The organism is Cellulomonas sp. P5_E12 (genome assembly GCF_054049315.1).
Genome location: NZ_JBFUMP010000010.1, coordinates 1 through 55,451 on the forward strand (window position 1 = coordinate 1; position 55,451 = coordinate 55,451).

56 protein-coding genes, 1 tRNA gene, 1 other RNA gene and 1 riboswitch (1 of these 59 running past the window's edge) are annotated in these 55,451 nt (G+C 72.8%); of the genes, 19 read left to right on the plus strand and 39 right to left on the minus strand.

All coding sequences use genetic code 11. The annotated features are described in order from the left end of the window. The 4 genes from ACXJKA_RS10085 to ACXJKA_RS10100 form a co-directional block, all read right to left on the minus strand. Positions 1-1,880 (minus strand): DNA polymerase III subunit gamma and tau (locus tag ACXJKA_RS10085; RefSeq protein WP_456825065.1); only part of this gene is annotated, 1,880 nt, incomplete at its 3' end. Between the two features lie 56 nt (positions 1,881-1,936). After that, positions 1,937-3,295, minus strand: coding sequence for an FtsX-like permease family protein (locus ACXJKA_RS10090; protein WP_456825066.1), 1,359 nt, complete (start codon positions 3,293-3,295; stop codon positions 1,937-1,939). Next, positions 3,292-3,990, minus strand: coding sequence for an ABC transporter ATP-binding protein (locus ACXJKA_RS10095; RefSeq protein ID WP_456825067.1), 699 nt, complete (start codon positions 3,988-3,990; stop codon positions 3,292-3,294). Before ACXJKA_RS10095 ends, ACXJKA_RS10090 begins: the two co-directional genes overlap by 4 nt. A gap of 120 nt (positions 3,991-4,110) precedes the next feature. Further along, the gene (locus ACXJKA_RS10100; RefSeq protein ID WP_456825068.1) at positions 4,111-4,710 is read right to left on the minus strand and encodes a LysE family transporter; all 600 of its coding nucleotides are present in this window, start codon (positions 4,708-4,710) and stop codon (positions 4,111-4,113) included. Between the two features lie 80 nt (positions 4,711-4,790). Here ACXJKA_RS10100 and ACXJKA_RS10105 point away from each other — a divergent pair, with 80 nt between their 5' ends. After that, positions 4,791-5,219 (plus strand): Lrp/AsnC family transcriptional regulator, encoded by a 429-nt coding sequence (locus tag ACXJKA_RS10105; protein WP_456825069.1) that lies wholly within the window; start codon positions 4,791-4,793, stop codon positions 5,217-5,219. On the opposite strand, the gene ffs is transcribed toward ACXJKA_RS10105, so the two are convergent. Beyond that, positions 5,217-5,313, minus strand: an RNA gene (gene ffs / locus ACXJKA_RS10110) — signal recognition particle sRNA small type. The genes ACXJKA_RS10105 and ffs overlap by 3 nt on opposite strands. A gap of 122 nt (positions 5,314-5,435) precedes the next feature. On the opposite strand from ffs, the gene sthA reads away from it, so the two are divergent. Beyond that, positions 5,436-6,899 (plus strand): Si-specific NAD(P)(+) transhydrogenase, encoded by a 1,464-nt coding sequence (gene sthA / locus ACXJKA_RS10115; protein WP_456825070.1) that lies wholly within the window; start codon positions 5,436-5,438, stop codon positions 6,897-6,899. On the opposite strand, the gene ACXJKA_RS10120 is transcribed toward sthA, so the two are convergent. Then, complete coding sequence (locus ACXJKA_RS10120) at positions 6,889-7,716, minus strand: inositol monophosphatase family protein (protein ID WP_456825071.1); 828 nt, start codon at positions 7,714-7,716, stop codon at positions 6,889-6,891. The genes sthA and ACXJKA_RS10120 overlap by 11 nt on opposite strands. A gap of 48 nt (positions 7,717-7,764) precedes the next feature. Continuing rightward, on the minus strand, positions 7,765-8,130 hold the full coding sequence (locus ACXJKA_RS10125) for a VOC family protein (RefSeq protein WP_456825072.1): 366 nt from the start codon (positions 8,128-8,130) through the stop codon (positions 7,765-7,767). Positions 8,131-8,290: 160 nt separating this feature from the next. Between ACXJKA_RS10125 and ACXJKA_RS10130 the strand changes: the two genes are divergently transcribed. Next, positions 8,291-8,375, plus strand: a tRNA-Ser gene (locus ACXJKA_RS10130). 127 nt (positions 8,376-8,502) lie between these two features. Here the strand turns inward: ACXJKA_RS10130 and ACXJKA_RS10135 are convergent. Genes ACXJKA_RS10135 through ACXJKA_RS10145 form a run of 3 tightly spaced genes read right to left on the minus strand, consistent with a single transcriptional unit; the run spans position 8,503 to position 11,056 of the window. After that, positions 8,503-9,300 (minus strand): ABC transporter permease, encoded by a 798-nt coding sequence (locus tag ACXJKA_RS10135; RefSeq protein WP_456825073.1) that lies wholly within the window; start codon positions 9,298-9,300, stop codon positions 8,503-8,505. Beyond that, complete coding sequence (locus tag ACXJKA_RS10140) at positions 9,297-10,217, minus strand: ABC transporter ATP-binding protein (RefSeq protein ID WP_456825074.1); 921 nt, start codon at positions 10,215-10,217, stop codon at positions 9,297-9,299. The genes ACXJKA_RS10135 and ACXJKA_RS10140 overlap by 4 nt, the downstream gene beginning before the upstream one ends. Beyond that, complete coding sequence (locus ACXJKA_RS10145) at positions 10,214-11,056, minus strand: CPBP family intramembrane glutamic endopeptidase (RefSeq protein ID WP_456825075.1); 843 nt, start codon at positions 11,054-11,056, stop codon at positions 10,214-10,216. Before ACXJKA_RS10145 ends, ACXJKA_RS10140 begins: the two co-directional genes overlap by 4 nt. A 337-nt stretch (positions 11,057-11,393) precedes the next feature. On the opposite strand from ACXJKA_RS10145, the gene ACXJKA_RS10150 reads away from it, so the two are divergent. Then, positions 11,394-11,822: a hypothetical protein gene (locus ACXJKA_RS10150; protein WP_456825076.1), complete on the plus strand. Its 429-nt coding sequence runs from the start codon at positions 11,394-11,396 to the stop codon at positions 11,820-11,822. A 3-nt stretch (positions 11,823-11,825) separates the two neighbouring features. On the opposite strand, the gene ACXJKA_RS10155 is transcribed toward ACXJKA_RS10150, so the two are convergent. Next, the gene (locus ACXJKA_RS10155; protein WP_456825077.1) at positions 11,826-13,025 is read right to left on the minus strand and encodes an NAD(P)/FAD-dependent oxidoreductase; all 1,200 of its coding nucleotides are present in this window, start codon (positions 13,023-13,025) and stop codon (positions 11,826-11,828) included. 31 nt (positions 13,026-13,056) lie between these two features. After that, the gene (locus ACXJKA_RS10160; protein ID WP_456825078.1) at positions 13,057-14,472 is read right to left on the minus strand and encodes a DUF2252 domain-containing protein; all 1,416 of its coding nucleotides are present in this window, start codon (positions 14,470-14,472) and stop codon (positions 13,057-13,059) included. A 108-nt stretch (positions 14,473-14,580) separates the two neighbouring features. Here ACXJKA_RS10160 and ACXJKA_RS10165 point away from each other — a divergent pair, with 108 nt between their 5' ends. Both ACXJKA_RS10165 and ACXJKA_RS10170 read left to right on the plus strand, forming a co-directional pair. Then, positions 14,581-14,781, plus strand: coding sequence for a hypothetical protein (locus tag ACXJKA_RS10165; protein ID WP_456825079.1), 201 nt, complete (start codon positions 14,581-14,583; stop codon positions 14,779-14,781). Positions 14,782-14,815: 34 nt separating this feature from the next. Next, complete coding sequence (locus tag ACXJKA_RS10170) at positions 14,816-14,956, plus strand: pentapeptide repeat-containing protein (RefSeq protein WP_456825191.1); 141 nt, start codon at positions 14,816-14,818, stop codon at positions 14,954-14,956. On the opposite strand, the gene ACXJKA_RS10175 is transcribed toward ACXJKA_RS10170, so the two are convergent. Further along, entirely contained in the window at positions 14,895-15,911 is a 1,017-nt protein-coding gene (locus tag ACXJKA_RS10175; RefSeq protein WP_456825080.1) for an AraC family transcriptional regulator, read from the minus strand. The genes ACXJKA_RS10170 and ACXJKA_RS10175 overlap by 62 nt on opposite strands. A 45-nt stretch (positions 15,912-15,956) precedes the next feature. Here ACXJKA_RS10175 and ACXJKA_RS10180 point away from each other — a divergent pair, with 45 nt between their 5' ends. Both ACXJKA_RS10180 and ACXJKA_RS10185 read left to right on the plus strand, forming a co-directional pair. Next, positions 15,957-16,208 carry a DUF4242 domain-containing protein gene (locus ACXJKA_RS10180; RefSeq protein WP_456825081.1) on the plus strand — a complete coding sequence of 84 codons (252 nt, stop codon included), beginning with the start codon at positions 15,957-15,959 and terminating at the stop codon, positions 16,206-16,208. 110 nt (positions 16,209-16,318) lie between these two features. Beyond that, complete coding sequence (locus ACXJKA_RS10185) at positions 16,319-16,951, plus strand: hypothetical protein (protein WP_456825082.1); 633 nt, start codon at positions 16,319-16,321, stop codon at positions 16,949-16,951. Between the two features lie 7 nt (positions 16,952-16,958). On the opposite strand, the gene ACXJKA_RS10190 is transcribed toward ACXJKA_RS10185, so the two are convergent. From ACXJKA_RS10190 to ACXJKA_RS10205, 4 genes are all read right to left on the minus strand, one after another. Further along, positions 16,959-18,038 (minus strand): hypothetical protein, encoded by a 1,080-nt coding sequence (locus tag ACXJKA_RS10190; RefSeq protein ID WP_456825083.1) that lies wholly within the window; start codon positions 18,036-18,038, stop codon positions 16,959-16,961. A 71-nt stretch (positions 18,039-18,109) separates the two neighbouring features. Next, a complete protein-coding gene (locus ACXJKA_RS10195; RefSeq protein ID WP_456825084.1) occupies positions 18,110-18,427 on the minus strand; it encodes a hypothetical protein in 318 nt (105 codons plus the stop codon). Positions 18,428-18,448: 21 nt separating this feature from the next. Beyond that, positions 18,449-19,969, minus strand: coding sequence for an ATP-dependent DNA ligase (locus ACXJKA_RS10200; protein ID WP_456825085.1), 1,521 nt, complete (start codon positions 19,967-19,969; stop codon positions 18,449-18,451). 42 nt (positions 19,970-20,011) lie between these two features. Further along, on the minus strand, positions 20,012-20,611 hold the full coding sequence (locus ACXJKA_RS10205; RefSeq protein ID WP_456825086.1) for a hypothetical protein: 600 nt from the start codon (positions 20,609-20,611) through the stop codon (positions 20,012-20,014). 111 nt (positions 20,612-20,722) lie between these two features. On the opposite strand from ACXJKA_RS10205, the gene ACXJKA_RS10210 reads away from it, so the two are divergent. Further along, positions 20,723-21,943 carry an MFS transporter gene (locus ACXJKA_RS10210; protein ID WP_456825087.1) on the plus strand — a complete coding sequence of 407 codons (1,221 nt, stop codon included), beginning with the start codon at positions 20,723-20,725 and terminating at the stop codon, positions 21,941-21,943. 15 nt (positions 21,944-21,958) lie between these two features. After that, positions 21,959-22,528, plus strand: a complete 570-nt coding sequence (locus ACXJKA_RS10215; RefSeq protein WP_456825088.1) for a TetR/AcrR family transcriptional regulator — start codon at positions 21,959-21,961, stop codon at positions 22,526-22,528. 7 nt (positions 22,529-22,535) lie between these two features. On the opposite strand, the gene ACXJKA_RS10220 is transcribed toward ACXJKA_RS10215, so the two are convergent. Beyond that, positions 22,536-22,943: a YchJ family protein gene (locus tag ACXJKA_RS10220; protein ID WP_456825089.1), complete on the minus strand. Its 408-nt coding sequence runs from the start codon at positions 22,941-22,943 to the stop codon at positions 22,536-22,538. A 300-nt stretch (positions 22,944-23,243) separates the two neighbouring features. On the opposite strand from ACXJKA_RS10220, the gene ACXJKA_RS10225 reads away from it, so the two are divergent. Both ACXJKA_RS10225 and ACXJKA_RS10230 read left to right on the plus strand, forming a co-directional pair. After that, positions 23,244-23,447: a cold-shock protein gene (locus tag ACXJKA_RS10225; RefSeq protein WP_028049733.1), complete on the plus strand. Its 204-nt coding sequence runs from the start codon at positions 23,244-23,246 to the stop codon at positions 23,445-23,447. 141 nt (positions 23,448-23,588) lie between these two features. Beyond that, positions 23,589-24,668, plus strand: coding sequence for a fatty acid desaturase family protein (locus tag ACXJKA_RS10230; RefSeq protein WP_456825090.1), 1,080 nt, complete (start codon positions 23,589-23,591; stop codon positions 24,666-24,668). 120 nt (positions 24,669-24,788) lie between these two features. Here ACXJKA_RS10230 and ACXJKA_RS10235 read toward each other — a convergent pair whose 3' ends face one another. The 6 genes from ACXJKA_RS10235 to kdpA form a co-directional block, all read right to left on the minus strand. Then, positions 24,789-27,338 (minus strand): rhamnogalacturonan lyase, encoded by a 2,550-nt coding sequence (locus ACXJKA_RS10235; RefSeq protein WP_456825192.1) that lies wholly within the window; start codon positions 27,336-27,338, stop codon positions 24,789-24,791. A gap of 736 nt (positions 27,339-28,074) precedes the next feature. Further along, complete coding sequence (locus ACXJKA_RS10240) at positions 28,075-28,764, minus strand: response regulator (RefSeq protein WP_456825091.1); 690 nt, start codon at positions 28,762-28,764, stop codon at positions 28,075-28,077. Further along, positions 28,761-31,307: a DUF4118 domain-containing protein gene (locus ACXJKA_RS10245; RefSeq protein WP_456825092.1), complete on the minus strand. Its 2,547-nt coding sequence runs from the start codon at positions 31,305-31,307 to the stop codon at positions 28,761-28,763. The genes ACXJKA_RS10240 and ACXJKA_RS10245 overlap by 4 nt, the downstream gene beginning before the upstream one ends. Next, positions 31,304-31,924 (minus strand): potassium-transporting ATPase subunit KdpC, encoded by a 621-nt coding sequence (gene kdpC / locus ACXJKA_RS10250; RefSeq protein WP_456825093.1) that lies wholly within the window; start codon positions 31,922-31,924, stop codon positions 31,304-31,306. Before kdpC ends, ACXJKA_RS10245 begins: the two co-directional genes overlap by 4 nt. Continuing rightward, on the minus strand, positions 31,924-34,017 hold the full coding sequence (gene kdpB / locus ACXJKA_RS10255; protein ID WP_456825094.1) for a potassium-transporting ATPase subunit KdpB: 2,094 nt from the start codon (positions 34,015-34,017) through the stop codon (positions 31,924-31,926). Before kdpB ends, kdpC begins: the two co-directional genes overlap by 1 nt. Continuing rightward, positions 34,014-35,678, minus strand: coding sequence for a potassium-transporting ATPase subunit KdpA (gene kdpA / locus ACXJKA_RS10260; protein ID WP_456825095.1), 1,665 nt, complete (start codon positions 35,676-35,678; stop codon positions 34,014-34,016). The genes kdpB and kdpA overlap by 4 nt, the downstream gene beginning before the upstream one ends. A gap of 340 nt (positions 35,679-36,018) precedes the next feature. On the opposite strand from kdpA, the gene ACXJKA_RS10265 reads away from it, so the two are divergent. The 4 genes from ACXJKA_RS10265 (at position 36,019) to ACXJKA_RS10280 (ending at position 38,637) form a co-directional block, all read left to right on the plus strand. After that, positions 36,019-36,315 carry a type II toxin-antitoxin system VapB family antitoxin gene (locus ACXJKA_RS10265; protein WP_056087555.1) on the plus strand — a complete coding sequence of 99 codons (297 nt, stop codon included), beginning with the start codon at positions 36,019-36,021 and terminating at the stop codon, positions 36,313-36,315. Next, complete coding sequence (locus ACXJKA_RS10270; protein WP_456825096.1) at positions 36,312-36,944, plus strand: LytR C-terminal domain-containing protein; 633 nt, start codon at positions 36,312-36,314, stop codon at positions 36,942-36,944. The genes ACXJKA_RS10265 and ACXJKA_RS10270 overlap by 4 nt, the downstream gene beginning before the upstream one ends. A gap of 86 nt (positions 36,945-37,030) precedes the next feature. Continuing rightward, complete coding sequence (locus ACXJKA_RS10275) at positions 37,031-37,219, plus strand: hypothetical protein (protein WP_456825097.1); 189 nt, start codon at positions 37,031-37,033, stop codon at positions 37,217-37,219. 155 nt (positions 37,220-37,374) lie between these two features. Next, entirely contained in the window at positions 37,375-38,637 is a 1,263-nt protein-coding gene (locus ACXJKA_RS10280) for a glycosyltransferase 87 family protein (protein ID WP_456825098.1), read from the plus strand. Here the strand turns inward: ACXJKA_RS10280 and ACXJKA_RS10285 are convergent. The 4 genes from ACXJKA_RS10285 to ACXJKA_RS10300 are packed head-to-tail and all read right to left on the minus strand — an operon-like array spanning position 38,580 to position 42,246. Then, positions 38,580-39,803: a lysophospholipid acyltransferase family protein gene (locus tag ACXJKA_RS10285; protein ID WP_456825099.1), complete on the minus strand. Its 1,224-nt coding sequence runs from the start codon at positions 39,801-39,803 to the stop codon at positions 38,580-38,582. The genes ACXJKA_RS10280 and ACXJKA_RS10285 overlap by 58 nt on opposite strands. Further along, on the minus strand, positions 39,800-40,675 hold the full coding sequence (locus ACXJKA_RS10290) for a phosphatidate cytidylyltransferase (protein ID WP_456825100.1): 876 nt from the start codon (positions 40,673-40,675) through the stop codon (positions 39,800-39,802). The genes ACXJKA_RS10285 and ACXJKA_RS10290 overlap by 4 nt, the downstream gene beginning before the upstream one ends. Beyond that, positions 40,672-41,247, minus strand: a complete 576-nt coding sequence (locus ACXJKA_RS10295) for a CDP-alcohol phosphatidyltransferase family protein (protein ID WP_456825101.1) — start codon at positions 41,245-41,247, stop codon at positions 40,672-40,674. The genes ACXJKA_RS10290 and ACXJKA_RS10295 overlap by 4 nt, the downstream gene beginning before the upstream one ends. A 51-nt stretch (positions 41,248-41,298) precedes the next feature. Beyond that, positions 41,299-42,246 (minus strand): LLM class F420-dependent oxidoreductase, encoded by a 948-nt coding sequence (locus tag ACXJKA_RS10300; protein ID WP_456825102.1) that lies wholly within the window; start codon positions 42,244-42,246, stop codon positions 41,299-41,301. 72 nt (positions 42,247-42,318) lie between these two features. On the opposite strand from ACXJKA_RS10300, the gene ACXJKA_RS10305 reads away from it, so the two are divergent. Beyond that, complete coding sequence (locus ACXJKA_RS10305) at positions 42,319-42,954, plus strand: DUF1684 domain-containing protein (protein ID WP_456825193.1); 636 nt, start codon at positions 42,319-42,321, stop codon at positions 42,952-42,954. A 114-nt stretch (positions 42,955-43,068) separates the two neighbouring features. Here ACXJKA_RS10305 and ACXJKA_RS10310 read toward each other — a convergent pair whose 3' ends face one another. From ACXJKA_RS10310 to ACXJKA_RS10330, 5 genes are all read right to left on the minus strand, one after another. Then, complete coding sequence (locus ACXJKA_RS10310; RefSeq protein ID WP_456825103.1) at positions 43,069-44,013, minus strand: Fpg/Nei family DNA glycosylase; 945 nt, start codon at positions 44,011-44,013, stop codon at positions 43,069-43,071. Positions 44,014-44,022: 9 nt separating this feature from the next. Continuing rightward, positions 44,023-45,912, minus strand: coding sequence for an AAA family ATPase (locus tag ACXJKA_RS10315; RefSeq protein ID WP_456825104.1), 1,890 nt, complete (start codon positions 45,910-45,912; stop codon positions 44,023-44,025). Between the two features lie 135 nt (positions 45,913-46,047). Then, the gene (locus tag ACXJKA_RS10320) at positions 46,048-46,845 is read right to left on the minus strand and encodes a tyrosine-protein phosphatase (protein ID WP_456825105.1); all 798 of its coding nucleotides are present in this window, start codon (positions 46,843-46,845) and stop codon (positions 46,048-46,050) included. A 12-nt stretch (positions 46,846-46,857) separates the two neighbouring features. Continuing rightward, a complete protein-coding gene (locus ACXJKA_RS10325) occupies positions 46,858-48,069 on the minus strand; it encodes an RNA polymerase sigma factor (protein ID WP_456825194.1) in 1,212 nt (403 codons plus the stop codon). Continuing rightward, complete coding sequence (locus tag ACXJKA_RS10330; protein WP_456825195.1) at positions 48,059-48,445, minus strand: YciI family protein; 387 nt, start codon at positions 48,443-48,445, stop codon at positions 48,059-48,061. The genes ACXJKA_RS10325 and ACXJKA_RS10330 overlap by 11 nt, the downstream gene beginning before the upstream one ends. Before the next feature lie 183 nt (positions 48,446-48,628). Further along, positions 48,629-48,737, plus strand: a riboswitch (SAM riboswitch). Between the two features lie 16 nt (positions 48,738-48,753). Here ACXJKA_RS10330 and ACXJKA_RS10335 point away from each other — a divergent pair. Continuing rightward, positions 48,754-49,293: an NADPH-dependent FMN reductase gene (locus ACXJKA_RS10335; RefSeq protein WP_456825106.1), complete on the plus strand. Its 540-nt coding sequence runs from the start codon at positions 48,754-48,756 to the stop codon at positions 49,291-49,293. Next, positions 49,290-49,835, plus strand: coding sequence for a flavin reductase family protein (locus ACXJKA_RS10340; RefSeq protein WP_456825107.1), 546 nt, complete (start codon positions 49,290-49,292; stop codon positions 49,833-49,835). Before ACXJKA_RS10335 ends, ACXJKA_RS10340 begins: the two co-directional genes overlap by 4 nt. A gap of 168 nt (positions 49,836-50,003) precedes the next feature. On the opposite strand, the gene ACXJKA_RS10345 is transcribed toward ACXJKA_RS10340, so the two are convergent. The 6 genes from ACXJKA_RS10345 to ACXJKA_RS10370 all read right to left on the minus strand — a co-directional run. Beyond that, a complete protein-coding gene (locus ACXJKA_RS10345) occupies positions 50,004-51,206 on the minus strand; it encodes an LLM class flavin-dependent oxidoreductase (protein WP_456825108.1) in 1,203 nt (400 codons plus the stop codon). Next, entirely contained in the window at positions 51,203-52,312 is a 1,110-nt protein-coding gene (locus ACXJKA_RS10350; RefSeq protein ID WP_456825109.1) for an FAD-dependent oxidoreductase, read from the minus strand. Before ACXJKA_RS10350 ends, ACXJKA_RS10345 begins: the two co-directional genes overlap by 4 nt. Positions 52,313-52,434: 122 nt before the next feature. Next, the gene (locus ACXJKA_RS10355; RefSeq protein ID WP_456825110.1) at positions 52,435-53,409 is read right to left on the minus strand and encodes an ABC transporter substrate-binding protein; all 975 of its coding nucleotides are present in this window, start codon (positions 53,407-53,409) and stop codon (positions 52,435-52,437) included. A gap of 104 nt (positions 53,410-53,513) precedes the next feature. Then, positions 53,514-54,281 carry an amino acid ABC transporter ATP-binding protein gene (locus tag ACXJKA_RS10360; protein WP_456825111.1) on the minus strand — a complete coding sequence of 256 codons (768 nt, stop codon included), beginning with the start codon at positions 54,279-54,281 and terminating at the stop codon, positions 53,514-53,516. Beyond that, positions 54,281-55,324, minus strand: a complete 1,044-nt coding sequence (locus ACXJKA_RS10365; RefSeq protein ID WP_456825112.1) for an amino acid ABC transporter permease — start codon at positions 55,322-55,324, stop codon at positions 54,281-54,283. The genes ACXJKA_RS10360 and ACXJKA_RS10365 overlap by 1 nt, the downstream gene beginning before the upstream one ends. A 2-nt stretch (positions 55,325-55,326) precedes the next feature. Beyond that, positions 55,327-55,451 carry the end of a GNAT family N-acetyltransferase gene (locus ACXJKA_RS10370; RefSeq protein ID WP_456825113.1) on the minus strand. The gene runs 490 nt beyond the window's last position, so only the last 125 of its 615 coding nucleotides appear in the window; its start codon lies beyond the right edge, outside the window; its stop codon occupies positions 55,327-55,329.

Below are 55,451 nucleotides of genomic sequence, written 5' to 3' on the forward strand. Positions count from 1 at the left end.
GCGCGGGGGTTGGCGCGGTCGCCCGCGGTCGCGACGGGCGACGACGCGGCCGGCGCCGCCGGTGGCGCGACCTGCTCCGCGAGGATGCCCTCGACCCGGACGTCGAATCCCAGGGTCTCCCGCACCGCCCGGGCGACGACGTCGGCGTGGGCGCCGTTGCGGAACGTGGTGGCCAGCGCCGGGTTGTCGAACGCGATCCGCAGCGTCGTCGCGTCGAGCTCGGCCACCTGCGCGTTGCGGGGGTCGATGAGCGCCCACGTCACGCGGCGCAGACCCTTGACGGTCTCCAGCACCTCGGGCCACCGACGCCGGAGCACCTCGGTGTCGGGGCCGCCGGTGGAGCGGGCGGGCGCCGGAGCTGCCACTGGTGCCGGGGCGTGCTCGGCTGGGGCCACAGGCGCCGGGGCGGGCTCGGGTACGGCGGAGGAAGGCTCTTGAGCCGGCTCGTCGACGGGCTCGGAGGCAGACGAAGGGGTCACGACAGCGGCACGGGCGGGGGCAGGCTCACCAAGCGGCGCAGCCGTCGATGCCGGTGCAGGAGCGGCTTCCGCGGTCGGCACGGCCACGGGAGCGGGAGCGGGTGCAGCAGCAGCGACCGGCGCAGGCGCAGCAGCGACGACGGGCGCTGGCGCAGCGGCACCAACCGAAGCGGGCGCAGCAGCGGGCGGCGCGTCGTGTGTCGGCACCCGCACGGAAGCGCCGCCGTCGGCCGGCAGGCCCCGCTCGAGCCGGTCGAGCCGCGCCCCGATGCCCGTGCGCGTGTCCTCGGCCGCCGGCAGCAGCAGCCGGGCCATGAGCAGCTCGAGGTGCAGGCGCGGTGACGTCGCACCGGTCATCTCGGTGAGCGCGGCGTTGCAGAGGTCGGCCGAGCGTGACAGCTCCGACGGGCCGAGGTGCCGCGCCTGCAGACGCATGCGGTCGAGCTGGTCGGACGGGACGTCCCGCAGGGCCGCGTCGGCGGCGTCGCCGGAGGCCGCGATGACGATGAGGTCGCGCAGGCGCTCGAGCAGGTCCTCGACGAACCGTCGGGGCTCGTGCCCGGTGGAGATCACGCGCTCGACCACCCGGAACGCCGAGGCGCCGTCGCGGGCCGCGACCGCCTCGACCAGGTCGTCCAGCAGCGAGGCCTGCGTGTACCCGAGCAGCGCCGCGGCGCCCTCGTACGCGAGCTCGCCGCCGCCGGAGCCGGCGATGAGCTGGTCGAGCACCGAGAGCGTGTCCCGGACCGAGCCGCCGCCCGCGCGCACCACGAGCGGGAGGACGCCCGAGGCCACGGGCACGCCCTCACTGTCGCAGAGCTGCAGGAGGTACGGCACCAGCACGTCGGGCGGCACCAGGCGGAACGGGTAGTGGTGCGTCCGCGACCGGATCGTGCCGATGACCTTGTCCGGCTCCGTCGTCGCGAAGATGAACTTGATGTGCGGCGGGGGCTCCTCGACGATCTTGAGCAGCGCGTTGAAGCCCTGGTTCGAGACCATGTGCGCCTCGTCGAGGATGAACACCTTGTACCGGTCGCGGGCCGGAGCGAACGTCGCGCGCTCGCGCAGCTCGCGGGCGTCGTCGACACCGCCGTGGCTCGCCGCGTCGATCTCGACCACGTCGAGGCTGCCCGGGCCCCCGCGCGCCAGCTCGACGCACGACTCGCACACGCCGCACGGGGTGTCGGTGGGGTGCTCCTCGGTGTTCTGCGCGCAGTTGAGGATGCGGGCCAGGATGCGGGCCGACGTCGTCTTGCCGCAGCCGCGCGGGCCCGAGAACAGGTACGCGTGGTTGACCTGACCGCTGCGCAGCGCCTGCCGCAGGGGTGCGGTGACATGGTCCTGACCGATCACCTCGGCGAAGTTCTCCGGCCGGTAGCGGCGGTACAGGGCTGTCGTCACGCCACGAACCCTAGACGCCCTCGCCGACAGACGGAGCCCCTCGTCCTCAGCCTCACTCAGTCAGCGCGCACCACCGTGTCGGCCAGAACCGATCGCAGCAGCGGCCGCGACGTCTCCGTCGCCGCGAACACCAGCGCGCACCCGCCGGTCAGGAACGCGACGAGCAGCACGACGCCCTGCGGGGAGCTGAAGACGGCCAGCCCGAACAGCGGGAAGAACATGACCAGCGCGGCCACGGCCGAGCCGACGGCGACGAACAGCAGCGGCACCAGCACGGTCCGCCGACGAACCGCGTCGAGGAGCTCGACGGGCGTGCCGGCGAGGTTCTGCAGCGCGATCTCACGGCGCCGGTCCAGCACGCCGGCGGCCTGCGCGATGCCCGCGGACACGGCGGCCAGCAGGAACGCGACCACCAGGGTCACCATCGCGCCCGTGACCAGGTCGTCCATGAGCACTGCGCCCTCCGGGTCGGCGGACGTGTCGACCGCCGTGATCGCCGGCAGGACCGCGAGTGCCCCGGCGACGAACCCCGCCAACCCCAGCCCGCCGACCACGCGCCAGGCCGCCTTCGGGTCGTCGAGCAGGCGCCGAGCGGCGAGCAGCCGGGCGGGCGTCGTCGCGCGCTTCAAGGAGACCTTGCCGACGAGCCCGAGCACCCACGGCCCGACCGCGTTCAGCGTCGCGAAGCCGACCGCCAGCGCACCGACGAGCGCCCCGGCCGCGGCGGCGCCGAGCGCTCCGGCGGCCGCGCTGACCACCATGAACGTGCCGATGCCGACGACGCCGACCACCAGACGCAGCCACGTCATGCCCTTCGGCGTCTCGCGACGCGCGACCCCGAGCGGCGACACGCTCACGCGGCGCAGCGAGAAGGCCCCGGACAGGGCCGCCAGCAGCGGCACGGCGACGACCGTGATCAGGAGCCCCTGCCAACCGACCCACAGCTCGGCCACGCTGAACGTCGTGCCCTGGAACGGCAGGAGCGCGCAGACGGGCAGCAGCGCGGCGTAGAGCACGATGCCCAGCAGGGCGCCGACGAACCCCTGCCACGCCGTCTCGGTGACCGTCAGCCCGACCACCTCGCGGGGTGTCGCACCGAGGAGCCGCAGGGTGGCCAGGCGTGCGTCGCGGCGCGCGACCCCGAGGCGGGCGGCGGCGCCACCGAGCGTCACCAGGGGGACGACGAGGAGCACCACGGCGATCCACGCGAGAGTCAGGTACAGGCTGCGCACGTCGTTCTGGCCCGGCGGGACCGGCAGCGCGGCGCGGGCGGCGAAGCCCAGCAGGCCGCCGACGACGCTGAGCGTGAGCCCGGTCGTCACCGCGAACGCCGTGATCGCCAGGCCGGTCGTCACGCGGGCGTCGCGGCCCCCGGCACGCTGGAACCGGGGCGCGAGGGCGACGACGGCGTTCACCGGGCGACCTCGGCGGGCGCGCCGGCCCCGACGACGAGCCCGTCGCGCACCTCGATGCGCCGGTCGCACCAGTCGGCCACCTGGGCGTCGTGGGTGACGACGACCAGCGACGCACCCGCCGCCTTGGTGGTCTGCGTGAGGACCTGCATGACGTCGTGCCCGGTGGACTGGTCGAGGGCGCCCGTGGGCTCGTCGGCGAACACGACCGCCGGGCCGGTGATCAGGGCGCGTGCCACGGCGACGCGCTGTGCCTGGCCGCCCGAGAGCTCGCCCGGTCGCCTGCCCTCCATCCCCGCGAGCCCGAGGGAGCCGAGCCACTGCCCGGCCAGCGCGGTGGCATCGCGTCGCGACGTCCCCAGCAGCATCGCGGGCAGGGCGACGTTCTCGATGGCGGGCAGCTCGGAGAGCAGCTGCCCGAACTGGAACACGAACCCGTAGTGCCGGCGCCGCAGCAGCGAGCGCTCGCGGTCAGACAACCCGCCGACCTCGCGCCCATCGAGCGCCACTGCGCCCGCGTCGGGCAGCAGGATGCCGGCCATGCAGTGGAGCAGGGTCGACTTGCCGGACCCGGACGGGCCCATCACGGCGAGCGACTCCCCGGCGGCGAGGTCGACGTCGACGCCGGCAAGGGCGGTCGTCGGCCCGAAGCGCTTGACGAGGCCGCGGGCGGAGAGGCGGGGCGAGGCGGTGGTCATGCTCTCAGGCTGGTGCCGGCGGCAGCCGGTTCGCGTCGGCCCCCGGGCTGCTTCTGGAGGCACCGGCGTGCGCCCGCGGGCGGACACGGGTCCGCCCACCGTGGGACCGCAGCCGCCGGGTCAGACGACGAGTGCCACGCCCGCGAGCACGACGACGCCCGCGCCGGCCATCGACACCCACCGGCGTGCCTGCGGCGGGACGCGCAGACCGAGCGCCCCGCTGGTCATGGCGAGCACCAGCTGCCACGCCAGGGAGGCCAGCCCGACGCCGACGACGAACGCCGACGCCGGCCCGGCTCCCCCGACCTGCGCCGCCAGCCCCACGGCGATCGTCGTGAACGTGACGGCCGTGAGCGGGCTGACGGCCGTGAGCCCGACGAACCGCAGGTAGGCCCGCGGCGCCGACGGAGCGACCACCGTGGCCGCGACGGGGTCCCGCGACGCCCGAGCGGCCGTGACGACCCCGACGACCACGAGCACCCCGGCGCTGACCCACCGGACGAGCTCGGTGTGCTGCCCCAGCACCCGGCTCACCGGCGCCCCCAGCGCCACGGCGAGCACCGCGTAGCCGAGGTCGATCGTCGCGATGCCGCAGGCCGCCCCGACAGCGACCCGTGCCCCGTCGACCAGGCCCGTGCGCAGCAGCAGCACGCCGACCGGCCCGACGGGCATGGCGACGGAGAGGCCCGCGAGCACGCCGAGCAGAAAGGCCGTGGTCATGCGGCCGAGCCTGCGCGATGGAGATCCATCGCGTCACGCTCGATCTGCGAAATTCGTCGGCACACTGCGAGAATCGCATCGTGGACGCCATCGACGACGCAATCCTCCGCGAGCTGACCGCGGATGCGCGGTTGCCCTACAGCGAGCTCGGCGCCCGCGTCGGCCTCAGCCCGAACGCCGCCGCCAACCGCGTGGGGCGGCTCGTGGCCGACGGCACGATCCGCGCGTTCACCATCGTCCGCGGAGCCGCCGCGGTCGCACCCGGGCCGGGGCTCGAGGTGTTCGTCGAGGTGCGGCTGGCCGACGGGACCACCAACGAGGACTTCACGGAGGCGCTGGACCGGCGGGGCTTCCCGCAGGTTCTCGACGCCGTCCACGTGACCGGGTCGTACGACTACCTGCTGCACGCCGTGGTCACCGACCCGGCGGCGCTGGACCTGTTCGTCCGGCGGCTGAAGCGGGAGGCGGGGGTGGCCCAGACATTCACGCGGCTCGCCATGCGGGCATGAAAGGACCCCCCGCACACCCGCCAGAGCTCACCTGCCCTTGCTGCCTTCCGGCCCTGGGGGAGTTCAGCGAGATGACGCCGCACGAGGGGTCTGCCGGAAATCCTAACCCGATCCGTCGGTGACGATGACCGCGTCAGCGGGCCGACGGAGCTGTCGCCCGGCCAACGTTCACCTGCTGGACTCACATGGTGGCGGCTTTGGTTGCAGACTGCCTTCATGGCGACTGACGGGGTTCCCGGCGAGTCCGCGGCGGCACAGGAACCGGCTGACGCCCGCTACGACTACGACCTCATGGTGATCGGCTCGGGTCCGGGCGGGCAGAAGGCCGCGATCGCGTCGGCCAAGCTCGGCCACAAGGTCGCCATCATCGAGCGCCGGCACATGATGGGCGGCGTCTCCACCAACACGGGCACCATCCCGAGCAAGACCCTGCGCGAGGCGGTCATGTACCTGACCGGCATGGCGCAGCGGGAGGTCTACGGGGCCAGCTACCGCGTGAAGTCCGACATCACGATGGAGGACCTGTTCGCCCGCACGCAGCACGTGATCGGCCGCGAGCACGAGGTGATCCGCGCGCAGCTGCTGCGCAACCACGTCGACATCCTCAACGGCACGGGCTCGTTCCTCGACGAGCACACCGTCGGGGTCCTCGACGACGACGGCACCCGCCGGACCCAGTTCACCGCGCGCTTCGTCGTCATCGCGACGGGCAGCAAGCCGCACCGGCCGAACACCGTGCAGTTCGACGGGAGGACGGTCCTCGACTCGGACGGCGTGCTCGCGCTCGAGAAGGTGCCGAACTCGATGGTCGTGGTCGGCGCCGGGATCATCGGGATCGAGTACGCGTCGATGTTCGCGGCGCTGGGCACCCGCGTCACGGTCATCGACAAGCGGCCGGCGATGCTCGAGATGTGCGACCCGGAGGTGGCCGAGTCGCTGAAGTTCCACCTGCGGGACCTGTCGGTGTCGTTCCGGTTCGGCGAGGAGGTCGCGGGCGTCGACAGCAACACGCACGGCACCGTCACTCGTCTGGTCTCGGGCAAGCGCATCGCCGCCGACGCCGTCATGTACTCGGCCGGGCGGCAGGGGCAGACCGACGCGCTCAACCTCGCGGCGGCCGGGTTGTCGGCGGACTCGCGCGGGCGCATCGCGGTCGACGACCAGTACCGCACCGCGGTGCCGCACATCTTCGCGGTCGGCGACGTCATCGGGTTCCCCGCGCTGGCGGCGACGAGCATGGACCAGGGACGCCTCGCGGCCTACCACGCGTTCGGGGAGCCGGCCCGGGAGCTGCAGTCCGTGCAGCCCATCGGCATCTACACGATCCCCGAGATCTCCTACTGCGGGCGCACCGAGGAGGAGCTCACCACGCAGGCGGTGCCCTACGAGGTCGGCGTCGCTCGCTACCGCGAGCTGGCGCGCGGGCAGATCGTCGGCGACTCCTACGGGATGCTCAAGCTGCTGGTCGACACCGAGACGCGCGAGCTGCTGGGCGTCCACATCTTCGGGACCTCCGCCACCGACCTCGTGCACATCGGCCAGGCGATCATGGCGTGCGGCGGCACGGTCGACTACCTCGTCGACACGGTCCTCAACTACCCGACGCTCTCGGAGGCGTACAAGGTGGCCGCGCTCGACGCGACGAACAAGATCCGGCAGGTAGACCGCTTCAGCTCGTGACGACCGCCAGCCCGCGCGCGACGGCCGCCACCATCGCGTCGGCGATCTCGGGCGTCGCCGCCGCCAGGATGGAGTCGGACTCCAGCGACCACGGCTCTCCGCGCGCGTCGACGACGACCCCGCCGGCCTCCCGGACCAGCACCACGCCTGCCACCACGTCCCAGGCCGCGTTCCCGAACGCGATCGAGGCCGACGTACGGCCCGTCGCGACCCACGCCAGCTCGGTGGCCGACGTCCCGACGACCCGCACCTTGCCGACGGTTGCCGCCACCTCCCGCAGGGCGCCGGCGCGCACGTCGAGCGGCCAGGGAGCGACGGACGTCCACGACAGGTCCCCGACCGTCACGGTGAGCGAGTCGAGCGGGCCTCCGAGGGTCGACACCCGGACGTCCCCGTCGTCCGTCCGGCGCCACGTCCCGGCCCCGCGCGACGCCCACACGATCTCGCCGGTGGTCACGTCCGCGGTGACGCCCACCACGGGTTCACCGCCCGCGAGCCGAGCCAGCGTGCACGCGACCAGCGGCAGGCCGGCGACGAAGTTCGCGGTCCCGTCGATCGGGTCGACGACCCAGCGGTCGGGCGCGGACTCCCGCGGCGAACCCTCCTCGCCCTGGACCGGCAGCGACGACCCGGCCCGCAACGTTCCGACGACCGCGTCCTCCGTCGCCAGGTCGACCGCGGTGACCAGGTCGTTCGGACCCTTGAGCCGCAGGACCGCGCGGTCGTCGGTCCCCCGCACGACCGCGAGGCCGGCCTCGACGGCGCGCAGCGCGAGGTCGACGTCGGGCTGGAGATCCTGGGCGATGAGCGTGGTCATGGCCGCATCATCACCCCTGCGCACGACGCCCAGGTGAACGGGTGTCGGTCAGTCGGTTGCCGTCGTGCCCTCGTACAGGCCGATCTGGTTGCCCTCGGAGTCCTCGAGGGCCGCCCACCAGCTGGTCGGGGAGATCTCCGTCTTCTCCAGGACCGTGCGGCCGCCGAGCCCTTGCGCGCGCGCGAGCGTGTCGTCGATCGAGTCCACCTCGACGTAGCTGCGCGGCACCTGCAGGTTGCCCGCCCGGGCGGTGATCCCGCCGCCGCTGATGCCGTTCGGGGCGGACCACATCGGGTACCCCTCGTAGCCGGGCGGCTCCTTGATGTCCCAGCCGAACAGCGCCGAGTAGAACGCCGTCGCCCGCGGGAGGTCGTCTGCCGGGATGTCGATGTGCGTGATGTCGCCGTGCGCCATGGCCTCGCTCCTCGCTTGCCTTGGCGGGCCCCCGGGGGTGGCAGGCCCGGAACCCGACAAGCGTAGATCTTGCCCCGCAGGGACGACAGCCTGCGCGGCGACGGCCGTCAGCGAGCGGGATTCGGCGCACCCGTCGACCTCGGGTATCCTCTGTCGGCCGGGAGGATTCGCCTAGCGGCCTATGGCGCACGCTTGGAAAGCGTGTTGGGTGAAAGCCCTCGGGGGTTCGAATCCCCCATCCTCCGCCGGTCGAAGGGCCCGTCACCTGCAGCGATGTAGGTCACGGGCCCTTCGTCTTGCCCGCTCGGTAGACACCTCAGTAGGCAGCTGATGGGGTCGCACCCGTCGCGGAAGACTCCGGGTTCGAGGGCGTCACACGTCCCGGCGGCGCACCACGGCGCAGGTGACAAGGAGAGTCGCAGCGGTCCAGAGCACGACGGCAACCAGCGCGGTGGTGAACGTGAGGTCTCCGGTCGGGTGGCCCGGGAGCTCCAGCGGGGTGGCCGCAGCCCCAGGGATCGTGCGAGCGAACCAGCCGACCGCTTCGATCGGGATGGCCTCCAGCAGTGCGGGAAGCACGTAGAGGAACCCAATAGTCGCGGCGACGCCACCGATGCTTGAGCGCGTCAGGAACCCGAGGCACATGGCGATCACGCCCACGGCAGCCGCGTACAGGGCGATACCGACGATCACGCGCAGGACGTCGGGGTCGCCGAGGCTTGCTGGCTGGTCACCGCCCAGCAGCGCGGCTGCCGCCAGGTAGGCGATCACGAACGACACGAGCGTCATGACGAGGACGGTCGCGGCGACAAGTGTCGCCTTCGCGAAGACGACGGACGAGCGCCGCGGTGCGACGGTGAATGTCATCTGCACCGCTCCGCGCTCGTACTCCGCCGTCGCCACGATCGTGCCGAGCAGCAGGACCAGCAGCAGCGGCACCCAGTTGGTCCCGGTGCCGGCGGACAGCGCCTGCGCGACGAGCTCATCGTGCGTCGCGCCGGTCGCGTCGGTCGTCAGCGCCGAGAGCACCGCGATCACGATGGGGAGCGCGACGATGAGGGCCAGCAACCACTGGATCGAGCGAAGGCCACGAGCCTTGATCACCTCGCTGCGAAGCAATCCGGCGAAGTCGAGCCGCCGGGCCACGGTGGTCTCTGTCGTGACCGTCATCGCGTCGTTCCCCCCGTCGTGTACTCGATGGAACCCTTGGTCAGCTCGAAGAAGGCGTCCTCCAGCGAGGCGCTCTGAGGAATGAGCTCGGCCAGCACCGATCGGGTTCTCGCCGCGACCTGACCGACCTGCTCGCTGGTGAGCCCAGTCACGATCAGCGCGTCACCATGGGGAGCGATCGTGCCACCCGCGACACTCAACGCCGCGGTGAGCGGCTCGGTGGCCTCACCCGTCGCGAGCCGGACCCGCACGCTGCTGGCGGTCGCGGCCGCAACGACGTCCGCCATCGGGCCGGCGGCGATCAGGCGACCGCGTCCCAGGACGACGACGTCGTCGGCGGTCTGGGCCATCTCGCTCATCAGGTGGCTGGACAGCAGAACCGTCGTGCCATGGGCCGAGAGGCTGCGCACCAGCTCGCGGACCCAGTGGACGCCGTCGGGATCGAGCCCATTGACCGGTTCGTCCAGGACCAGAGTGCGCGGGCTTCCGAGCAGTGCGGCCGCGATCCCGAGCCGTTGGACCATGCCGAGGGAGTACGTCCCAACCCGTCGCACCGACGCCGCCGTCATCCCGGTGAGCTCCAGGACCTCGTCCACCCGCGTGGCTGGCAGGTGGTGCGTCGCGGCCAGGGAGGACAGGTAGTTGCGCGCCGTCCGGCCGGGGTGCACGGCGTGGGCGTCGAGCATCGCTCCGACCGACGTCATCGGCGCCGGGTCGTCGACGAACGAGCGCCCGTCGATGCGGACCGTCCCGCTGGTCGGACGGTGTAGCCCGAGGATCATCCGCATCGTCGTGGACTTGCCGGCTCCGTTCGGCCCCAGGAGCCCCGTGACGCGGCCGGTGGCGGCGGTGAAGGAAAGGTCCTGGACGGCGGCCTTGTCGCCGTACGTCTTGGAGAGCCGCTCGACCTCGATCACGCGGCACCGACCTCCTGCGTGCGCTGGACCCGTCCACGCACGAAGATCAGCCCCGCGACGGCGATGAGGATGAACAAGATGTTCGCCGGCCCCGCCAGCGTGAGCAGCTGGCTCTGAGGTCCGGAGTGAACCTCGTCGATCCCTCCGGTGGCCAGGAACAGCGTGGGGTCGTACAGGCCGTGGAGCAGCATCGGCCAGATCAGGTGGCCGGTCACCCGCAGGGTCAGGTACATGCAGATGCCGAACCCGAACGCGAACACCACGGTCAGCAGGACGGTGACGACGGGCTGCCCCGACAGGATGTTCGTCGCGTGCAGGACGGCGAAGATCAGCGACGAGACCACCATGACGACCCACTCGGACTTCCCGGCGTCGCGCAGCATCTTGACGACGATGCCGCGGGTCAGGATCTCCTCGACGAAGCCCACGAGCAGGCCGGCGAGGAACGTCACCGCGACCACCCCGGAGGCGTAGGAGGCGTAGTCGATGCCGAGCAGCCGCAGCACGATCGCTGCCAGCACGGCGACGGGCGCGACCCACATCCACCAGCGGCCGCGGATCGGTTGGCGTGCGAAAAGCGCCGGAAACCAGCCGACGGACGCCACGAACGCGATGAGCACGACGGCGCCGAACGCGAGGGGAAGCACGAGCCCGAAGAACACGCTCTGCGGCGTCGCGAGCAAGTCCTCGGTGTTCACCTGGTCACCGAACAGGACGCCCACGAGCTGGCCGCCCAGGATGTAGAGGACGAGGTATGCGACGGCGACCAGAACCGCCCGCCACCACCCGCCTCGGTCCCAGAACTGCTTCCAGCGTGAGGTGGAGGGGGTGTCGGTCACTGCCGCTCCTGCGGGTCGACGTACGGCCCGCGCGCGAGCCTCGTGACAAGACAATGTCTGATGCCGAGTGAGGCCGCCACCTCACGGCGCACGGCAAGGCCCTCGCTTCCGGGAGCTACGTCGCGCGAGCGAGTCGGGCCGGCCTGGCGCCTTGCTGCCTCACCGACATCGAAGACGCTGAGCGCTGACGTGAAAGCCCTCGGGGGTTCGAATCCCCCATCCTCCGCGCACCGAAGGGCCCGTGACCTGCAGCGATGTGGGTGACGGGCCCTTCGTCATGTCGTCGCGGAACCGACCGTGGACCGATCGGGCACGGTCCGACGTACGCTCATTCGTCGTGGCCACCTTCTCCTCCGTCTCGCGCCAGCACGTCCTCCAGGCGATCGCCGAGTACGACGAGCGCGGCGGCAGCGAGTTCCTCGACCTCTACGGGTTCACGCCGGCCGCGGGCTACCCGCTGGTCCACGAGGGCCGCAGCTACGACTCGAGGGCGGTCCTCGGCGTCGCGCACCGGTATGCGACGGGACGGCTCGCGACGACCGAGGAGTTCCACGGCGGCATGCAGAGCGCGGTGGCGATCCTGCGCAAGCGCGGCTTCGAGGTCACCGAGCCGGCGTCGGCCGTGCGGGCCGCCCCGGTCCGCGCGCCGCGGGCCACACGCACGCCGGTCGTCCGGGCCGCCCCCACCCGCGAAGCCGCACCCGTGATCTGCCCGACGTGCCTGATGACCCTCCCGGCGACCGGCATCTGCGACGAGTGCGGCTGACGACTACCGCTCGAGCCAGGCCAGCGCGCCCCGCGCCGCGACCACGCCCGTGCTGAACGAGGCCTGCAGCAGGTAGCCGCCCGTGGGCGCCTCCCAGTCGAGCATCTCGCCCGCGACGAACGTGCCCGGGAGCTGCCGAAGCATGAGCGACTCGTCGACCTCCGACCACGCGATGCCGCCCGCGGTCGAGATCGCCCGCTCGATCGGCATCGTCGCGGTCACCACCACCGGCACCGCCTTGACCAGCGACGCCATCGCCGACGGGTCACTCGGCAACGCACCAGCCTCCCGCAGCAGCCCGATCGCGACCGGGTCCAGGGCGAGCGTCCGGCGCAGCCAGTTCGAGCCGGAGTCCTTCGGCCGACGGCGCTGCAGCCGCTCGGCGACCTGCTCGTGCGAGAGCGACGGACGGAGGTCGACCTCGAGAACGCATCGTCCGTCGGTCTCGAGGCGGTCGCGGATCGGGGCGCCGATCGCGTAGACCGGGCCGCCCTCGATACCGGTCCGCGTGACCATCGCGTCCCCGCGGGACCGTTGCTCGCCGGCCGACAACCCCACATGCTTGAGCGGCGCCCCCTGGAACCGGTCCGCGAACGTCCCGGTCCACTCGACGCGCATCCCGACGTTCGCGGGCCGCAGCGGCGTCGTCGCCACCCCTCGCTCGGAGAACGGACCGACCCATCCGCCGTCGGCGCCGAGCCGCGGCCACGACGCTCCCCCGAGCGCGAAGACGGTCACGTCGCCGACGACCTCGTGCGTCGCCTCGTCGGCACCCGTGAGCTGCAGCCCGCCGTCCGTCCAGCCGGTCCACCGCTGCCGCCGCTCGATCACGACACCGAGATCGGCGAGGCGCGCCAACCACGCGCGGACCAGCGGCGTCGCGCGGAAAGACCGCGGGAACACCCGTCCGCTCGACCCGACGAACGTCTGCTCACCCAGGCCCGCGCACCAGTCGCGCAGGTCCTGCGGGCTGAAGCTCTCGAGCATCGGCGCGAGCCGGTCGGCCGAGGGGCCGTACCGCGCCAGGAACGGGTCGAGGTCCTCGGAGTGCGTGATGTTGAGCCCGCCGTGACCCGCCAGGAGGAACTTGCGGGCGGGGGACGGCATCCGGTCGAGGACCGTCACCGCGACGCCGGCCCGGGCCAGCACCTCCGCGGCGATCAGACCCGCCGGCCCGCCGCCGACCACGCTCGCCCTGCTCATCGGGCGAACGTATCCGACGAGGGCCCGGTCCTCAGACGCCGCGCTCGACCGGGAGCCGCCCCGCCGCGACCGCCCGGACCAGGGCGGCGTGGTCGGCCTCGGTCTGGTCGGCGTAGGCGAGCGCGAACCGCGCCATCGCCGTGTCGAGCTTGTCCGACCGGCCGCCGTAGCCCGAGATCATCGACGCCCCGCTGGTCCGCGCGTGGCCCTTGGCCAGCAGCCGCCCGACGATCCCGGCGTAGTCCGCGAGCGCGGCCGCGTCGATCGCGTCCAGCGCGACCGTGCCCTTCATGTTGCGGAACTGGCGCACGTAGAACTGCAGGCCGCCCACCGTCGTCCACCCGAGCAGCGGGTCGCTCACGGTCTGCAGCGCCTGCTGGTACTCGACCACCCGCTGGCCCTGGTGCGCGTGCCAGGCGCTGTCGCCGTGTACGTGCTGGGCCAGCACCGAGCGTCGCGCCTGCTTGAGCTGGAGGAAGACGACGTCGTCGGGACTCGATCCCTCGAGCAGCGCGATGTACGCGAGCAGGCCCACCGAGCCGACGCCGACGACCTTCTGAGCGACGTCGACGAGCGTGTAGCCGCCCAGCGCCCGGCGCCAGTGCGGGGCGAGCGTGGCCAGGTAGTCGTCGAGGCCTTGGGCGACGAGGTCCGCTTCACGATCGGACAGGCGCGTGATCAGCGGGGGCTGCTCCACGATGCGGCGCTGGCCGCCCTCCGAGGCCGTGAACTTCGGCAGCGCGCGGTCGCTCGTGCGGGTCCGGGCGCGCTTGACGGCCCGGTCGATCTCGGCGGCCAGCGTCCCGTGCGGCGCGCGCTCGTGGATCCGGTCGACGTCCAGCCGCTCGAACGAGCGCGCGAGCAGGGGCCGGTCGGCCAGGCGTCGGATCTCGTCGCGGTAGGCGGCGCTGCAGGCGACGGCGGCCGACTCGCACGCGTGCTCGGGTGCACCGTTCTGCCGGCCCGCCACCCAGATGCTGGCGACGAGCCGACGCAGGTCCCACTCCCACGCGCCGGGATGGGCCTCGTCGAAGTCGTTCAGGTCGATGACCAGGTCGCGCTCGGGCGACGCGTAGAAGCCGAAGTTGCCCAGGTGCGAGTCGCCGCAGACGACGGGCGTGATGCCGGTCGCGGGCAGGGTCGCCAGGTCGTTGGCCATGACGACCGCCGACCCGCGCAGGAACCCGTACGGCGAGGCGGCCATGCGTCCGACGCGGAGCGGGATCAGCGACTCCAGGCGCCCCTCGTGGCTCTCGATGATCTGTGCGACGGGGTCGCGGTCCGTGGGCGACCAGTCCCCGAGCGACGAGCGCGGCACCGTGTCCCGCAGGGCGTGGCCCGTCCGGTAGCGCTCCTCACGGGTCACGGGCCGACGCCGCAACGACGCGTAGTCGCTGCTGTCGGCGCTCTGCAGCACCACGTGGCCGGCGACGGGCCGTCCGTCCATCGCTGCCCACCTCGGGATCGGGTGCCCTGACCTCCGAAGTCTCCCGCACCCGTCAACTGCGCGGGGATACTGGAAGCGCCCGTACCTGATGCCCGAGGGAGACGACCCATGCGCAAGCCGGCCCTGATCGTGCTCGGCGCCGTGCTGCTCGTCGTCGGCGCGATCTGGACGTTCCAGGGGCTCGGCTACCTCGGGGGGAGCGCGATGACGGGGGTCACCCTGTGGGCGGTGGTCGGCCCGATCATCGCCGTCGTCGGGCTGGTGCTGATCGTCTCGTCCGCCCGGGCTCGACGCGGTCCCTCCGCCTAGCCTGCCGGGCACGAGCGACGACCGGTCTTCCGACCTGAGCGGCACCGAGCTCGACCGCGCGGACCTCAGCGGCGCCCGGTTCAGGTCGGCGCGGCTCAACGGTGCGTTGCGGGTCAGGAGAGCGTCGAGTGCCCCGCCCGCCAGACGCTCGGCGCGTCCCCGCGACTACGCTTGAACGCGCGGCTGAACGCCTCCTCCGAGTCGTAGCCCACCTGGCGCGCCACCGCGACCACCCCGAGATCGGTCGTCGCCAGCAGGTCCTGCGCGATGTGCATGCGCCACTCGGTCAGGTAGCGGATGGGCGAGCGGCCCAGCACCTCACGGAACCGGGTGTCCAGCTGCGACCGGGACACCAGCGACTCCCGCGCCAGCAGCTCGACGGTCCACTTGCGCTCCGGCCGCCGGTGCATCGACGCCAGCGCGGGTGCCAGCACGGGATCGCGCAGCGCCGCGGTCCAGCCCTGGTCCACCGCCGGGGCGGTCGCCAGGTGCAGGCGCAGGACCTCGACCAGCAGCACCTCGGGCAGGCGGGTCGGGATGCCGAGGGTGCCCGCCGACGTCTGCTCGAGCGCGTACTCGATGTTGGCACGCACCCAGTGCGCCGCCGGGCCGGTCGGGTGCACGACGAACACCGACGGCAGTGCCCGCAACGCCGGGTCGAAGAGCGGGTCGAGGCTGTGCAGGTAGCCGCAGACGACGTCGGTCTCGGAGCCGTCCCGGCCGTACCGGAGCACCGGCATCTGCGCCCACGGGGCCGGCGGCATGAAGGTCGTGATGGGCACGACGTCGGCGACCTCGAGGCCACCCATCGTGTGCTGGTCGCCGTACGGCAGCACGATGACGTCCCCGGGGCCCGCCCAGTGCTTCGCGCCACCACGGACCGCCACCCAGCACGACCCGGACGCGACGACGTGGAACAGCACCACTCGATCGGTGCCCGGTCGCAGCATGGCGGCGGTCATGGGGCCGGACATCGACTCGTACGTCCACGGCTCGCGGTACTCGGCCCGCAGGAAGACGGCGCCCTCCAGCCGGAGCCGCTCCAGCGCGGTCTGCAGCAGGACCGGGTACGTGGGGTCCCGATCAGGAAGGCCGGTGACGCGGTCATGGTCCGCGGACGTGCTCACCACGAGGCTGATCGTGTCATACCGGCACATCACGCAAGGAGTACGACAATGCCGCTGTTCATGGACATCCACCACATCGACGGACCTGTGGGGATGAACGATGTCGCCCAGGCCCACCAGGCCGACCTGCACACCCAGGGTTCCTACAACGTGAACTACCTGAAGTACTGGGTCGACGAGGCTCAGGGCAAGATCTTCTGTCTGGTCGACGCCCCCGACGCCGAGGCGGCCGCGACCGTCCACCGGCAGGCGCACGGCCTTGTCGCGGACGAGATCTACCGGGTCGACGAGGGCGCCTGAGCCCTCAGCGAAGGCCCGTGACCTGCAGCGATGCGGGTCGCGGGCCTTCCATCTTCCCGGCGCGCTCCGAGGCGTCCTAGCGTGGGCACCAGCGCCGGAAGGAGACGTCGATGTCCTCACCCGAGACGCCCGCGACCCCCTCGCAGGCGATCCGCGCCCAGATCCTCGCCACGGAGCACTGGAGCCTGCTCGCCACCCGCAGCACGCTCTGGTCGGAGGTGATGAGCCGCATCACCATCCACCTGACGGTCGTGTCGGCCTCTCTCGTCGTCCTGGCACTGGTCGCCCAGGCGTCGGGCTTCGGCACCCCGTTCACCGTCCTCTCGATCGGGCTCGCCTCGGCCGCCCTGATCCTCGGCACGCTCACCGGGGTGCGCGTCATGAACGCGAGCCACGACGACAGCGCACTGATCCTCGGGATGAACCGGCTCCGTGCGGCCTACGTCGCACTGGACCCCGAGATCGGCGACTACCTCGTGACGTCGTGGCAGGTCGACCGCGCGGGCCTCATGCGCACCTACACGATGGGCCTGCCTCGCTCGACGTTCAGCCACGTGGCCGGCAGCACGGCCATGTTCGTCAACGTCGTCAACACCCTGGTGGCGGGCACGCTCGGCGCGCTCGTCGCCGAGGCCGCGGGCGCGGGCCCGGCAGCGACCGCCACGGTGGGCGTGGTCACCGGACTGGCGTATCTCGTCGCCTGGCTCGAGTACGGCCGCCGCTCGTTCGCGACGGTCGACTAGCGGTGCGCTACCGGGTCGACCGGGGCGTCTGAGCCTTCCGGGCCGGCGTCGCGGACCCTGCGGCGCCGATCCTCTCCCTGAGCAGGTCGAGGGCCGCTCCGGGGAACAGCTGCGCGGGGTAGATCCAGTACAGAGGGGTGTCCCGGGCGCGCAGGAACACGAGCTCGTCGCGGACGGACACCGACCGGTACGCCGCGTAGCTCGTCTCGCCCGTCACGGCCGGCCCCTCGACCCAGACCCCGCCCGGCAGCAGCGCCGCACGGAACGTGGACCCCACGGGGACCTGGCCCGTCAGCACACGGGCGAACCGGTTGCGCTGACGCCACATCGACCACGCCACGACTGAGCCGCCGAGCCCGACGTAGACGAGGCCGGCCACCACACCGGCCGTCCCGCCACCGGTCAGCACGACGCCGGTCACGAACAGCCCGACGGCGATCAGCACCTGGACGAGGACGCGCCGGGGCGCGAACACGACCTCGCTGACGTACGCGCTGACCACGCGGTCGACGTAGCCGGGGCCGGTCGTGTAGGACGCGAGCGCACCGGGACGCGGTCGCGCAGCGGGCGCCGCCGTCGTTGCGGGCGCCTCCGGCGACGCACCCTCGATGCGGTTGCGCAGGTCCTCGAGCACCCCGTCCGGGAATATCTCGCGCGGGTACGCCGCGAGGTAGGAATTGGTGCGGTTCTCCAGCAGCACGACGTGCCGCCCCACGATCACCCGACGGAAGGCCGCGAGCCGGACCGACGTCGTCCCTGCCTTCCCCTCCCCGACGAGCCGATCCCCGTCGAGGGCGACCTTGAGCTGCGTGCCCGCAGGGACGCGGCGGGCCGAGCCGACCAACGCCTTGACGTAGGCGAGCAGCACGCCGCCGACCAGCACCGCCGCCACCACGAGCGCGGTTCCGCGGACCTCGGGTGCCACCAGCGCGAGCACGAGCAGGAGCGCGACGAAGACCTCGCCCACGACCATCCGCGGCCGGACCAGCAGGCGCCGCCACTGCGCGTCGACGGCCCGGCGCACGTAGCGCGAATCCGTGGTGCACGTCAGCCAGACGAGGGGGTGCGCAATCGGGGTGGACTCCACGAGCGCGAGCGTAGGGGCGAGCCTCAGGGCCGACGGGGCGGCGTCCACAGGTTCAGCCAGATGCCACGACCTCAGGCGTCGCGCCGCCCGATCCCGAGGACATGCCGCCTCTCGAAGGTCACGACGTCGCCCGCGTGCAGCCCACGAAGCTCGACGGCGTCGCTCGCGAACGTCCCGTGCAGCACCTCGTCGCCGACCGAGCTCACGACGACCCAGAGACGCTCGGCGATACCCTCCGACGGCACCACCATCACCTTGACGCGGTCACCCTCCCGCAGGGCGGCCTTCGCCTCGTCGTCGACGATCCGGAACGTGCTCGGCGAGAGCGCGTGCCGCTCGACACCGTCAGCGAGCACCCAGTCGACGCGTCGGCGGAAGAGCTTCACCACCGATCGATCGTAGGACGCCCTTCAACCCCCGAGCGCCCGCACCGCCTCGATCGTGTCCGCCTCCGCCGCCGACTTGTCGTCGCGGTACCGCACCACCCGAGCGAACCGCAGCGCGAGCCCGCCCGGGTAGCGCGTCGACCGCTGCAGCCCGTCGAAGGCGATCTCCACCACCTGCTCCGGTCGCAGCTCGACCACCCAGCCGTCGAGCGGCGACGTCGCGAGCTCCGTGAACCGCGCGGTCTGCCAGCGCAGCATCTCGTCGGTCATGCCCTTGAACGTCTTGCCGAGCATGACGAAACCGTCCCCGTCCCGAGCGCCGAGGTGGATGTTCGACAGGAGCCCCTTCCGGCGGCCCGACCCCCACTCCACCGCGAGCACGACGAGGTCCAGCGTGTTCCGCGGCTTGACCTTGATCCAGGCGGCCCCCCGCCGCCCGGCCTCGTACGGGGCGTCGGCAGCCTTGACGACGACGCCCTCCTGTCCGGCCTGGACCGCGGCGCCGAAGTAGTCTCGCGCCGCGGCGGGGTCGGACGTGATCAGCCGGTCCACCACCAGCGGGCCGGCCACGGTGTCGAGCGCCTCCAGCCGGCGCAGGAGCGGGGCGTCGAGCAGGTCGACCCCGTCGACGTGCAGGCAGTCGAAGAAGAACGGCGTCAGCGTGACCGCCGCGGCGACGTCGGCGTCGCGGGTGGCAGAGCGCGACGCGGTCTCCTGGAACGGTCGCGGCCGCCCGTCGGGGCCGACCGCCAGCGCTTCGCCGTCGAGCACGAGGTCGGTCGCCGGCATGGCCCGGACCGTCTCGACGATCTCCGGCACGCGCGCCGTGATGTCGTCGAGGCTCCGCGTGAACACCGCGACCTGCGCCCCCCGCCGGTGCACCTGGATCCGGATGCCGTCGAGCTTCGAGTCCACGACCACCGGCCCCGGAGCCAGGCTCGCCCAGGCGCTGTCGACGTCCGGCGCCGACTGCGCGAGCATCGGCCGCACGGGCCGCCCGACCACGAGCGTGAACGCCGCGAGCGCGGCCACCGGGTCCGGCTGCGTCAGCGCCGCGACGGCCACCGGCTCGGTGTCGCCCGCGAGCATCGCGGCCCGACGCACCGCCTCCGGGGCCACGCCGGCCGCCTCCGCGACCGCGTCGAGCAGCAGCGCGTCCAGCGACCCCTGCCGCAGCTCCCCGGTGACCAGCCCCCGCAGGAGCCGCTGCTCGTCGGCGGTCGCGGCCGCGAACAGCTCGCCGGCGGCGGCGGTCCGGGCGGTGCCGGAACCGGCGCCGGCCAGGAGCGACATCGCCTCGAAGGCGTCGTCGACCCCCGCCACGGTCAGCGTGGGCTCGAGCGCGGGTGGCGGCAGGCTGCTCAGCGACCGCCAGCCGAGCCCCGTCCGCCTTTGCCGCAGCTGCCCGCCCAGGTACCGCGAGACGACGGCGACGTCCTCGGGCGGCGTCCGCCGCAGCAGGTCGACGAGCAGCGCGCGCTTGGCCAGCCGCGACCGCGTCGTCGCGAGGGCGGCCGACGTCGTCGCGAGCTCGGCGAACTGCATGTCGGCATCGTGCACCCGACCGCCCACACCGCGCACGGCCCGCTACCGCCCGAGCGTCTCCTCGAACCAGCCGCCCGCCGGGACCGGCCGCGGCGGCGGCGGCGGCACCGGGTGCTCCGGCTCGGGCTCCCAGGGCCACAGCTCGACCACACCGGCCCGCGCGGCGGCCACCGCACCGGCGGGGATCACGTGCCGCGCCTCCCCGAACCCGAACGGCGCGCAGGCCGTGTACAGCACCAGGTCGCCGTCGGGCGGCGCCGGGGCGAGCCACAGCGTCATCTCGTACGACCGGCCGCCGCCACTGCCACCGCGCTGCGTGAGCAGCACCCCGTCCTCGGTCGCCGAGCCGCCGACGTACGCCCGGTCGGTGCACACGACGCGGCGCCCGTCGGCGATCTCGAGGCCCACCAGCAGCGCGTTCCACAGCTGATAGGCGTCGCGGTCCGGCACGGTTGTCGAGGGGCGCAGGCGCAGCCCGAACGACAGCTCGATCCCCACCGAGTACATGCTCGCCGCGAGCAGGAACAGGGCTCCCTCGTCGGACCGGTTCAGCAGCACCGGTCCCGCGAGCAGGCTCGGCTGCTCGTTGTCTGGCGGGCCCCAGGGCAGCTCGCCGCCGCCGGCGGCCATGGCGTGATGCACGTCGCGAGCATCCCGGACCGCCCCGCACCCCGCAACGGTTGACGTCAGCAGACAGGTCTGTCTAGTCTCTTGAAGGCATTAGACAGACCGGTCTACCTATCGGAGTTCCTCGTGACCCAGCTCGCCGAAAGACCGACCACGATCGCCCGAACCCCCCGGCGGCTGTCGCCGCGAGCGTCCTTCGTCCTCCTCGCGTCGATCGTCCTCGCGTTCCTCGGCGCCTCGAGCGCGCCGACCCCGCTGTACGCGATCTACCAGTCGGAGTGGGGCTTCTCCGCCACGACGACCACCGTCGTCTTCGGCACCTACGCGATCGCGGTGCTGATCTCCCTCCTGGTCCTCGGCCGGCTGTCCGACCACGTGGGCCGCCGCCCGGTGCTGCTCGCCGCGATCGCCGCGCAGGCCGTCGCGCTGGTGATGTTCACGACCGCCGACGGCGTCCCGATGCTGCTGCTGGCGCGGGCGGTCCAGGGGTTGTCGACCGGAGCGGCCGTCGCGGCGATCGGCGCCGGCATGCTGGACATCGACCGCGTCCGCGGCACGCTGGCCAACGCGGCGGTGCCGGCCATGGGCACGGCCCTCGGCGCCCTGGTCGCCTCGTTCGTCGTCGCCCTGCTGCCTGCGCCCACCCACCTGATCTTCCTGGCGCTGCTGGTGGTCCTCGCGCTGCAGTCGGTGGGCGTCCTGCTGATGCCCGAGACCGTGACGCCGGAGCCGGGTGCGCTCGCCAGCCTGCGGCCGACCGTCGCGCTGCCCCGCAACGTCCGTCGACCGGCGGCCGTCGCGCTCCCCGTGCTGTTCGCCGTCTGGGCGCTCCCCGGCTTCTACGGCTCGCTCGGCCCCGCGCTCGTCGCGACGCTCGTCGGGTCGAGCTCGGCGGTGTTCGCCGGGCTGGGTCTGTTCGTGCTCGCCGGAACCGCGGCCGTGACGGTGGTCGTCCTACGCGACACGCCGGCCCGGGACGTGCTGCTCCTCGGCATCGCGGCCCTCGTCGTCGGCCTCACGGTCGTCCTCGTCGCCGTCGGCCTGCTCGCGCCCGTCCTCTTCTTCGTCGGCACCGCGATCGCGGGCGTCGGCTTCGGCAGCGGGTTCCAGGGCGCGATCCGCCTGGTCGTGCCGCAGACGCTGCCGCACGAGCGGGCGGGCGTGCTGTCGCTGCTGTACGTCGTGTCCTACCTCGGCATGGGGGTGCCGGCCGTGATCGCCGGGATCGCCGTCGTCCACGACGGCGGGCTGCAGGTGACCGCGCAGGGCTACGGCATCGCCGTGATCGCGTTCGCGCTCGTCGCCCTCGCGGGTCTGCTGCGGCGTACAGTAGACAGACCTGTCTGACGAGGGGAGTGCGCGATGACGACGAAGACGAGTGCGCGCGAGCGACTGCTGGACGCCGCGAACGAGCTGTTCTACGCCGAGGGCGTGCAGACCGTCGGCATCGACCGCGTCATCGAGCAGGCCGGCGTCGCCAAGGCCTCGCTCTACAACACCTTCGGCAGCAAGGACGAGCTGGTCCGGGCATACCTCGAGTCCCGGCACGCGCGCATCGCCACCCGGATCGCGCGGCACGTCGAGCGCTACACCGACCCGACCAAGCGGCTCCTGGCCGTGTTCGAGGCCCAGGACGAGATGGTCCACGAGCCCACCTACCGCGGCTGCGCGTTCGCTGCGGCCAGCACCGAGGCCCGGCCGGACGGCGCCGTCGTGCACGCGGCGGAGGCGTACCGGCGCTGGGTCCGCGAGCTGCTCACGGACCTCGCCTCGACGATCGACGGCGTGCAGGACGCGGCCACCCTGGCCCGGCGCCTGCACCTGCTCTACGACGGCGTCGGCATCTCGGCCCGCATGGACCACGACCGCGAGGCCGCGCAGGCTGCGCGCGCCGCGGCGCTCGTGCTCATCGAGGCTGCCACGCGGAGCTGACCAGCACCTACGCGCCGATGCCCCCGTCGACGTAGAGCCAGCGGCCGTCCTCGCGCACGAACGTGCTGGTCTCGTGCAGGCGCCCGCGCTGCCCGATCACGGAGCCGTCGTCGAGCCGGTAGTGGGCCACGAACTCGACCGTGCCGGTGTCGTCCCACGGGCCACCCGCGTCCGTCTGCAGCACGTCCAGCCGGCGCCAGATCATCGCCTCGTCCAGCTCGAGCTCGTCCGGGCGCGTGCTCGGGTGCCAGGTGACCAGCAGGTAGGGCACCGCCCGCCTCGCGAATCCCGTGTAGCGAGACCGCATGAGCGCCTCTGCCGTCGGAGCCGTCCGGCCGTCCTCGACGTACCGGCCGCAGCACTCGGCGTACGTCTCTCCCAACCCGCACGGACAGCGGTCGTCGGTCTCGCTCATCGGTCTCTCCACCCTGTCGACCGCGTGAACCTAGCAAGAGTTCCGGGGGCTCGCAGAGGCGGCCCGGACCCTCCGCGCCGCGGGTTCCGAGCAGACCATTTCGTTTCGTACGTTCCGGTCAGGCCCATCGTGCCGTACGGTTGTCCCTGTAGTCGCAGTGAATCGCTTGTCATGACGGCCACGGGGAGACCCTGGCAGGACGTTCTCGAGGACCACCTCGGAGACGGACGACGAACACCGTGAATACCGGTCCCGGTCACCCGGGAGTTGTCCATACCGCACGTGAGAGAAGAGAACATCATGCCTGTTGGCACCGTGAAGTGGTTCAACGCCGAGAAGGGCTTCGGCTTCATTGCCCCCGAGGACGGCGGACCCGACGTCTTCGCGCACTACTCCGCCATCACCACGAGCGGCTACCGCACGCTCGAGGAGAACCAGAAGGTCCAGTTCGAGGTCACGCAGGGCCCCAAGGGCCCGCAGGCGTCGAACATCACGCCTCTCTGAGCTGAGTAGAGCTCAACAGCTCCACACGAGACCCCGGCCTTGTGGCCGGGGTCTCGTCGCATCATCGACTTGGCGCCACACGCTCTGGCAGGACCCGACCGCACTCGCGCCGCGCATCGCACGACCGACAGGACGGACGCCATGAGTTCCCCGACGCTGACCGACACCCCCACCCGCCCCCGCGACCGAGCAGTCAGCGACTTCACGGAGCTGACCCGCACCGTCCAGGCGGCCGGCTTGATGAAGCGTCGCCCCGCGCACTACGCCGTGCGGCTCTCCGCCGCCGTGCTCGCTGTGCTGGGCCTGATCGCCACGATCATCCTCGTCGGCGACTCCTGGTGGCAGATCGCTGTCGCGTTCGCCGCCGCGGTGATCCTCACGCAGGTCGCCTTCCTCGGCCACGACGCCGCGCACCGCCAGATCTTCGCCGACGGACGCGCGAACAACTGGACTTCCCTCGTGCTCGCCGACCTCTTCGTCGGCTTGAGCCACGGCTGGTGGCAGCGCAAGCACACGCGCCACCACGCCAACCCGAACAAGATCGACGCCGACCCCGACATCGACCTCGAGGTCCTCTCCTTCACGCCGGAGCAGGCCGCGACGCGCACGTCGAAGCTGTCGATCTGGTTCCTGAACCACCAGGGCTGGTTCTTCTTCCCGCTGCTGCTGCTCGAAGGCGTCGCGCTGCACGTCGCCGCCGTCAAGCGCCTGTCGTCGCGGGAGAAGCTGGACCACCGCGCCGCCGAGATCGTCATGATGACGATCCGCCTCGTGGGCGGCGCCGCGCTGGTCTTCCTCGTGATGTCCTGGCCGATCGCGCTCGTGTTCCTCGCCGTGCAGATGGGTGTCTTCGGGTTCTACATGGGTGCCTCGTTCGCCCCGAACCACAAGGGCATGCCGTTGATCCCCAAGGACTCGCGCCTCGACTTCCTGCGCCGCCAGGTGCTGACCAGCCGGAACATCGGCGGCGGCAAGTGGGTCGACGTGCTGATGGGCGGGCTCAACCACCAGGTCGAGCACCACCTGTTCCCGTCGATGCCCCGCCCGTCCCTGCGTCGTGCCAAGCCGATCGTCGAGGCGTACTGCCGGGAGCACAACATCCCCTACGTCCAGGTCTCGCTGCCGCGCTCGTACGCGATCATCGTGAAGTACCTGAACACCGTCGGGAAGCCCGACCGTGACCCGTTCAACTGCCCGATGACGGCGCTCTACCGCGTCTGACCCTCGGCACAGCGAAAGCCCCCGTCGTCCTTCCGGACGGCGGGGGMTTCGCTGTTGGTCGGCCCGTCAGCCTCGTCGGCCTCGTCGGCCTCGTCGGCCTCGTCGGCCTCGTCGGCCTCGTCAGCTGAGCATCGAGATCACCTGCTGTGCCTGGTACTCCAGCGCCGCCCGCGCGGCCGGTGTGACCGTCGCGTGAGGCTGCTTCGGCGTGAGCAGGTCGACGTACGCCGCGAGCGACTTGGCCGCGACCTTCTCGTTGCCCCGGTCGGCCGCCTTGTCGGCCACATCGAGTGCCGCGAGCAGCTGCACGACCACGACACCCGAGATCGCACCGGCGTCGATCTGCGCCGTGGTCGCGTCGCGCAGGGCGTCGATGCTGCCCGGCGCGTAGTACGACGGCACCGGCACCTGCGTGAAGTCCGTGTCCGAGGCCAGGTAGAAGCCCACGTCCGACGGCTGGTTGTAGGTCGTCTGCTGGCGGGCGACCTCGACGCGGTACTGCGGGTCCTGCATGAGCGTGTACATCTTCTTGTGGCTCAGGGCCGTGTTGGTGAACACGCGGATCGCCGACGAGTTCGTCGTGCGGACCAACAGCTCCTCGCGCGAGTCGCCGAGGATGTCCGCCACCAGCGACGGGTTGCCCTTGGTGCCGTTGTTGGCGCGGGTGCCGGTGGCCGTGAGCTGGCGGCCGCGGGTCCAGTCGTCGATCGTGACGTTCTGGTCGCCCGAGCCGTTGACGATCTGCGTGGTGCCGTCCGGCAGCCACTTGATGCTCATGTTCGTGCCGGGGATGGCGCCCGGGGTGAACTGCCCGGTCGCCGTGTACAGCCCCAGCGAGCCGGAGCCGCCGGGCAGGCTGGCCCAGACCTCGAGCCCACGGACGTTCGGCAGCACGTCGCCGATCATCGAGCGGCCCGTGTCGGCGCCGGAGTACTTGCCGAACAGCACCTCGCCGGTCTTCGCGTCGCGCAGGGCCATGCCGTACGGCGCACCCGTCGCGCCCTCGTGGCACGTGTAGATCTCCAGGCCCGGGCGGTCCGGGTCGATGTCGGTCACGTGGATCGCGTCGCCGTGGCCCAGGCGTGCCAACGTGCCGGGTGCCGACGAGCCCGCCGGGAGAGTGTCGAACGACGAGTACAGGACGGAGCCGTCGTCGTCGATCGTCGCGCCGCCGTAGACGATCTCCTGCTTTCCGTCGCCGTCGACGTCGGCCGCCGAGAGCGAGTGGAAGCCCTGCGTCGTGATCTTCCCGTAGACGGGGTCGGTGCCGTCGCGCCCGTGCGGGCTGTCGTTGAACGGGTTGGTCATCGGCACGTGCCCGGAGTCGACGTACCAGCGCTCCTTCAGCGCCGTCCCGTCCCAGTCGTACGCGACGATCGTGGTCCGCGTGTAGTAGCCGCGGGCGAAGATCGCCGACGGCGTGGCCCCGTCCAGGTACGCGACGCCGGCGAGGAACCGGTCGACTCGGTTGGCGGGCTCGATGCGGGCCATCGCGTAGTCGCCCCACATCAGGCCGTCGTCACCGCGGCCGGGCTTGTAGTCGATGGTCTGGAGCTCCTTGCCGGTCGCCCCCTCGAACACCGTGAGGTACTCGGGGCCGTCGACGATGAACCCCTCGAAGTTGCGCAGCGCGTTGCGGGTGCTGCGACTGGGCGCGTAGACGTCGACGAAGTAGTTCGCCAGCGCCGTCGCGTCCTCGTGGCTGAGCGGGTACGTGTACTGCTTCGGGATGCCGAGCGCCTCCTCCACCGTCGACGGCCAGTGACCCGCGACGACCTCCGGGTGGCTGCTCCAGCCCTCGAGCATGCGGACCAGGTGCTCGAAGTAGCCGGCCTTGCTCAGTCGGTAGTCGGTCGTGTCGGTGACGCCCGCGTCGCGGTCCCGCTGCGGCAGGGTCACGTACGCCTCACTGGCGACCGAGCCGTCGGCCGCGTACTGCGTGATCTTGGTGCCGGGGGCCGTCTTCATCATGAGCTCGGCCCTGCCGTCGCCGTCGTAGTCGTAGACGGGGAACTGCGTGTAGTGCGCGCCGGCCCGGATGTTGACGCCCATGTCGATGCGCCAGAGCTGCGTGCCGTCCTGCTCGTAGGCGTCGACGTAGACGTTGCCGGTGTACCCGACCTGGCTGACGTCCTTCGAGTTGGACGGGTCCCACTTGACGATGTACTCGTACTGCCCGTCGCCGTCGACGTCCCCGACCGACATGTCGTTGGCCGAGTACGTGTAGGCCTCGCCCACCGGCGTGACCCCGTCGGCGGGCTTGTGCAGCGGGATGTCGAGGGAGGCCTGCGCCCACGGCGTCGCCTCGGTGCCGTCGACCTCGACACCGTCGACGACGGCCGCCACCCGGTAGCGGGAGGTCGCCGTGCCGGCCGGGTCGACGAAGTTCGTCGAGTCGGTGACGGTGCCGACCTTGGCGCCGTCGCGGTAGACCGCGAAGTCCGGACCGGTGAGGCCCGTGGTGGTGGCGCCGGTGACCTCGCTGGCGAGCAGCCGCCAGGAGAGGAAGACGCCCTCGTTGGTGACCGCCGCGACGAGCCCGCGGTCGAGGCGCTCCAGCGTGAGGCCGTCCGGTCCTTGGGTCGCGCCGCCGTGCGAGCCGGCGACCGGCGTGGCGGAGGCGGGGGTCGCCGTCAGCGTGCCGACGAGCAGCACGGAGCCGACGACCATCGCGGGCACGGTCAGCGCGCGCCCTCGCGCCTGCGACGACCGCGTCTGTCCGGCCGATCCCACGCGTCGTCCCGGCGATCCGGGCGGTGTCGATCCTCTTCGATGCGTCAGACTCATCCTTGAATCCTTTCAATCGCCTAGGAGTTCCCCAGGGACGAACGGKGTGCCCTCCAGGAGGAAAGTCGGGGGCGCCATTGACCCCGACCGCCCACGACCGTATCGCCTGGTTCACCCGAGTCAACCCGGCCTGAGACATTCGCCGGATTCCGTCGAGGGGAGCGCTCCCGGCAACGGAAACCGCTATCCGATCGGGCCGCCGACACCGGCTGGCGAGCAGCCCCACGAGTGACGGAGTGTCCGGGTTCGTGGGTTGGCGACGAGTTCGTGGGCTGCAACCCGCGAGCTCGGCGCGAACCCGCGAACTGGCTTCGTCAGGAGGCCGGCTTCACGCGTTCCACGTCCCATCGCCCTCGCGGGCCCGCGCCGAACTCGTGAGTACCTGTCGAGCTCGTGGGCTCCTACTCACGATCTCGGCTCGGCGTCACGAGTTCGACCGGGCGGGCTGGAGAGTCGCCGTTGCGGTGGCGCATGCGGCACCAGACGCCGACTCAGGACGTCCGACGGCACCCCGACTCGCCGCGCCCCGAGAACGTCACTTTGCCGCGAGAACGTCACTGTGAACTGCCGTTCTCGCGGCGAAGTGACGTTCTCGGGCGGCGCGGTTGCCGACGACAGTTCAGACCTCGAACGTGTAGCCCAGGCCCGGTTGGGTGAGGATGTGGCGCGGGTGGGCCGGGTCCGCCTCGAGCTTGCGGCGGAGCTGGGCGGAGTAGACGCGCAGGTAGTGGGTCTCGTCGGAGTAGCCGGGCCCCCAGACATCCTGGAGCAGCTGTCGGCGCCCCACCAGGCGACCGCGGTTGCGCACCAGGACCTCGAGCATCGACCACTCGGTGGGGGTCAGCCGCACCTCGACGCCGTCGCGGAGCACCCGGGCCCGAGCGAGGTCGATGGTCAGGGCGCCGGCAACGACGACGGCCTCGTCCGACGGGTCGCCCGCCACCGACGAGCGCCGGACCGCGGCCCTCAGCCGCGCGAGGAGCTCGTTCATCGCGAACGGCTTGGTCACGTAGTCGTCGGCCCCCGCGTCGAGGGCGTCCACCTTGTCCTCGCCGTGCTGCCGGGCCGACAGGACGACGATCGGCACCCTGCTCCAGCCGCGGATCGCGGTGATGACGTCGAGGCCGCTCATGTCCGGCAGGCCCAGGTCGAGCAGGACGACGTCGGGCGCGCGGGAGGCCGCGGAGGTGATGGCCGAGGCGCCGTCGGCCGCCGTCGCGACCTCCCAGCCCGACGCGCGCAGCGTGATGGCGAGCGCGTGGGCGAGCCCGGGCTCGTCGTCGACGACCAGCACGCGGTTGCCCGTCATCGCGCGACCGTCTCGTCGGGTTCCGGCGACCCGCTCGCGGCCGGTGCCGTGGGCGCATGCTCGTCGGCGAGCGGGACGGTCACCAGCATCGTCAGGCCTCCGCCGGGCGTGTCCTCGGCGGAGAGGTCCGCACCGACCGCCGTCGCCAGCCCGTCCGCGACCGCCAGCCCGAGCCCGAGGCCCGTCCCGGCGGAGTCGTCGAGTCGCTGGAAGGGCGCGAACAGCTGCCCCTTGAGCTCGTCCGGCACGCCCGGGCCCGAGTCCGCCACGCGCAGCACCATCCCACGCCCGACCACCGCGGCACTCACCTGCACGGGACCTCCGGCCGACGCGTACCGGACCGCGTTCGAGACGAGGTTGGCGACGACGCGCTCGAGCAGGCCGGGGTCGGTGAGCACGTACGGCAGCTCCTCCGGCACGTCGAGCACGACCGGGAAACCCTCGACGGCCAGCGGGACGATCTCGTCGAGGCTGGTGGCGCGGAGCACGGGCCGGACGCTGCCGGTCTGCAGGCGGGACAGGTCGAGCAGGTTGTCGATGAGCCGCTCCAGCCGGGCGGTCGACTCGGCCAGCGTGAGCACGAGGGCCGCGCGGTCGGCCGGGTCCAGCTGCAGCGACAGCCCGTCGACCGACGCGCGGATGGTGGCGAGCGGGGTGCGCAGGTCGTGCGAGACGGCGGCCAGCAGCGCCGTTCGCGTGGCGTCGGTCTGCTCGAGCAGGCGGGCCTGATCGGCCTGGGCGTGCAGACGCTCGTGCTCGAGCACGATGCCGACCTGCGACGCGAACGCCTCCAGCACGCGGCGGTCGCTGGCGGGCAGCACGCGGCCGGTGAGCGCGAGCACGCGGTGGTCGTCGACCGTGAGGACCGCGTCCGCGTCCTCGGGCCGCAGCGCGGGGTCGACGCCGTCCACCGCCAGCACCTCCCATCCCGAGCCCCGGGCCTCCAGGAGCGCGACGGCCGCGAGCGTGAAGGTCTCGCGCAGCCGCGCGACGAGGGCGGCGGCCGTGTCCTGGCCCGACAGCACCGACCGGGAGACCGCCGCGAGCGCGGAGGCCTCGGCGCGCGCCCGGAAGGCCTCGGCCGTGCGCCGGGCGGCGAGGTCGACCACGGAGGCGACCCCGGCCGCCACCAGCACGAACACGAACAGCGCCAGCGCGTTCTCCGGCTGGTCGATGGTGAGGTGACCGGTCGGGATGGTGAAGAACCAGTTGAGCAGCAGGAACCCGACGACCGCGCTCACGATCGCCGGCCACAGGCCGCCGACCAGAGCGACGAGCACGGTCAACGCGAGGAAGAGCATGAGCTCGGTGGGCAGGCTCACCAGGTCCCGGTTGGCGCTGAGCAGAGCCGTGAGCAGCACCGGCCCCAGCAGAGCGGTGGCCCAGCCGGCGATCAGGCGCGAGCGCGACAGGGGCGAGCGTCGCGGCCGTCGTCGGCCCCCGCGCGCCTTCTCGTGCGTGACCAGGTGGACGTCGATGACGCCGGCCAGCCGGGCGATCTCGGTGCCGTTGCCCTCGGACAGGGCCTCGCGCCAGCGGCTGCGCCGGGAGACGCCGACGACGATCATCGTGGCGTTGACGCCTCGGGCGAAGTCGACCACGGCGCTCGCGACGTCCTCGCCGACGACCGTGTGGAACGTGCCGCCCAGCGACTCGACCAGCCGGCGCTGCTCCGCGATGGCCCCGGGCGGCGCGCTGGGCAGTCCGTCGGTGGCGAGCACGTGCACGGCGAGCAGCTCGGACCCCGCCGCGCGCTGGGCGATCCGGGCGCCCCGACGCAGCAGCGTGTCCGCCTCCGGCCCGCCGGTGACGGCGACGACCACCCGCTCGCGGGCCGGCCACGGCGTCTCGATGCGGTGGTCGCGCCGGTAGGTGGCCAGCGCGTCGTCCACCCGGTCCGCCAGCCAGAGCAGGGCCAGCTCGCGCAGGGCGGTGAGGTTGCCCACCCGGAAGTACTGCGTGAGCGACGCGTCGATCTGCTCGGCGCGGTACACGTTGCCGTGCGCGAGCCGGCGCCGTAGGGCCTCGGGCGCCAGGTCGACCAGCTGGATCTGGTCGGCGTCGCGCACCACGCGGTCCGGCACCGTCTCCCGCTGCCGGACACCCGTGATCGCCTCGACGTCGTCGTTCAGCGACTCCAGGTGCTGCACGTTCACGGTGGTGACCACGTCGATGCCCGCGGCGAGGACGTCCTGCACGTCCTGCCACCGCTTGGGGTGCAGGCTGCCCGGCACGTTGGTGTGCGCGAGCTCGTCGATCATGACGACCTGCGGTGCCCGCGCCAGGACGGCGTCGACGTCGAGCTCCGTGAAGGTCGCGTCCCGGTGGACCAGCGTCCGCCGGCTCAGCACCTCCAGGCCGTCCAGCTGCGCGGCCGTCGCCGCCCGGCCGTGGTCCTCGACCAGGCCGACGACGACGTCCGTGCCGCGGGCGAGGCGGCGGTGGGCCTCGTCGAGCATCGCGTACGTCTTGCCGACGCCCGGCGCCGCGCCGAGGTAGACGGTCAGCCGACCGCGCCTCGGTGGCACCTCGCCGCTGGTCACGAGCCCATTGTCTGCAGCACGAGGTTGAGGCGCAGCACGTCGACGCGCGGCTCGCCGAGGAATCCGAGGTCGCGACCGACCGTGGTGGCGTCGACCAGCGCGGACACCGACTCGACGGACAGCCCGTTCTCGCGGGCGACCCGCGCGGCCTGCAGGTGCGCGTACGCCGGCGAGATGTCGGGGTCGAGGCCCGAGGCCGACGCCGTCAGCGCGTCCACGGGAACGTCCGCGGGGTCGACGCCCTCGAGCGCGGCCACGGTGGCCCGGCGCTCCTCGATCGTCGCCACCAGGTCCTCGTTGAGCGGCCCGAGGTTGGAGCCCGCCGACGCCAGCGAGTCGTACCCGTCGCCGGCGGCCGACGGCCGGGGGTGGAACCACTGCGGCCCGTCGAACGACTGCCCGACGAGGAGCGACCCGGCGGCGGCGGCTGCGGAGGTCACGCGCTCCCCCGAGGAGGAGACGAGCGAGCCGTTCGCCTGCCACCGCAGCGCGAGCTGGGACACCCCCGTGACGGCCAGCGGGTAGGCCAGCCCGAGCAGGACGGTGAGCACGAGCAGCACGCGCAGGCCCGCCCACGACTGGCGGGCGAAGGACACGACATCGGTTCCGGTGGTCATCAGGACATCCCCAGGGCAGTGACGATCAGGTCGATGAGCTTGATGCCGACGAACGGGGCGATGACGCCACCGAGCCCGTACACCAGGAGGTTGCGGCGCAGCAGGGCCGACGCCGACGCCGGCCGGTAGCGGACCCCGCGCAGGGCGAGGGGCAGCAGCGCGACGATGACCAGCGCGTTGAAGATGACGGCCGACAGGATCGCCGATTGCGGGCTGCTCAGGCGCATCACGTTGAGCACCTCGAGCTGTGGGAACGCGACGACGAACATCGCCGGCAGGATCGCGAAGTACTTGGCGACGTCGTTGGCCACGGAGAACGTGGTCAGCGCCCCGCGCGTGATCAGCAGTTGCTTGCCGATCTCGACGATCTCCAGCAGCTTGGTCGGGTTCGAGTCGAGGTCGACCATGTTGCCGGCCTCCTTCGCGGCGGTCGTGCCCGTGTTCATCGCGACGCCGACGTCCGCCTGCGCCAGCGCGGGGGCGTCGTTGGTGCCGTCGCCGGCCATCGCGACCAGCCGCCCGCCCTCCTGCTCGCGCCGGATGAGGGCCAGCTTGTCCTCGGGCGTCGCCTCGGCCAGCACGTCGTCCACGCCGGCCTCGGTGCCGATGGCCTTCGCGGTGAGCGGGTTGTCGCCCGTCACCATGACGGTCCGGATGCCCATCGCGCGCAGGGCGTCGAACCGCTCGCGCATGCCCTCCTTGACGACGTCCTTGAGGTGGATGACGCCGAGCACGCGCGCCGGGTTCTGCCCGAGCTGCTCCGCGACGACCAGCGGCGTGCCGCCCGACGCCGAGATCGCGTCGACCGTCGCGGCGACGTCGGGACCCGTGTGCCCGCCGGTCGAGTGCACCCAGTGCGTGACCGCGGCGGCGGCCCCCTTGCGCACCGACCGACCGGGCAGGTCGACCCCGCTCATCCGGGTCCGCGCCGCGAACGGCACCAGCTCGGCGCCGGCCAGGTCGTGCCGCTCGCGCAGCCCGAACCGCTCCTTGACCAGCACGAGGACCGAGCGGCCCTCGGGGGTCTCGTCGGCCATCGACGACAGCTGTGCGGCGTCCGCCAGCGCCTCCGGGGTGACGCCCGCGGCCGGCAGCAGGTCGGCCGCCTGGCGGTTGCCCAGCGTGATGGTGCCGGTCTTGTCCAGCAGCAGCACGTCGACGTCGCCGGCGGCCTCGACCGCGCGGCCGGACATCGCGAGCACGTTGCGGCGCACGAGCCGGTCCATGCCCGCGATGCCGATGGCCGAGAGCAGGGCGCCGATGGTCGTCGGGATCAGGCAGACGAGCAACGCGACGAGCACGATGAGCGGCTGCCGGGCGCCGGAGTAGACGGCGAACGGCTGCAGCGTGACCACGGCCAGCAGGAACACGATCGTGAGCGAGGTGAGCAGCACATTGAGCGCGACCTCGTTCGGGGTCTTCTGCCGCTCGGATCCCTCGACCAGCGCGATCATCCGGTCGACGAACGTGTGACCCGCGGGGGCCGTGATCCGCACGACGATCCGGTCCGACAGCACGACCGTGCCGCCGGTGACGGCCGAGCGGTCGCCGCCGGACTCGCGGATGACCGGCGCGGACTCGCCCGTGATCGCCGACTCGTCGACGCTCGCGACGCCCTCGATGACGTCTCCGTCGCCGGGGATGGTCTCCCCCGTCACGACGATGACGACGTCGCCGACCTTGAGCGTGGACGACGCCACCTGCGCGGTCGGCAGCTCCGCGAGCCCGGTCGTCGCCTCCAGCGTGTCCTGCGGCGCGAGCACGCGGCGGGCCGTCGTCTCGCGCTGCGTCGCCCGCAGGCTGGCCGCCTGGGCCTTGCCGCGGCCCTCGGCCACCGACTCCGCGAGGGTCGCGAAGAGAACCGTGAGCCACAGCCAGACGGTGATCGACCAGGCGAAGACGCTCGGCTCGGCGACGGCCAGCACGGTGGTGAACGCGGCGCCGACCTCCACGACGAACAGGACCGGCGAGCCCCACAGCCTGCGGGGGTCGAGACCGCGCAGGGCGCCGGGCAGCGCCTTGGCCAGCTGCGGGCCGGACAGCGCGCTCTTCGCGGCCACCGGCTGGGGCCGCTCCAGGACGGACGTGCTCATGACAGGGACTCCACGACGGGACCGAGGGACAGGACGGGAACGAACGTGAGGCCGACGACGACGAGCGTCACCGTGACCAGCAGGCCGACGAACAGCGGCGTGTGGGTGGGCAGCGTGCCGGCCGTCTCGGGGGTCTTCTTCTGGCGGGCGAACCGCCCGGCCAGTGCCAGGACCAGCGCGATCGGCACGAACCGGCCGATCAGCATCGCGAGCCCTAGGAGCGTGTTGTAGAACGGCGTCCCGGTGGTCAGGCCCCCGAACGCGGAGCCGTTGTTGTTCCCGGCGGACGCGAACGCGTAGACGATCTCCGAGAGGCCGTGCGCGCCGGGGTTGAGCAGACCGCTCAGCCCGGCCGGCGTCGAGATGGCGACCGCCGATCCCAGCAGCACCACCGCGGGCATGGTGAGGACCGCGAGCGCGACGAGCGTGATCTCCTCGCGGCCGATCTTCTTGCCCAGGTACTCGGGCGTGCGCCCGACCATGAGGCCGGCCAGGAACACCGCGACGATCGCCAGGATCACCATGCCGTACAGCCCGCTGCCGACGCCGCCCGGGGCCACCTCGCCGAGCAGCATCCCGACGAGCGCCACCCCACCGCCCGGCGCGGTCAGCGAGTCGTGCGTGGAGTTCACCGCGCCGGTGGACGTCATGGTGGTCGACGCCGCGAACAGCGCCGAGGCGGCCTCGCCGAACCGGACCTCCTTGCCCTCGAGCGCGCCACCGGCCGCCAGGGGGCCGGTGCCGGCGCCGGCCAGCTCGGCCCAGGTGAGGAACCCGACGGCCGCGACCCACAGGGTCGACATCGCCGCCAGGATCGCCCAGCCCTGCCGACGGTCGCCCACCATGCGCCCGAACATCCGCGGCATGGCGAACGGGATCAGGAGCAGCAGCACGACCTCCAGCACGTTGGTCCACGGTGCCGGGTTCTCGTACGGGTGCGCGGAGTTGGCGTTGAAGAACCCGCCGCCGTTGGTGCCCAGCTCCTTGATGGCCTCCTGCGAGGCGACCGGGCCGCCCAGCACCGACTGGGTGCCGCCGGCCAGCGTGGTGATCTCCGCGTGCGCGTGCAGGTTCTGGATCACACCGCCGGCGACCAGGACGATCGCCGCGACGAACGCGAGCGGCAGGAGCACCCGCACCGTGGCGCGTACCAGGTCCGCCCAGAAGTTGCCCACCCGCCCGTCGGTGCCGGACCGCGCGAACCCGCGGGCCAGGGCCGCGACGACCGCGATGCCGACCGCGGCGGACAGGAAGTTCTGCACCGCGAAGCCGGCCATCTGCAGCAGGTGACCCGCGGCTACCTCGCCGGAGAACCACTGCCAGTTGGTGTTGGTGACGAACGAGACGGCCGCGTTCCATGCCCCCGCGGGGTCCATCGGCGGCGCGCCGATGTCGAGAGGCAGCCGGTCCTGCAGCCGGGCCAGGCCGAACAGCACCAGCACCGACACCAGCGAGAAGCCCAGCAACGACAGCAGGTACGTGCTCCACCGCTGCTCCGCGTCGGGGTCCACCCGCATCAGCCGGTAGCCGACGCGTTCCACCGCGAGGTGCTTCGTCGACGACATGACCCGGTACAGGTAGTCCCCGAGCGGACGGTGGCTGACCGCGAGCACCACGACGACGAGCGCGACCTGGGCGATAGCGACCCACAGGGCGGTCATCGGACCTTGTCCGATCGCAGCAGCTGGACCACCAGGTACACCAGCAGGGCGCCCGCGACGACGAGCCCGGCGAGGTCGAAGCCGCTCATGATCGGTCCGTCCGGCGGGCGAGGAGCGCGACGCCGGCAAAGAACAGCACGGTCAGCGCGAGGAAGGCCAGGTCGGCCATGGCAGTGACTTTCCGACGAAGGAGCGAGGAGGACACCCGCTGGTCTACGCCGTGCCGCGGCCCTCGTGGGCCGTCTTGACGGAACCCTGACGCGCAACGCTGCGGTCCTGACGCAATGACTCCACCCACAGGATGAGCGCCGCCGAGCGGCGGGTCACCTAGACTCCGTCCGTGATCTTCAAGGCGGTGGGCGAGGGCAGGCCTTACCCGGACCACGGGCTCGAGACGGCCAAGCAGTGGGCCGAGGTCCCGCCGCGCCAGGTGCGGCTCGACGAGCTGGTCACCACGAAGCGCACGCTCGACCTCGATGCGCTGCTGGCTGAGGACTCCACGTTCTACGGCGATCTGTTCGCCCACGTCGTCCAGTACCGCGGCGTGATGTACCTGGAGGACGGCCTGCACAGGGCGGTCCGGGCCGCCCTCCACCAGCGCGCGCTCCTCCACGCCCGGGTGCTGGTGGTCAAGTGACCGAGCAGGACCGTGGTCGTCAGCTGCGTCGACGGCACATGCACGAGCGGCAGGCCGTGATCTTCGGCGTGCTCCTCGCCGCTCTCGCGCTCGCCGGGCTCGGCGCCGCCGCCATCTTCACCGGCAGCCTCAACCTCCCAGTCTTCGCCCGCGACTTCGCCACGGAGGCCGCCACGACCGGTCCGCAGGACCCGTATCCCTGCCCCCCGGCCGGCTCGTTGCCCGTTCCCGCCGCGCAGATCACGGTCAAGGTCTTCAACGCGACCAGCCGGGTGGGGCTCGCGGGCGCGACCGCCGCCGCCCTGCAGGACCGCGGGTTCGTCATCGGCGCGACGGAGAACTTCGCCGTCGCGTACGACGGCAAGGCCCGCATCATCTTCGGCACCGCCGGTGTGGCCCAGGCCTACACGCTCGCGGCCCACCTGGACGGCCCCGTGCTGATCCTCGACCCGCGCACCGACCCGACCGTCGACCTCGTCCTCGGCGCCGAGTTCCCGGAGCTCAAGGCCATGGACACGGTGACGCTCGACCCGGCCGCGCCGCTCGTCGCCCCGGCCGGCTGCACCCCGTTCGACCAGGTCGTCGCACCGGCCGCCCCCGCGACGACGGAGACCGCCCCGGCCGGCTGATCCGCCCGCCGTGCGCGCGCCGGACACCCGTGCGAGGTTGGTGACCTGACCGTGGTCACCGACCACGACCGACCTGGGAGCCGACGATGACCGACAACGTGCCTGACCCCGTGGCCTCCTCCGCACCTACCGCGCCGGTGGCACCCGACGACCAGCGTGACGACGCGTACCTGGAGCCGAGGACCACCGCGATCTTCCCCGTGGCCGGCGCGAGCGCCGGGACGGTCCCCGCGGCCGTGCACCCCGACGTCGAGCGGCCGTCCCAGGACGAGTGATCTCACAGGCTGCGGGGCCACCTCGAGCGAGATGGTCGGGCTAGCCTGAGGCCCTGCCCGTCCGGCCGGCCTCGTACGGGCCCGCTCCCTCGGAGGTCCCGCTGCTCCGCCGCCTGCTGCACTCCACCACAGCCGTCTGGGTCGCGTTCGTCCTCGTGCACGGCTGGCTCGCGTTCGTCGGGCTCGTGTTGATCCCCCAGCAGGCGTTCTGGGACCTCGACCTCTACCGCTACTGGATGTGGCTCGGCATCTACCGCGACCAGTGGCCGGTGCTCTCCGGCACCTGGGTGTACCCGATCGGCGCGATCGTGCCGATGCTCGTGGCCGCCACGGGCGGGACGGGTGGCGTCTCGGGGTACGCGCCGGCGTGGTCGGCCATGATCACCCTGCTCGACGGCATCGCGCTCGCGGTCCTGCTGCGCGTGCGACGCCCCGACCGCCCCGACGACGCCCCGACCACGTACGGCGCCTGGTGGTGGCTCGCGTTCCTGGCGCTGCTCGGCCCCGTGGCCATGGGCCGGCTCGACGCGGTCGTGGCGCCGGTGGTCGTGATCGCGCTCGCGATCGCCCTGCGGCACCCCCGCATCACGTCCGCGCTGCTCACCGCCGCCGCGTGGATCAAGGTGGCACCGGGCGCCCTGCTCATCGCCCTGTTCTTCGCGGTGAAGAGGCCGCTGCGCAGCGTGGTGGTGCCTGCCGCGATCGTCAGCGCGGTGGTCGTCGGGGTCACCGCCGCGCTCGGCGGCTTCGCCCACGTGGCGTCGTTCCTCACCGAGCAGGACCAGCGCGGGCTCCAGATCGAGGCGCCCGGCGCGACGCCGTGGCTGGTCGCCGGCCTGTGGGTGCCGTCGATCACGCGGGTCCTCAACCAGGCGATCGTCAGCTGGGAGATCCACGGGCCTGGGACCCAGGGCGTCGCCGACGTGCTCGGGGCGCTGTTCTTCCTGGCCATCGGCGCGGCCGCGCTGCTGCTCTGGTGGCGCCGCGAGCAGCTAGGCGCTCGGATGTGGTCCGGCGGCATCGCCCGGACCGAGCTGCTGGTTCGCGGAGCGATGCTGCTGACGCTCGCGATGCTCGTGTTCAACAAGGTGGGCTCGCCGCAGTACATGGGCTGGCTGGCCCCGCCGGTCGCGGTCGCGCTCGCGCTGCGGCTGCCGGGATGGCGCACGACCGCGTGGCTGGTCGCCGGCATCGCGGGGGCGACGCAGCTGGTGTTCCCGTGGTTGTACAGCCAGGTGATCTACGGCGGCCCGGGCGTGACGTTCACGCTCGCCGCCCGCAACGTCGCGCTCGTCGTCCTGCTGGTACACACCGTGGTCGCGCTGGTCCGGCCTGTACCGCCCGAGGACCCGGCAGGCGCTCAGGTCGAGGACCTGCGCCGCCAGGAGCGGATCACCAGCGCGAGCCCCGCCGCGTAGCCGACGCCCAGCACCCCGAGGTACGGGCCGTAGAACCGGCGCAGCACCGGGTGGCCGATCGCCGCGGCACCGGCCACCGCAGCGCCCATCGCCACCGCCCGCGCCCCGCGGGCACCGGCCGTGTGGACCGCGAGCGGCAGCCGCGGGATCCCGGCCTCGCCGGCCGCGGCCGCGTAGAGCTTCACCGGGACGCCGTTGACGGCCTGCTTCCAGACGCCGCGCGCGCCTGCCGCCATGTGCTCTGCGGCCGCATCACGCATGCTCTGCGTGGTGAGCGGCGCCGGCGGTCGCATCCCGCGGCGCGTGAGCTCCGAGGTCACCAGCACGCCGACCACCGAGCCCGCCGTGAGCCACCCGGCGGCGGGCAGGATCCGGCGCGGGTGCGCGACGCCCACGATGCCGAGGTACATCTCCATGGTGACGGGCCAGCTCACCGCCTCGGCGAACCCCCACGCGGCGGCGCCGACCATGCCGGCCTTGCCGTCCATCGCCCGGTACAGCAGGCGCCAGGTGCGCGACTCGGACGCGGTCGCCGGCCCCTCGGCCAGGAGTGCGTCGAGCTGGTGGACCACCGGCGACATGTCGTCGCCGTCCAGGTCCTCCGGCTGGATCGGGTGCCCGAGCCGCACCTCGACCGGCCCCGGGTGCAGTCCGCCGCCCTTGGGCAGCAGGTCGGCGGTGCCGACGATGGCGACGGGCAGGAGCGGCACGTCGAACTCGCGGGCGAGCCGCACGGCGCCGCTGCGCAGCTCCCCGATCTTCCCGTCGGTGCTGCGCGTGCCCTCAGGGAACACCAGCAGGCTCGAGCCGGCGCCGAGCACGGCCTGCGCGCCCTCGACCAGCCCGGCGTAACCACCGCCGCCGTCGCGGTGCACCGGCACGGCACCGATCGCGAGCTTCAGCCCGCGGCGCATCCACGCCTTCTCGAACCAGTAGTCCTCGGCCGCGACGACCACGGGCTTGTACGGCGCGGGGAAGGCCGCGATGAGCGCGGGCGTGTCGGCGTGCGAGCTGTGGTTGGCGACGATGACCATCGCCTCGTACGGCGCGGAGCCGCGGACGCGGTACCCGCCGACGAGGTGGAAGGCGTTGCGCCAGAACGTGTGCCGCAGGGCGCCGGCCAGGTTGAACCCGGGCGGCAGGCCGACCCGCCGGTGGGTGGTCACGCGAGCACCGCCGCGAGCGGCAGCACCAGCAGCAGGGAGTCGACGCGGTCCAGCAACCCGCCGAAGCCGGGCAACCACGCACCGGCGTCCTTGACCCCCGCGCGCCGCTTCACCATCGACTCCAACAGGTCCCCTCCGACGCTCCCGAGCACCACGGCGACGTACAGCCCGAACGAGGCGGAATCGAGCACGACCAGCACGATCGCGGCCCCGACGGCGGCTCCGACCATACCGCCGACGGTCTTGTTCGGACTGAGCCGGGAGAGTGGTCGTCGGGCCCAGGCGACCCGGCGCAGGAACGTCCCGCCGCACCAGGCCGCGACGTCGGTGGCGGCCGCCGCGAAGCACAGGAGGTACGCGTCGCGGCCGACGAGGACCAGGTTGGCCAACGACCAGCACAGCCAGATCGAGCCGAACGCGGTGAGCGTGGCGCGCTCGAGCCCTCGCTCGGAGTCGCCGGCGAGCAGCGCCGGGACCGCGCAGAGCAGAGCCACCAGCGGCACGAGCGCGAGCAGGTCCGGATCCAGCCAGGCGGCCAGCGGGTAGGCGACGGCCAGCACCAGCAGCAGGACGGTCTCGGCGCGCGGCAGCAGCATCATCGCCGCGAACTCGCGCACCGACTGCAGCGCGAGCAGCGCGGCGAGCGCGGCGGTGGGGCCGGGACCCAGCCACATCGGGATGCCGATCACCGGCAGGATCAGCGCCCACGTGGTCCAGCGCCGGCGCAGCTCGGGCTTGCCCGAGAGGAACACGGGGATCGCGGCGAGCGCGAGGAGGGTCATGCTGACGACGAGCAGCCAGACCGCCCGGCCCTCCAGGTCGAGGTGCCAGGCGCCCAGCACCGCGTGGATCTCGAGCGGGGGGACGGTCACGCGAGCACCGCCCGCACGCGCCGGAGCCGGAGCACCGTCGTCGTCAGCGACCCGACGGCGATCAGGCCGGCCCAGAGCCCCAGGAGCGCCGGAAAGGCCGTGGCGACGACGACGACAGCGCACCGCTCGGTCTTGCCCCACGGGCCGCCGTTCAGCCGCGGCGCGCCCGCCCCGGCGCCGGCCAGCGAGGCGAACGTCGGCAGCGTCGCGCAGACCGCGGCGACCAGCACCCACGTGACCTGCTCGGGGCCGTCGGCCAGCACCGCGAGCCCCGCGAACATCAGCAGGTCGCTCGCCCGGTCACCGATCTCGTTGAGGACGAACCCCCAGGGCCGCGACACCCCACGCGCCCGGGCGACCGCGCCGTCCAGGTTCGCGCCGGCCAGCCGACCGGCCAGGAACACCAGGACCAGCGGCCACCAGCCGAGCGCGATCGCGACCGCCGCCAGGGCCGCGCTGAGCACCCCGAGCCACGTGAACACGTCCGGGGACGTGCCCCGGCGGACGGCCGCCTGCACGAACCCGTCGAGCCGACGGGTGTACCAGGGCTTGAGGGCGTACAGGCCGCGCATGCCCGGACCCTAGCGACTCCGTGCCCCGGCACCGTCAGTTCCGGCGCGCGTTCACCCCAGCTGCGCAGCGACCTCCGACGCGACGAGCTCGAGGTGGTCGAGGTCGTGCAGGTCGAGCACCTGGAGGTACACGCGTGTGATGCCGAGCTCGCGGTACGAGCCGATCCGGTCGACCACCGCGCTCGGCGTCCCGGCGAACCCGACGGCGCGGACCTCGGCAGCGTCGCGCCCGATCGCCGCGGCCCGACGCTCCACCTCGGCGTCGTCGCGGCCCACGCACAGCACCTGCGCCACCGAGTACGTCAGGGACGACGGGTCGCGGCCCGCGTCCTGGCACGCGGCGCGGACCGTGGCTACGCGCCCCTCGACGTCGGTGGGCGCGGGGAACGACATGTTGAACTCGTTCGCGTACTTGGCCGCGAGCGCCGGCGTCCGCTTCGGGCCGCTCCCACCGACGATCACCGGGACGCCGGCCCTGGTCGGGTCGAGCGGCGAGAACTGCACCGGCTTGGGCAGTGCCGGCGCGTTCGTCAGCGTGTAGTGCGAGCCCTCGAACCCGTAGCGCGACCCGACCGGCGTCCCCCACAGGCCCGTGATCAGCTCGAGCTGCTCGGTCAGCAGGTCGAACCGCTTCTCCGGGAACGGGATGCCGTAGGCCGCGTGCTCCTGTGCGAACCAGCCGGCGCCGAGGCCCAGCTCGACCCGACCGCCGGACATCTGGTCCACCTGCGCCACCTGGATCGCGAGCACGCCCGGGTGCCGGAAGGTCGCCGACGAGACGAGTGTTCCCAGCCGGATCCGGCTCGTCTCGCGCGCCAGCCCCGCCAGGGTCGTCCAGGCGTCCGTCGGGCCCGGCAGCCCGTCGCCGTCGCCCATGCGCAGGTAGTGGTCCGAGCGGAAGAAGGCGTCGAACCCGAGGTCCTCCGTCGCCTTGGCCACCGCGAGCAGGTCGTCGTAAGAGGCCCCCTGCTGGGGCTCGGTGAAGATGCGCAGATCCATGCCGTCCACCCTCACACAGGTCACGCCCGCTCGCGGCGCGACGGCGGGGCGTGCGACGGTGGTCGGGTGAGCATCGGATTTCCCTCCGTCGCGCCCGACCGCCACCCCGCCGACGAGCCCTTCGCGGTCGCCGACTGGCGCCGACGCGTGGCGCAGACCTACGCCGACGTGCGGCGCCTCGCGGAGTCGGATCCCGCGACCGCGCACGCCGTCTGGGTGCAGCGGCGCGACGAGCTGCTGGCCGAGCACGCCGCCTCGCCGCTCGACGCCGACGCCAAGGCCGCGTTCGTCGGACTCGACGTCCCCCACTACGACCCCGCGTTCCGGTTCGAGTGCGAGGTGCTCCCGGCCACGCACCAGCGGCTCGACGTCAGCACCGGCACGGACGGCGTGGTCCCGTTCGAGCGCATCGGGACCGTCGAGCTGGGCGACCTCGGCAGCCTCGCCGTCTGGGTGCTGCGCGGGTACGGCGGCGGTCTGTTCGTGCCGGTCAAGGACGCGTCGGCGGACACGTACGGCGGCGGCCGCTACCTGCTCGACACCATCAAGGGCGCCGACCTGGGCATGGTCGGCGACCGGCTCGTGGTCGACCTCAACTTCGCGTACAACCCGTCGTGCGCGTACGACCCGGCGTGGACGTGCCCGCTGGCCACCCGCGCCAACACGCTCGCCGTCGAGATCCCGGTGGGTGAACGCACCTTCTCGTGAGCGCCCGCCGAGCGAGCAAGCCCTGAGCGGGTCGATGACGACGCTCATGGCTTGGTCGACACGGCGACCCGACATGAGTGACATGTGGGACGGCCGTGTCGGGTTCGGCGACCGTCAGAGCTGGCAGGTCGGGCACCAGTACAGCTTGCGGCTCGCCATCTCCTCGACGACCACCGGGTTGCCGCTGACCAGGCACGGCTCGCCCGTGCGGTGGTAGACCCAGTGACGCAGGTCGGGGTCGGTGAGGGCGCGCTCGCGGTCCGGCGCCGACAGGTCCTCGCGCGTGATCATCACGCCCGTGCGGATGCCGTCCGCCAGCAGCACCGCCCAGTCAGCCCACAGCGATCGGGCGACCTCGACCGGGACGCGCCGACCCGGGGTGTGCGGGTCGAGCCGGGCGCGGAACAGGAGCTCCGCGCGGTAGATGTTCCCGATGCCCGCGACCACCGACTGGTCCATGAGCAGCTGACCGACCGCGACGTTCCTCGTCGTCAGCCGGTCCACCATCACGTCGCCGGCGCGCGCGAGGTCGTCGGTCGACGCCGGGTCCGGTCCGAGCCGGTCGACCGCCGCCGCGGCGCCGCCGGGGTCGAGCACCTCGCACGCCGACGGCCCGCGCAGGTCCGCGACCGTGTCGGCAGACGCGAGCCGCACCCGGACCTGCCCGACGGGATCGGGCGGGAAGTGATGGGGCACGGTCGCCACCAGGCCGCCCTCGCCGGCGGGACCTTCGCGCTCGTCCTCCCCCATCCGCACGGCCCGCCGCAACCGCGGCGCGCCCATGCTGCCGACCGCGAAAGACCCGGCGACCAGCGGCGTCAACGACCCGTAGAAGTCCCACGCGCCGTAGAGCCCGAGGTGCACCCGCAGCACGTCGCCGCGCTCGAACGTGCAGAACAGCTGCTTGCCGACGGCGTCGGCCGACACGAGAACCTGCCCGTCGAGCCGTGCCGCGCCGGCCGCGAACCGGCCCTGCGGCGAGCTCACGGCGAGCGGACGCCCGACGAGGTCGAGGGTGAGCTGACGGGCGATGCGGTGGACGGTATGACCCTCGGGCACGCCCCGAGGCTAGGCCACCCGCAGGCGCTCCGCCGCCGCCACCGCGGCCTGCGCCGCCGCACCGGCCGCGACGGCCGCGCTCTTCTCGTTCTCCTCGCGCTCGAGCAGCTCCTGCTGCGCCAGCGTGGCGGCCTCGAGGACGTCGGTGATCTCGGTGCCGAGCAGCTCGTACCGCTCGAGCAGCGCGTCGCGGAGCGCCTCGACCAGGTGGCGGTGCCGCGACAGCAGCCGGCGGACGGTGCTGCGAGCCTCGTCGAGCACGGCCTCGAGCTGGGCGCGGGCCTGCGCGTCGCTGAGCACGGCGGACACCAGGTCGTGCGGCGTCGCCGCGAAGGAGATCAGCGACCCGGTCATGCCGGCCGCACCGACCATCTGCGCGGCCGTGCGGGTGGCCGACGCGAGGTCCCCGGCGGGGCCCGTGCTGGTCTGCCCGAAGAACAGCTCCTCGGCCACCCAGCCACCCATCGCGATCTGCACGAGCGCCCGCAGGTCGTAGTGGGAGTGCGTCCAGACCTCCTCGCAGTCGTCGTGCGCGAGCAGGCCCAGCGCGTCGCCGCGCCGGACGATCGTGAGCACCTCCAGCGTGCGGTTCGGCGCCGCGAGCCAGGCCGTGACCGCGTGGCCGGCCTCGTGCGTCGCGATGAGCCGCTGCTCGGCCTCGGTGTACCGGACCGGCTGGCCGATGCCGACCATCTCCGTGATCCGCGCGTGCTCGACGTCGGCGAACGTCATGGCCAGCGACCCGCGGCGCAGCGCGTTGACCAGGGCCTCGTCCAGCAGGTGCTCGATCATCACCGGAGTCCAGCCGTTGGTGGCCGCCGCGAGCCTGTCGCGCAGCACCGGGTCGTCCAGCTCGGCGTCCGTCGAGCGGCGGGCCAGGAAGTGGTCGACGAGGGCGCGGCGGCCGACCGCGTCGGGGGTCGCGAACGTCAGCCGACGGTCGAAGCGCCCGGGCCGCAGCAGAGCCGGGTCGAGCGAGTCGGCGCGGTTGGTCGCGGCGATGAGCAGGATCGGCGCCTTGACGGGCTTGCGCTGCCACAGCTGCCTCGACGCGGGCAGCAGCAGGTTCGCGCGGGCGAGGAAGAAGTTGACGAACTTGTCCCCCGGCGTCGGCTCGTCGAACGACTGCATCTGCACGAGCAGCTCGTTGACGACGCCGCCGGTGCCCTCGCTGACGACGGCGTTCTTGACGACGCCTCCGAACGGTCGGACGTCGAACGCGCTCGCCGTCATCGACGACATGCCGCCGCGGCGGGTCGCGATGGCGTCGATCTCCTCGATGAACCCGATCGCCCCGCCCTCAGTGCGGGCCGCCTTGCGCAGCGCCTTGAAGTACGCGCGGATCTTCTTCGCGGTCGCGCCGTAGTACATCGACTGGAACGACGTCGCGGACACGAACAGGAACGGCACCCCCGCCTCGGCCGCCATGGCCTTGGCCGTCATGGTCTTGCCGGTGCCGGGCAGCCCCTCGAACAGCAGCCCGCGCCGGGGGGTGCCGCCCATCTGCTCGGCGAACTGGCGGTGCGTCTGGAACAGGTCGATCGACCGTCGCACGTCCTCCTTGACGGGGTCGATGCCGATGACGTCGTCCAGCCGGACGTCCACCTGCTCGGGCCGGTAGACCACGTGCGGCGACCGGGCGGAGCCCATCTGCGTGCCGACCAGGAGGAGCAGCAGGGCCGCGAAGAACAGCACCGGAACCAGCACCAACGGGTCGATCGTCGGCATCGGCGGGACCAGCGGCCTGTTCAGCAGAGAGCTCACGATGACGTACGCCTGCAGCGCGAGGATGACGGCGGCCGCCCGGTACACCCGCCGGCGGCGGACGCGGTCCCGCTCGAGGGCGATGTCGTGGGCGCCACGTCGGATGGGGGAGACGATCTCGTCGGCCACAGGCATGCCTTTCCCTCGGCGCCTGGGATCAGACGACGCTGCGTCGCGGGAGGTGCGATCAGCCCATCGTGGGTCCGGCCGGGCGAGTCGGCAACATCGGACATATCGGACCACCCGAACGGTCCAACCACGAGCCTTCCGTCACCCGTTCGAGCGAAGCGTCCGGCGGAGCGACTCGACCTCCACGTCGCCGAGGCCCAGAGCATCCCGCAGGTAGCCGTCGAACGACCCGAACTGCTCGCGCATCGCATCGAGCGCGGCCTGCAGGTACTCCGCGCGGACCTCCAGCAACGGCCGCAGCAGCTCGGGATCGCCGCCCGCGGCGGCAAGCTGCTGCAGCAGCGGGGCGAACGTCTCGCGGACCGCCGGGTTGACCGCGAGGAACTCGTCCATCGCGCCGGCCTCGTCGACGCCCGCCGCCAGCAGCAGGATCGTCGCCGCCCACCCGGTGCGGTCCTTGCCCGCGGTGCAGTGGAACAGGACCGGCGTGCGCGTGGGGTCGATGACGGTCCGCACGAGCCCGGCGTACGCGGTCCGGGCGGCGACGCCGACGACGAGGCGCCGATAGACGTCGATCATCTGGCCCGCGAGGTCGAGCTGCTCGAGGGCGTCCTCCGATCCGCCCTCGCCGAGCAGCGCCGGGAGCTGCGCCGCGGCCCCGCTGGGCAGGTCCGCGAGCGCGTCGAGCACCAGCAGCGTCGCGCCCGCCGGCAGCTGGTCCGGCCGGCCGGACCGCTCCTCGTCCGTGCGCAGGTCGACCACCGTGCGGATGGCGAGCCGGGCGAGCGCCGCATCCGTGGCCACCGCGGTGTCCGCGAGCTCGGCCGAGCGGTACGCCACGCCCGTCGCCACCGTGCCGCCGTCGGCGGCCGGCCGGCCTCCGATGTCGCGCAGGTTGGTCACGGCGGGCGACAGGAGAACGTGCTCGTCGAGGCTCACGGCGCCAGGCTCTCAACCGTGCCGCAGGCGCGCCACCTGCAGTCGCAGGTAGTCGCGCTCCGCGAGGCTGGTGGTCCGCCGCGACGCGAGCAGGAGCTGGTCGGCGGCCTCGTCGGGACGGCCGGCCCGCTCGAGCAGGTGCCCGCGGACGGAGGCCAGACGGTGGTGGCCGCCGAGCGGCTCCTCGAGCGTGGCCAGCAGCGCGAGGCCGGCCTCCGGTCCGCGGACCATCGCGAGCGCGACCGCGCGGTTGAGCGTGACCATCGGGTTGCCGGTCAGGCGCTCGAGCAGCCCGTACAGCGCGAGCAGCTGCGGCCAGTCGGTCTCGTCGGCGGTCGGCGCCTCGTCGTGCACCGCCGCGATCGCCGCCTGGAGCTGGTACTCGCCGACGGCGCCGCGCACCAGCGCGTCCTCCACCAGCGCGATCCCCTCGTCGATCATCGACCGGTCCCACAAGCCGCGGTCCTGGTCGGGCAGCGCGACCAGCTCGCCGTGCGGCCCTGTACGCGCGGGGCGGCGGGCGTCGGTGAGCAGGACGAGGGCGAGCAGGCCGGCCACCTCGGCGTCGTCGGGAAGGCTCGCGTGCAGGTCGCGCGTCAGTCGCAGGGCCTCCACCGAGAGGTCGGCGCGGGCCACCGACGTCCCCGTGCTGCTGGCGTAGCCCTCGTTGAACATCAGGTACAGCACCCGCAGCACGGCGCGGAGACGCTCGGCGTACTCGGCCGCGGACGGCATCCGGAACGGCCCGTCCAGCTCCCGCAGCGTGCGGCGCGCCCGGCTCAGGCGCTGCGCCATCGTCGTCTCCGGCACGACGAACGCCCGCGCGATCTCGGCCGTCGTCAGCCCGCCCACCGACCGCAGCGTCAGGGCGATCGCCGACGCCGGGCTGAGCGCGGGGTGGCAGCAGCCGAAGAGCAGGAGCAGGGAGTCGTCGGCCTGGAACGCGGATACGCCCTGGTCCATCGTCGCGACCAGCTCCTCGCGGCGCCGGCGCGCGTCCTCGCTGCGGTAGCGGTCGACCAGCTTGTGGTGCCCGACGACGACGAGCCACGCGTGCGGGTTGTCGGGCACGCCCGTGTCCGGCCACTGCGTCGTGGCGGCGAGCATTGCCTCCTGCAGGGCGTCCTCCGCGTCGGCCAGGTCCCCCGACCGCCGGACCAGCACGCCAAGGACCTGCGGCGCGAGCTCGCGCAGCAGGTCCTCGATGGCTCGGTCACTCGGCAGGGGAGGGTGCCTCCATCAGCGCGCGGACCTCGAACACCTGCTGGATCGGGACGCCGTCCGGCCCGGGTGCGGCCGACGCCCTCGCGGCGATCGCGATGGCCCGCGCCTCGTCCTCGACGTCCACCGTCCAGTAGCCCGCGAGGAACTCCTTCGACTCGGCGAACGGCCCGTCGACGATCACCGGCGCGGACACCCCGTCGCTCCGGACGAACTTCGCGGAGTCGGGCCAGGCGAGCCCCCGGCCGTCGACGAACTCGCCGCTCGCCACCAGCTCGGCGCCCAGGTCGTGCTGGAACTGGATGTGGCGCCGCACGTCCTGCGGCGCCCAGGTGTCGATGGGCGGGACGCCCTCGATGAAGTAGTTCATCAGCAGCATGTACTTCACGATGCACTCCCGTTCGTCGTGGCCCCCGTCGGGCCTCCCACCCAGTGGTCGGAGCCGGACGCAGGTCCTCGACACGCATCCTTGCCGCTCCGGGCGCCCCGCGCGATGTCCGTCATTCGGGATTCTCCGCCGAAGCCCTTGCCGGGCGGCCGCCCCTTGCTACAACTCCGCCCAGGTCACGAGCACCAGCGCGAAGCCCCGGCTCGCTGGTCAGCAACCCCTCCACGACGGGGTGCTCCGGGAGATGACCCGGCCGTACCGACCGGTGCGGCAAGCGTGCAGCGAGAAGGAGCTCCACCGTGGTCCACCAGCAAGGCACCGCAGGCAACGAGGACGTCGTCGCTCTCGTCGGCAACCCCAGGCCAGGGTCGCGCACCCTCGCCGCTGCCGTTCAGGTGGCGGACCGGCTCGCCGACGGCGCGGACGTCACCACGGTCGACCTGGCGACGATCGGCCACCAGCTCTTCACGGCCGACCGCTCGCTCCTCGACCCCGCCCTCGCCACCGTGTCGGGCGCCCGGCTGCTGGTCGTCGCGACGCCGATCTACAAGGCCACGTACACGGGGCTGCTGAAGTCGTTCCTCGACCTCTACGGCCCCGACGGACTCGCCGGGGTCGTCGCCGTCCCGCTCGTCGTCTCCGGCGGCCCGGCGCACCTGCTCGCCGGCGAGGTGCACCTGCGCCCCCTGCTCGTGGAGCTCGGCGCGACCGTCCCCACCCGGACGCTCGCCGTCACGGAGGCCGACCTCGCCGACCTCGACCCGGTCGTCGACCGCTGGCTCGAGCGCGCGTACGGCCCCCTGCGCGCCGCCCTCGACGTCGCGGCCCTGTCCGCATGACCGCCGAGATCCTGCGCAAGCTGGACGCCGACCTCGTGGAGCAGGACGAGCCGCAGCTGAGCCCGCAGGCCTACAAGGAGGTGTTCCGTCGGCACCCCGCGGGGGTGGCGGTGGTGACGCTGCTCGACGACGACGGCCGGCCCGTCGGGTTCACGGCGACCTCGGTCATCTCCGTGTCGGCCGAGCCGCCCCTGCTCGCGTTCTCGCTGGCGTCGACCTCGTCGTCGTGGCCCGCCCTGTCCCGCGCGCGCACGCTGGCGATCAGCTTCCTGTCGTCGGCCCAGGACGACGTGTCCGCGCGGTTCGCGACCAGCGGCATCGACCGGTTCGCGGCCGGCGGCTGGTCGGCGCTGGAGACCGGTGAGCCGGTGATCGACGAGGCCGTGTCCTGGCTGCGGGGTCGGGTCGTGCAGCGGGTGCCCGTGGGCGGCTCGTACCTGGTCTCGGTCCGCGCCCTCGCGCACTCCGTCGCCGACGACGCCCTCCCGCTCGTCTACCACGACCGCACGTACCACCGGATCGGCGACCACACGGCCGTCTGACCGTCGCAGAAGGTCCCCGGCGTCTCGATGCCGGGGGCCTTCTTCGCGTCTACGTCCGCACTCGTGCGGACCAGAACCCGCGTGAGTGCGGACGTCCTGGTGGGTGGCGCAACAACGTCCGCACTCGCGGGGGTCAGGGCCCCATCGAGTGCGGACGTTTGGTGGGGGCTAGCGGGAGGACGCGGCCACGCCGGCGCCCACGAGCTCGTCGTCGGCGAGGCCCCAGGCGCGGGCGAGCAGCTCGTACGAGCGGGCCGTGTCCGCAGGGTCGTGCGTGATCGTCGTGATCAGCAGCTCGTCGGCACCCGTCGCGCGCACAAGGGCGTCGAGGCCGCGCGCCACCGACTCCGCGTCGCCGACGATCCGCGTGTCGATCCGGTCGCGCAGCAGCGCGCGCTCCGCCTCGCCGCGCAGCTCCCACGGCGTCGTCGTGCCGGGCCGCGGGTACGGGATCGCGCCCGCGCCGCTGCGGATCGAGAGCACCCACTCCGCGAACGGGTCCCCCAGCTCGGCCGCGCGCTCCGAGGTCTCCGCGACGAGCACGTCGGCCGAGACGACGACGTACGGCTCGTCCAGCACGCCGGGCACGAAGGCCGCGCGGTACGCCTCGACGGTGTCCAGCACCGTCGCCGGGCTCACGTGGTAGTTCGCGGCCAGCGGCAGGCCCAGCTCGCCGGCCACGCGCGCGCTCTCCCCCGCGCTCGACGCGAGCACCCACAGGGCGAGGTCGGAACCTTCGACGGCGGGGTCGGTGACCACGCGGTCGCCGGCTCGGGCGGTCCCCGCCTGCAGCGCGAGGACCGTGGACAGCTCGTCCCGGAACGGCGCCGGCGTCCGGCCGGCGCCGAGGAACTCCAGGTGGGCGACGAACCGCGCGCGCAGCTCAGGGTCGGGGTCGGCGTAGTTGAGGGGCGGCGCGGCGGGCACCAGCAGCCCGTCGACCACGCGGTCCTCGGTCGCCGTCGACCGGACGCGCCCTGCTGTCGAGGCGGCCACGTCGGGCACGGCGGACTTGCTCGGCGGCGGGAACGACGCCCGGCCGAGCCCGAGGTCCACGCGCCCGGGGTGCAGGGCGGCGACGGTCCCGAACTGCTCGGCCGCGACGACAGGGCTGGTGGAACCGAGCAGCACGGCGGCGGACCCGACGCGGATGGTCGAGGTGGCACTCGCCGTCAGCGCGGCGAGCACGCCCGGCGTGGCCGACGCGACGCCCGGCGCCAGGTGGTGCTCGGCGTACCAGACCCGCCGGTACCCGAGCCGCTCGACCAGCTGCGCGCGGTCGACGGCGGACCGCAGGGCGTCGGCGCCGCTGCTCCCCTCCGGGACGGGCGCGAGGTCGAGCACGGACAGGGGCACGGCACGGCGGGTCATCGGATCTCCTGCAGGGCGGGTCGGGACAGGTGGAAGGCGGGGTGCGATGCACGAACGACGCGGTCGGGGTCTTCCTCGGCGAGGTCGGCCAGGACGCGGCCGATCGCGGGGGCGAACTTGAAGCCGTGGCCGGAGAAGCCGGCGGCGACCACCAGCGGTCCGCGGCGGTCGAGGACGAAGTCGTGGTCGGGCGTCGTCGTGTAGGTGCACGAGATCGGCGCGGGCGACGAGGCGTCGACGCCGGGCAGCCACTGCGCCGCGTACTCCTGCAGGAGCGCGAGCTGCGTGGGCTCGGCGGTGAACGTGCGGTGGTCGGGGTCGGTCACGGGGCCGACGGCGTGGAAGCCGACCTTGATCCCCTCACCGGGGGTCCCCAGCCCGTAGGTGCCGCTGGGCCACGGGTGCTCGCCGAGCGGCCGGTGCGTGAAGCTGGGCCAGTCGTCGGGCGTGCCCGACCGCAGCGCGAAGTGCGCGGGCTGCTCCTGCGTGACCACCAGCGGCGGCGCCTCCGACCCCAGCAGCGCGGAGGTCCACGCGCCGACGGCCAGCACGACGCTGCGGGCCCGGAACGCCCCCACGGACGTCTCGACGACCACACCGTCGCGAGCGACGGCCAGGGACAGGACCTGCACGCCGTGCCGCACGTCGGCGCCGAGCGCGGCGGCGGCGGACTGGAACGCGGCGACCGCGCGGTCCGCGTGGATCCGGCCGGCGGTCCGAGTCTCGTGCAGCACGGTCCCCTCGAACCGCAGCCCGGGCCAGCGCTCGTGCGCGGCGTCGGGCGAGAGCAGCTCGTGCGGGATGCCGCGGGCGACGAAGGCGTCGACCACGCCCGGCGCCGGCTCGCCGTGGCTCACGCCGCCGGTGAGGGCGAGCACCCCGTCGAACGACTGCCACAGCTCGAGGGCCTCGGCCGCGAGGTCGAGGTACTCGGGCCGGTCGTACGTCTGGCGGTAGATCCGCGAGGCGCCGTGCGACGCGCCGTTGACGTGCCCCGGCGCGAACCGCTCGAGGAGTACGACGTCACGACCGCGCCGCGCGAGCTGCCACGCGGCGGCGGAGCCCATGACGCCGCCTCCGACGACCAGGTGGTCGACGACCTGCACAGGGAACACCTCCGACGGGGAACGAGGGGTGGGGGACGAAACTGGTGGCCGGCCGGGCGTCCCCCGACCCCGACCGGCCACCGCGGACGCTCGTACGTGAGCACAGCATCCGGTCTAGGGGGTCAGCTCGTCTTGGGCAGACCCGGCGGGTTGGTCTCGGACTTCTCGATGGCCTCGGCGGACAGGCCCCAGTGCGCGAGGACCTGGGCGTAGGTGCCGTCGTCGAACGCGTGCTGGAGCGCGGCCGTCACGGCCGGCGCCAGGTCGGAGCCCTTGAGGGTGGCCACGGCGATCTGCGCCGTCAGCGGCCAGCCGCCGTTGAGCGTGCCGACGACCTTGAACTGGTCGGGCGCCGTCGCCGCGCTGTAGGAGAGGCTGGCGTTCGGGCCGACATAGGCGTCCACCCGGCCGGACTGCACGGCCAACAGCACGTCCGAGTAGTTCTCGTAGTACTCCGGCGAGCCGTTCTTGATCGGCTCGAGGCCCTTGTCGATGTTCTCCTGGTTCCAGGCCAGCAGGATCTTCTCCTGGTTCGTGCCGGAGCCGACGCCGACCGTGAGGCCCGCGATGTCCTTGGGCTCCTTGATGGCCTTGATCTTGCTCGACGCGCCGGTCAGCCAGCCGAGCTGGTCGTTGCGGTACGACGAGAAGTCGTACAGCTCCTTGCGCTCCTCGGTCACGGTGACGTTGGAGATCACGGCGTTGACGTCGCCCGACTGCAGGGCGAGCGGCCAGTCGGCCCACGCCTTCTGCTCGAGCTCCAGCTTGAGTCCGAGGGCGTCGGCGACGAGGCTGGCGATGTCGGTCTCGTTGCCGATCGGCGTCTTCTCGTCGTCGGCGAGGAAGCCGAGCGGCGGCGCGGCGCCGGCCGTCGTGGCGACCTTGAGCACGCCCGACTTCTTGATCTCGGCCGGCAGCAGCGCGATCGCGTCCTCGGCCTTCGTGGTGTGGATCCGGTCCTGGTCGGGGCTCGTGCTGATCTCGAGGCCGGCGGCGGTCGCCTCGGGGGAGGCGGCATCGGCGACATCCGTGTCCGCGGAGGCCGGTCCGGCGCACGCGGCGAGCGCCAGCAGGGGCACGAAGGCCAGTGCGCTCACAGCACGTCGGAAGGTCGTAGTCACGGGGATCTCTCTCTCGGTCGGGAGCGCAGGGGCGCGCTCGTCACGCCGTCCGCGGGGTGCGGGCGACGAAGAACTGGGGGTCAGAGCACCTTGTCGAGGAACGCGCGGGTGCGCGGGTGCTGCGGGTTGTCGAGCACCTGGCTCGGGGTGCCCTGCTCGAGGATCTGCCCGCCGTCGATGAAGACCACGTTGGTGGCCACCTCGCGGGCGAAGCCGATCTCGTGCGTGACGACGATCAGGGTGGTGCCGGTCGCCGCGAGGTCCCGGATGACGTCGAGGACCTCTCCGACCAGCTCGGGGTCCAGCGCGGACGTCGGCTCGTCGAAGAGCACGACGGCAGGCTTGACCGCGAGCGCCCGGGCGATCGCCACGCGCTGCTGCTGCCCGCCGGACAGCTGGCGCGGGTAGGCGTCGGCCTTGTCCGACAGCCCGACGCGGGCCAGCAGCTCGCGCGCCTCGGCCTCGACCTCGCCGCGCGACCGCTTCTGCGCCGAGACCGGCGCCTCCACGACGTTCTCCAGCGCCGTGAGGTGCGGGAACAGGTTGAAGTTCTGGAAGACGAACCCGATGCGGGTCCGCTGCACCAGGACGTCCTTCTCCTTCAGCTCCTGCAGCGCGCCGTCGGAACGCTTGCGGTAGCCGATGAGGTCGCCGTCCACCGAGATGGACCCGCGGTCGACCTTCTCCAGGTGGTTGATGGCGCGCAGCAGGGTCGACTTGCCCGACCCCGACGGCCCGAGGATCACGGTCACCTCGCCCGGCTGGACCGTCAGGTCCACGCCGTCGAGCACCTCGAGCGTGCCGTAGGCCTTGTGCACGCCCCGCACCTCGACCAGTCCGGCGGCCATCAGACGTCCCCCCCGTGATTGGTGCGGACCAGGACGCTGCGAGACCGCCCGTAGCCCGGTGGCAGGTCGCCCGGCAGCGGACGTCCGGTCAGCCGCGACCACCCGATCCCCACGCCCCAGCGCGCCCGCTGCAGGGGCGTCGGCGGCAGCTGCCGCAGCGCACCCTTCGCGTAGTGGCGCTCGACGTAGTACTGGATCACCGTGATCACGGTGGTGACGACGAGGTACCAGATGCCCGCGACGATGAGCAGCGGGACCACCCGCTGGTTGCGGCCGTAGATGACGCCGACGATGTAGAACAGCTCGCCGTACGCCAGCACGTAGACCACCGACGTGCCCTTGACCAGGCCGATGATCTCGTTGACGGCCGTCGGCACGATGGTCCGCATCGCCTGCGGCAGGATGATCCGGCGCTGCTGGCGGGACCGCGGGAGCCCGAGCGCGGCGGCCGCCTCGTGCTGGCCCTGGTCGACGCCGAGGATGCCGCCACGGACGATCTCGGCGGCGTACGCGGCCTGCGACAGCCCGAGCCCGAGCACGGCGGCGCCGAACTTGTCGATCACGTCGAGGGTGTCGAACCCGACGAACGAGGGCCCGAACGGCACCCCGAGCGTGATCGTCGGGTAGAGGTATGCGAGGTTGTACCAGAGCAGCAGCTGCAGGATCAGCGGCACGGATCGGAACACCCAGATGTAGGTCCACGCCACCGACCGCAGCAGCGGCGAGCGCGACAGCCGCATGAGCGCGAGCACGGCACCCAGACCGAAGCCGACCACCGCGGAGGCGACCGTGAGCCGCAGGGTGCCCCAGAGCCCGTCGAGCACGGACGGCCAGGTGAGGTACTGCCAGACGACGCCCCACTCCCACTTGGGGTTGGTCACCAGCGAGTTGACGACCATCGCGAGCAGGACGGCCACGATCGCGGTGGCGATCCAGCGGCCGGGGTGGCGGGCGCCGAAGACTCGGGGCTCGTCGGCGGGTGGGCGGGCGGGCGGCGGGGACAGGACGAGGGACTCGTCCTGGTGCACATAGACGGTGGACACGGTCACTCCGAGGCGGTGAGGGACGGACGGGACGGGGGCGGGTCCGTACAGAGCCACTTCTCGAACGCGAGCGGCCCGATGTCCTCGGGGTCCGCGGCGGTGTCGAAGAGGGGGGTGAACCCGGTGG

What these genes read in the sequence shown, in the direction of transcription:
- ACXJKA_RS10095 (WP_456825067.1), bottom strand. Translation starts at nt 3,990, where the DNA reads ATGACCACCGCCTCGCCCCGCCTCTCCGCCCGCGGCCTCGTCAAGCGC.
- ACXJKA_RS10100 (WP_456825068.1), bottom strand. Translation starts at nt 4,710, where the DNA reads ATGACCACGGCCTTTCTGCTCGGCGTGCTCGCGGGCCTCTCCGTCGCC.
- sthA (WP_456825070.1), top strand. Translation starts at nt 5,436, where the DNA reads ATGGCGACTGACGGGGTTCCCGGCGAGTCCGCGGCGGCACAGGAACCG.
- ACXJKA_RS10120 (WP_456825071.1), bottom strand. Translation starts at nt 7,716, where the DNA reads ATGACCACGCTCATCGCCCAGGATCTCCAGCCCGACGTCGACCTCGCG.
- ACXJKA_RS10125 (WP_456825072.1), bottom strand. Translation starts at nt 8,130, where the DNA reads ATGGCGCACGGCGACATCACGCACATCGACATCCCGGCAGACGACCTC.
- ACXJKA_RS10135 (WP_456825073.1), bottom strand. Translation starts at nt 9,300, where the DNA reads ATGACGGTCACGACAGAGACCACCGTGGCCCGGCGGCTCGACTTCGCC.
- ACXJKA_RS10155 (WP_456825077.1), bottom strand. Translation starts at nt 13,025, where the DNA reads ATGAGCAGGGCGAGCGTGGTCGGCGGCGGGCCGGCGGGTCTGATCGCC.
- ACXJKA_RS10160 (WP_456825078.1), bottom strand. Translation starts at nt 14,472, where the DNA reads ATGGACGGACGGCCCGTCGCCGGCCACGTGGTGCTGCAGAGCGCCGAC.
- ACXJKA_RS10165 (WP_456825079.1), top strand. Translation starts at nt 14,581, where the DNA reads ATGCGCAAGCCGGCCCTGATCGTGCTCGGCGCCGTGCTGCTCGTCGTC.
- ACXJKA_RS10180 (WP_456825081.1), top strand. Translation starts at nt 15,957, where the DNA reads ATGCCGCTGTTCATGGACATCCACCACATCGACGGACCTGTGGGGATG.
- ACXJKA_RS10185 (WP_456825082.1), top strand. Translation starts at nt 16,319, where the DNA reads ATGTCCTCACCCGAGACGCCCGCGACCCCCTCGCAGGCGATCCGCGCC.
- ACXJKA_RS10200 (WP_456825085.1), bottom strand. Translation starts at nt 19,969, where the DNA reads ATGCAGTTCGCCGAGCTCGCGACGACGTCGGCCGCCCTCGCGACGACG.
- ACXJKA_RS10215 (WP_456825088.1), top strand. Translation starts at nt 21,959, where the DNA reads ATGACGACGAAGACGAGTGCGCGCGAGCGACTGCTGGACGCCGCGAAC.
- ACXJKA_RS10220 (WP_456825089.1), bottom strand. Translation starts at nt 22,943, where the DNA reads ATGAGCGAGACCGACGACCGCTGTCCGTGCGGGTTGGGAGAGACGTAC.
- ACXJKA_RS10225 (WP_028049733.1), top strand. Translation starts at nt 23,244, where the DNA reads ATGCCTGTTGGCACCGTGAAGTGGTTCAACGCCGAGAAGGGCTTCGGC.
- ACXJKA_RS10230 (WP_456825090.1), top strand. Translation starts at nt 23,589, where the DNA reads ATGAGTTCCCCGACGCTGACCGACACCCCCACCCGCCCCCGCGACCGA.
- ACXJKA_RS10235 (WP_456825192.1), bottom strand. Translation starts at nt 27,338, where the DNA reads ATGGTCGTCGGCTCCGTGCTGCTCGTCGGCACGCTGACGGCGACCCCC.
- ACXJKA_RS10240 (WP_456825091.1), bottom strand. Translation starts at nt 28,764, where the DNA reads ATGACGGGCAACCGCGTGCTGGTCGTCGACGACGAGCCCGGGCTCGCC.
- kdpC (WP_456825093.1), bottom strand. Translation starts at nt 31,924, where the DNA reads ATGACCACCGGAACCGATGTCGTGTCCTTCGCCCGCCAGTCGTGGGCG.
- kdpB (WP_456825094.1), bottom strand. Translation starts at nt 34,017, where the DNA reads ATGAGCACGTCCGTCCTGGAGCGGCCCCAGCCGGTGGCCGCGAAGAGC.
- kdpA (WP_456825095.1), bottom strand. Translation starts at nt 35,678, where the DNA reads ATGACCGCCCTGTGGGTCGCTATCGCCCAGGTCGCGCTCGTCGTCGTG.
- ACXJKA_RS10275 (WP_456825097.1), top strand. Translation starts at nt 37,031, where the DNA reads ATGACCGACAACGTGCCTGACCCCGTGGCCTCCTCCGCACCTACCGCG.
- ACXJKA_RS10295 (WP_456825101.1), bottom strand. Translation starts at nt 41,247, where the DNA reads ATGCGCGGCCTGTACGCCCTCAAGCCCTGGTACACCCGTCGGCTCGAC.
- ACXJKA_RS10300 (WP_456825102.1), bottom strand. Translation starts at nt 42,246, where the DNA reads ATGGATCTGCGCATCTTCACCGAGCCCCAGCAGGGGGCCTCTTACGAC.
- ACXJKA_RS10315 (WP_456825104.1), bottom strand. Translation starts at nt 45,912, where the DNA reads ATGCCTGTGGCCGACGAGATCGTCTCCCCCATCCGACGTGGCGCCCAC.
- ACXJKA_RS10330 (WP_456825195.1), bottom strand. Translation starts at nt 48,445, where the DNA reads ATGCTGCTGATGAACTACTTCATCGAGGGCGTCCCGCCCATCGACACC.
- ACXJKA_RS10340 (WP_456825107.1), top strand. Translation starts at nt 49,290, where the DNA reads ATGACCGCCGAGATCCTGCGCAAGCTGGACGCCGACCTCGTGGAGCAG.
- ACXJKA_RS10345 (WP_456825108.1), bottom strand. Translation starts at nt 51,206, where the DNA reads ATGACCCGCCGTGCCGTGCCCCTGTCCGTGCTCGACCTCGCGCCCGTC.
- ACXJKA_RS10360 (WP_456825111.1), bottom strand. Translation starts at nt 54,281, where the DNA reads ATGGCCGCCGGACTGGTCGAGGTGCGGGGCGTGCACAAGGCCTACGGC.